This window comes from Chryseobacterium pennipullorum (assembly GCF_003384725.1).
In the GTDB taxonomy this organism is placed as follows: Bacteria; Bacteroidota; Bacteroidia; order Flavobacteriales; family Weeksellaceae; genus Chryseobacterium; species Chryseobacterium pennipullorum.
The window spans coordinates 57,672-115,342 of sequence record NZ_QNVV01000009.1 but is presented as its reverse complement, the minus strand read 5'-3'; the positions used below and the strand labels follow the sequence as shown (position 1 = coordinate 115,342).

Genomic DNA, 57,671 nt, shown 5'->3' with positions numbered 1-57,671 from the left:
ATAGAGCAACTGGCTGTTAACAACAATACAGCATTCTTATACGGATCAAACTTCAGTTTGGGAGTAAATTTGTTTTTTGCCCTTAACGAAAAGGTAGCCGAAATCATGAAAAATGTGAATGAATACTCCTGCCAGCTGGAGGAAATTCACCATATTCATAAAAAAGATGCTCCGAGCGGGACTGCGATCTCCATTGCAGAAGGTATTATCCAAAACAACCCGAAATTTGACGCATGGAAACTGGAAGAAACTCAGGGAAATCAGCTGGGAATTTTTGCCATCAGGGAAGATGAGGTTCCGGGAACACACAGCGTTTTCTACAGAAGTGAAGTAGACGAGATTGAAATGAAACATACTGCCTTCAATAGAAATGGCTTTGCCTTAGGAGCTGTTGTCGCAGCCGAATGGATCAAAGATAAAAAGGGAAACTTCGGAATGAAAGATGTTTTGGGCCTTTAAATTGTAACAAAATCTTTAAATTGCATACCAATAACAGAAAGTGATGAATAGTGAATTGTCAATAGCTAAGGCTGTTATCATTGATTACTCGTCATTTTTCATTTTATAATATCAGAATAGGCACAAAAATTTATGAACTATTTTTTAACTTATACCGTGTATGTCCTCATCTTATCTGTATTGATGGGGCTTTCAACCTGGAAGCTGTTCAAGAAAATGGGCTATAGCCCCTTATTCGCTTTTATACCTTTCTATAATTATTTCATTATCCTGAAAGAAACAAAGCACCCGAAATGGTGGGCGATCCTCTCATATCTTCCGATTGTGGGACCCATCATGATGTCTGTTTTTCATCTCTATCTGGTAAAGAAATTTGGAAAAACTCTTTTCAAGGACCAGATTCTTACGGTGATCCTGCCATTTATCTATATGGCCGTGATCAATTATTCTAAAGATGTGGAGATTGAAGATGAAAATGCAAGGGATATGTTCCTTACCGATGAGGAAAAGAATGCTCAAAAGAAAGACACTTTTATCGGATCCATTACTTTCGCGGTGGTATTTGCCACCATCATTCACGTTTTTGTTACTCAGCCGTTCGGGATCCCTACAGGATCTATGGAAAGAACATTACTCGTAGGAGACTTTCTTTTTGTTAACAAATGGAGCTACGGATACAGACTTCCGATGCGTCCGGTAGCCATACCTTTTCTTCAGGGAACAATTATGGATACGGGAGAAAAAGGAAATCCAAAAGATGATCCGAAATCTTACGTAGATGCCGTAAAACTGCCTTACACACGAATCTTACAGTTCAACAAGCCACAGAAGAATGATGTGGTTGTTTTCAACTACCCACGGGATTCCGTACATACAGCGATTGATAGAAAAGATCCTTATGTAAAAAGATGTGTGGCTACAGCAGGTGATACTTTCGAAATGAGAGCCGGAAGACTTTTTGTTAACGGAAAGCCGGAAACTGTTCTTGGAGATCAGGAAGTACAGCACAGGTATATTGTGACCACATCAAGTCAACTGGATATTCCTTCGTTATACAATACTTATGGATTTTTACCTGTTCAGGAAATTCAGACTGAAAAAGGATACTTGTATGCTTTCCAGGGTCTGACAGATAAAACCGCCAAAGAAATCAAAGAGCTTTCTCAGGTTATCGACATGAAGGAGGATGTTATGCCGAAAGAAGAATCTGCAGTAGCGTACAGAGATGAAGCGAAAACTAAAATTGATACGACACAGTCTATATTCCCAATCAACAAACCATGGAACCAGGATTGGTATGGTCCTGTTAGAATTCCTAAAAAAGGGGACGTTGTTGCAATCAACAACGAAACACTTCCTATGTTCCAATGGATTATTTCCGAGTATGAGCATAACAGCCTGGAGAAGAAAAACGGCAAGATCTTTATCAATGGAAAAGAAGCGAATCAGTACACTATACAACAGGATTATTATATGATGGTAGGGGATAATAGAGACGCTTCTTTAGATGCGAGATTTTTTGGTTTCGTTCCGGAAGAAAACATTGTTGGAAAACCGATGTTCACATGGATGAGTCTTCAGGGAGCGTTTGCAGACAGCGGCTCTACTTACCAGGCTCCATTCAAAATCCGTTGGGACAGAATGTTCAAAGCAACCAATACTGGAGAAGCCAATAAAACTTCTTACTGGTGGATTGCCGCAATGATCCTGATCCTCTTCTTCGGATGGGAGTACTTTGTAAAACTATTCAGAAAGAAAAAAACTGAAGACGAGTTATAAACAAAATTAAACTTAAAATAGAATGAAGTATTTGAAAAAATACTTCATTTTTGCATTATGAATATGAAGAATGTTTTATTGCCGGTATTTTATATGCCACCGGTTTCGTGGTTTTCAGTATTTCTGGACGCTGAAAACGAAATTGTATTGGAACAGTATGAGAACTTTCCGAAGCAGACCTATAGAAACAGAGCCAATATCTATGGGGCCAACGGAAAATTGTCACTGATCATTCCTATCAATCATAACGGAAAGAGAGAAATGAAGGATATCGAAATCTCTTACAGGGAGGATTGGAGAACCCTTCACTGGAAATCCGTGAAAACAGCTTATCAGGGATCTCCCTATTTCGAATATTATGAGGATAAATTCAGAAAAATATTTGATCTGAAAGAAAATCGTCTTCTTGATTTTAACCTAAAGGCCTTAGAGATCATCCAACAGATACTTAAAACAGAAAAGGCACACTCTTTGAATAAAGAATATATCAAAAATCCGGAAGGGATCAGTTTCAGAGAAAAATTTTCAGCGAAACATCCGGGAGAATTTGAAATGGAAGAATATTACCAGACGTTCTCTGATAAACTGGGATTTTTACAAGATTTATCGATTTTGGACCTGATCTGTAACAAAGGACCTGAATCGCTGACTTATATAAAAAATGTTAAACAATCATATTAATATACAGTTGCATTAGCCCCTTAAATATAAAGGGATGTAGCAGCTGAATATGATCTTAAAATCAATATCAACATATGAAAAAGGTATTATTAGCCGCTGTTTTTTTAGCAGGTTTTAGTTTCTCACAAGCACAGGAAGCTAAAGCTAAAAGCATTGATCCAAAAGAAGATAAAGACCTGATGACCTGGTATCATAAGGATTTTTCAGGTTCAAAGGTATATGGTGTGAATACTGAAAATGCATACAAGTATCTGGAATCTAAAGGTCTGAAGCCCAAAACTGTAGTAGTGGGGGTTTTGGATAGTGGAGTACAGGTAGACCACCCTGGCCTGGTGAAAAATCTGTGGTCAAATCCTAACGAAGTACCTGGAAATGGTAAAGATGATGACGGAAACGGCTATATCGATGATGTACACGGATGGAACTTTATCGGTGGCAAAAACGGAGATATTGATATCGATAATATGGAAGTGACGAGAGTTGTAGCCAAATATAAATCCGTTTTTGAAGGGGACGACTCTGCTAAGAACAAAGCCAATATGGCTAAAATGCCGGAAGAGTTTGCCATGTATACAAAGGCTAAGGAGATCTTCAACAAAAAAAGCATCGATGCAAGCCAGAATTTTAAAACCTATTCCATGATCAGCGAGCTGGTGCCGAATATGGTTAAGTTATTGGGAGGGAAGCCGGTAACCACGGAAACCATTTCTGCAATTAAAGCGCCTACCGATCAGAAAGATGCCATTGCTTATCAGGTGCTGGGTCAGGTATCCCAAAGCCCGGAATTCAAAGGGAAGTCATCTGCAGAATTTGAAAAATTAATCAAGGAACAGATGAAAGAAGCGATAGATTACTATGCTCCTCAGTCTAAACAGTATGATCTTAGCTATGATCCGAGAAAAGAAATTGTAGGAGATAACTATGATGATTACTCAGAAAAAATATACGGAAACAACCACTATGAAGGACCTGATGCAGAACACGGAACGCACGTAGCGGGAATCATTGCAGGCCTTCCACAAGGAAAGGAGGTACAATATGGAATTGCATCCAAAGTGGCAAAAATAATGACGGTAAGAACAGTTCCAAACGGGGATGAAAGAGATAAGGATGTTGCCAACGCCATCAGATATGCAGTGGATAATGGAGCAAAAGTTCTGAATATGAGCTTTGGAAAACCAGTTTCTCCAGGTAAAAATGTGGTTTGGGATGCCTTCAAATATGCTCAAGATAAAGGAGTATTGTTGGTAAAAGCAGCAGGAAACGAAAATGAAGATGTAGCAGAGCACCTGGCATATCCTACGAACTTTAAAAATGTAACAGACGAACAGCCTTTTGTAAACAATGTATTGGTAGTGGGAGCCAGCACCAACAAAAACGCTGCGTTGAGAGCAAGCTTTTCCAATTATAACAAGAAAATGGTGAATGTTTTCGCTCCGGGAGAAGAAATTTATTCTACCGTTCCGAAAAATGAATACAAATACCTTCAGGGAACCTCCATGGCATCACCAGTGGTGGCAGGAGCTGCAGCTGTTTTATTAGCTTATATGCCGGATCTTAAGCCTGCGCAGATTATTGAAGCGTTGGTAAAAACCAGTAATCCTAATACCGAAAACGGGTTTGGAGATTACTCTCAGGCCGGTGGAGTTATCGATGTGAAGAAAGCTGCAGAATATGCATATACAAACTTCTACAGTGGGAAGTCTTCAGCAAATACCAAGCCTTCGAAATCCGTAAAAAAGGCTGTTAAAAAATAGTTTATCTTCCTGTCTTTAAGAAGAAACCATAGAAAGTCCGAATTTTTTCGGACTTTTTTATTTTTTATTTTCAATTTTGGCACGGTTTTTTGTAACTTTAATGTAACAAAATAATAAACAACAAAATGAAAAAGTTACTACTTGCAGGGATGTTGGGAACATCACTTTTTGCAGTGTCTTGTTCCTCTGTGAATAACGCAGCCACATCTCAAAATCAGAGAGCTGAATTCCTTAAATTAAAAGGAGATTGGCAGATTGTGAGCGTAAATTACGATAAAGGGTATAAAATAAAGCCTTTCGATGAAGGGGCAGATGCTCAGTGCTTCGTAGGAAGTCACTGGAGACTGATTCCTAACAACTGGACGGGAGCTTATACTTTAAACGGAGGCGGAAATTGCCCGGCAATTACACAACCGATCAAGTTTGAAATAAAAAACGGCGATACATTCATGTTTAAAAAAATCGCTACAGGTACTAAAGCAAAACAAAATACAGCAGGATATACACTTACTGTAATCAATCAGACTACAGATCAATTCTCACTTCAGCAAGATGTTCAGTTTGAGGGAGAAAATGTAAAAGTTGTGTACAACTTCGAGAGAGCTGGAATGAAATAATTATAACATAAAGATTAAAAAAAATGAAATTTACTAAAACATATGTAGGAGCCCTTTTCTTGTCATCAGCATTATTATTGACAAGCTGTGAAGCGGTTCAGAATTCAAATCACCAGCAAAGAGGTACAGCGGTAGGTGTAGCTTCAGGTGCTGTATTGGGAGGAATCCTTGGAAACAACGTTGGAAAAGGAGGTAACGGAGCTATCGGAGCTGTATTGGGAGGTATTATCGGGGGTGTTGCAGGTAATGTGATCGGTAACAAAATGGATAAGCAGGCAAAAGATATTAAAGAAACTTTACCGGGAGCACAGGTAGAAAGAGTAGGAGATGGTATTAAAGTAACCATGAACGAAAGCATTGTAAACTTTGCATTCGACTCTTCAAACCTTACTTCTGTTGCACAGACTAACCTTGACAAATTAGCTAAAGTCCTGGCTGATAATCCTGACACCAATATCAATATCTACGGACACACAGACAGTGTAGGTAAAGATGCTTACAACATGGGACTTTCTCAAAGGAGAGCAGATGCTGTAAAAGCATATTTATCAGGAAAAGGAATTGCAGGAAACAGAATGTTCACAAAAGGGGAAGGTAAAAATATGCCGGTTGCCAGCAATGATACTGACGAAGGAAGAGCTAAAAACAGAAGAGTCGAATTTGCCATTACTGCAAACGAGAAAATGATTAACGATGCCAAGCAGGGACAGTAATTAATTTAACATATAAATATTTTCGTAAAAGACCGCTCCGGCGGTTTTTTTTGTATTTTTATGCTGGCAATTTTGAATTTATTATTTTTGTAACCGAAATAACATAAATGAAGAAATATTTAAAACTGCTCCGCGTGGAGCAATGGGTGAAAAACCTTTTTGTATTTGTCCCTCTATTTTTTTCAGGCAATATTACCAACACAGACCTGCTTGCTAAAAGTATTTTTGCCTTTATCATCTTTTCACTTGCTGCCAGTGTTGTTTATATTCTGAATGATTACAATGATATTGAAGCAGATAAAAAACATCCCGAAAAGAGGCGACGCCCTCTGGCAAGCGGAGCGATCTCAAAATCAAAAGCAATAGGAATTCTTATAGGCCTGGTCATTGCAGATATTGTCCTGGTATTTTTTGCACACTTGTATTTCCACCAGTTTTTATGGAAATTCGGAGCGATTATCAGCTTTTATGTGGTCATGAATCTTGCTTATACCTTCAGGTTAAAGCATGTTCCGATCGTTGATATATTCATCATTGCTATAGGATTCGTATTACGGGTACTGGCGGGTGGCTATATTACCGGAATCAATATTTCGCAATGGGCCATTTTGCTGACGTTTGTCCTGGCCCTTGTCCTTGCTATCGGAAAGAGGAGAGGAGAGCTGATTAATGCTCAGGTTTCGGGTAAGACCAGAAGAGCGCTGGATGGATACAATGTTCAGTTTGCTGATATTGCATTATCTATATCCATTACGCTGGCTATTGTCTGTTATCTGATGTTTACATTGTCACCGGAAGTTCAGGAAAGATTTCATGAAAGGGTTTTCTACACGGTGGTTTTTGTTGTTTTTGCTCTTTTAAGGTATCTGCAGCAGACTTTAGTGTACAACAGAACAGAATCTCCGACTAAAATAGTGTACAGAGACCGTTATATACAGGTTACTCTCTTATTGTGGGTGGCCTCATTTTTAATTCAAATTTACTTTAAAAAATGAAGCCGAATTTCATACAGAAAGTTACGAACTGGGGAAATTTCCCGATAGTGGAAAAAGAAATGAGATCTGAGGACAGCTTCAAAAATATAAAAGAATTTGTACTCAATCACAACGAGGTGATCGCCAGAGGAAACGGAAGGTGTTATGGTGATGCATCGTTGGGAGAAGCCATATTTTCTACTAAAAAGTTAAATAAATTCATCAGTTTTGACCGTTTAAATGGAGTGATCGAATGTGAATCCGGTGTACTGCTCTCGGAGGTGCTTGAAATTGCGGTGCCACAGGGATATTTCCTGTATGTCACACCAGGAACAAAGTTTATTTCCATTGGCGGAGCCATTGCTTCGGATGTTCATGGTAAAAATCATCACGCTGAAGGTTGTTTTTCGGAATATGTGATGGAGTTTAAGCTGATGACCGAAAACGGGGAAATTATTACCTGTTCCAGAGAGGAGAATTCAGATAAATTCTGGGCTACGATCGGCGGGATGGGGCTTACGGGAATTATTCTTACTGCTACATTTAAACTTAAGAATATTGAATCTGCCTATATCAGACAGGAAAGCATTAAAGCAGATAATTTGGATGAAATTTTCAGGCTGTTTGACGAAAGCGAAAGCTGGACCTACACCGTAGCCTGGATTGACTGTCTGCAGAAAGGAAAAAATATAGGAAGAAGTATTCTGATGCGTGGTGAACATGCCTTTCAGCACGAGCTTCCTCAAAGTATGGGAAAAACACCTTTGCGGCTTAAGAAAAAACTGCAGCCTACTGTTCCTTTTTATTTTCCTGGATTTGTTTTGAATGCCCTCACGGTTAAAATATTCAACTGGCTGTATTATAAAAAGCAATCCAAAAAAGAAGTAAAAAACTTTATCGATTATGAAACGTTCTTTTACCCACTGGATGCTATCACTGACTGGAATAAAATTTACGGAAAATCCGGATTTATTCAGTACCAGATGGTCATTCCCAAAGAAGCAGGAAAAGAAGGAATGAGAAAAATCCTGGAAACGATTGCCAAAAGTGGGAATGGATCATTTCTGGCTGTGCTGAAACTTTTCGGAAAAAACAATCCGCAGGCATACAATTCATTTCCGATGGAAGGATATACACTGGCGCTTGATTTTAAGGTGAATTCCAGGCTGAAGAAACTGGTAGACCAGCTGGATGCCATTGTACAGGAATTCGGTGGCAGAATTTATCTTACCAAGGACAGTATGAGTCGATCATCGCTGACGAATTACCTGAAAAATATTCAAAATCCTAAATTTGTGTCTTTACAGCACAAAAGAATCATAAACAACAACTCATAATGATAGTTCTGGGAAGTACATCTGAAGTGGCACAGGCATTTGTGGAAAAAGCACTTCAGGAAGGAGAAAAATTTGAAAAAATATATCTTTTTACCTCAAATAAAGAAACGACCGAAAGATTTGCAACGCATATCGACGTTAAGTTTTTGCAGCAGTCTGAAGTTATTGAGCTGGATCTTACAAAAGAGATTGATTATAACAGATTTGATTATGTCACCTCAAATGTATTATTTTGTGCCGTAGGATACTTAGGTGAAGGAACACAAGAAGGCTTGTATGATAACAGGAATACCGAAAGGATTATTGATATCAACTATTCAAAGCTGGTTCCTCTGATGAATTACTTTGCACACAAATTTGAAAGCAGAAGGTCGGGAACCATTATCGGGCTTTCATCAGTGGCGGGAGACAGGGGAAGACAGAGCAACTTTATTTATGGAAGTGCAAAAGCAGCTTTTACTGCTTATTTAAGTGGTCTTAGGAACTATCTATTTGATAAAAAAGTTCATGTTTTGACAGTAAAACCAGGTTTCATGGCCACTAAAATGACTGAGGGACTGCCTTTAAATCCTAAGTTGACAGCAAGCCCGAAACAGGCAGCTGCCTGTATTTATAAAGCCTTCAAAAAGCAAAGGAATGTGGCATATGTTTTGCCTGTTTGGAGTATTATCATGATGATTATCAGGAATATCCCTGAGTTTATATTCAAAAAATTAAAGCTTTAAAAAATGAAAAAATTGTATTGTTTTGATTTTGACGGAACTTTGACCTACAAGGATACGATGTTTATGTATCTTAAATTCTACGATTCTACAAAATACCGGATACAATTTTTAAGACATGTTCCTCTTTTTATTTTGCTGAAACTGAAGCTGGCTGAAACTGAAAAAGTAAAAAAGAGCTTTATAGGTTCTATCTTAAAGGGTCAGACACAGGAAAAAATTGAAATGAAGTCTAAACAGTTTTTTGAGCACCATTATCCGAGGATCGTACGAGAAAATGCTTTGGACTTTATCCAAAATATCGATAGGAATAATACACAAAGTTTATTGGTCACAGCTTCCCTTGATATCTGGGTGAAGCCTTTTGCCGAAAAACTGAAAATGCAGCTTGTTTCTACGCGGGCAGAGTTTAAAAACGGCGTCTTTACAGGAAATTTTATTGGTAAAAACTGTAATGGAAAAGAAAAACTGATCCGTATCAAAGAAGAAATTCACGATTCCAAATACGATAAAATTATTGCTTTTGGGGATACTTCGGGAGATAAGCCAATGTTGAAATGGGCAAATGAGGGACATTACCAATTTTTTCACTAATTTTGGGTGATAAAAGTGTAAAAAATGAAAAGCCTGTTAATTGCTGTCGCTGCAGTCCTTATGAGTTGCACAAGTACACCGTCTCAAAAACCAAATGATATGCAGAACAAGGCAGAACTTCTTGTTTCCGAATCTCAGGGAGGAACAGATCAGCCCGGCTTTCGAATCATCAAAGACGAAAATGAATTCCGTAATGTGATCAAAGGAAGCTTTGGATTTATGGAAGTAGGCAAAGAACCCGCCATAGAGTACCCGAAATTTCCTAAGGATAAAAAAGTGGTGTTGTATAATTTAGGAAGCTTCAGATCAGGAAGCCATACTGTCACAGAGATTAGAAGCATTGCTGTGAAAGATCATATCCTTTATGTGGAAGTACCGGCCGGCCCGCCATCCGGTGGCATGGAAATCCAGGTGATCTCCCATCCATGGTTCATGTTTTCTGTTCCTGTCAATTATCAGTTTACCTCCGTAGAATTAAAATATTCAAAATAAAAATGGACAAAATATATTTAGATAATGCCGCAACCACTCCGCTCGCTGATGAAGTAATAGATGCAATGGTTGGTACGATGAAGATGAACTTCGGAAACCCGTCTTCCACCCATAGTTTTGGACAGGAAGCTAAGATTCTTATTGAAAATGTAAGGAGACAGGTTGCAGACTATCTTCATGTAACTCCTGCTGAAATCATTTTCACTTCCTGCGGAACAGAATCGAACAATATGATCATCAAATCCTCGGTGGAACATCTTGGGGTAGAAAGAATCATCAGTTCTCCCCTGGAGCACAAATGTGTGTCAGAAAGTATTCTGGATATGAAAAGCAGAAAAGGGGTGGAAGTAAAATACATCCGTCCTAACGAAAAAGGCGATATTGATCTTAATGCACTGGAAGGACTGCTTAAAGAATCTGATAAAAAAACTCTGGTAAGCCTTATGCATGCCAATAATGAGATCGGGAACCTGATGGATATTAAGAAAGTGGCAGCGCTTTGTAAAGAGCATAATGCTCTTTTCCATTCAGATACTGTACAGACCATGGCTCATATGAACCTTGATCTTTCAGATATTCCGGTGGATTTTGCATCGTGTAGCGCTCATAAATTCCATGGCCCGAAAGGGGCAGGTTTTGCTTTTATAAGAAAGGCAACCGGACTAAAAGGTATTATTACGGGAGGTCCTCAGGAGAGAAGTCTGCGTGCCGGAACAGAAAATGTTTGTGGTATCGTAGGACTTGGAAAAGCGCTGGAACTATCCCTTAACCATATGGAGGAGTATACCCAACATATGCAGGATATTAAAGATTATGCTATCGAAAGGCTTACAGCCGATATCGAAGGTATTAAATTCAACGGAAGAAGTTCTGAAAAGGAAAACAGTCTGTATACGGTATTAAGCGCTCTATTGCCTTATAAAAACCCATTGATAGGCCTTCAGCTGGATATGAAGGGGATTGCAATTTCTCAGGGAAGTGCATGCTCTTCCGGAGCATCCAAGCCATCTATGGTGATGATGATGGTCCTGTCAGAAGATGAGATGGATCATTGTACGCCATTGCGTATTTCGTTCAGTCATATGACTTCAAAATCAGATATTGATGCATTGGTGGATGCACTGAAGGAAATTTCAAAAGACTTTGCTATAGAAAAAACTAATGTTGAGCATAGATAGTCTTATGCGGTAAAAATTGTAATTTTGAAGAATCAAAAAGATAACAACAAGAAAATAATATTAATAAAATAAAAGAAACAAAATGGCTTTAGAAATTACAGACAGCTCATTTCAGGATACGGTTTTAAAATCAGATAAACCGGTATTAGTAGACTTCTGGGCAGTATGGTGTGGACCATGTAGAACATTGGGACCGATCATCGAAGAAGTAGCATCGGATTTTGAAGGGAAAGCAGTAGTAGGAAAAGTGGATGTAGACAACAACCAGGAAATTTCTATGCAGTATGGCATCAGAAATATCCCTACAGTGCTTATCTTTAAGAACGGTGAAGTAGTAGATAAATTAGTAGGTGTAGCTCCGAAAGAGGTGATCGCTGAAAAGCTAAGCGCTCACTTATAAAAAAATAAGTTTGATAATGAATGCCTTCCGTTATTGGAGGGCATTTTTTTTGAAAATAATTTGCAGGTAATAAAAAAAGATGTAATTTTGCAACCACGAAAAAGAAACGAAGTTCTTTACAAAATTTGATCCGGTAGTTCAGTTGGTTAGAATGCCGCCCTGTCACGGCGGAGGTCGCGGGTTCGAGTCCCGTCCGGATCGCAGAAGTTTTCTCAATTTCTTTAAAAAATTGATCCGGTAGTTCAGCTGGTTAGAATGCCGCCCTGTCACGGCGGAGGTCGCGGGTTCGAGTCCCGTCCGGATCGCAAAAAATCTTCTAGAAATAGAAGATTTTTTTTGTTTATATACTTGGAAAATTATCGGCAGTATGTAATAGATGACCTAAAAGCATGCGGGGTCAGGTACAAAAGTTGTGGGGAGAACTGAGTATTTTTCTTTATACTTTTGCCTTGAAGCAAAAGTATACAAAAATTCAAGACTGGAATCATCCGCTGAAAATTGACCTTGCCTCCTAAAATTTCCAAACTCGCATGGATTCAACATTGGTTATTCGACTCAATAGAGTGGCCATGCTCAGACATTGGAAATTTTTTAACGGATTCAAGATCAATTTTTCCTCTGATTTTTTATTTTTTATTTGAATCGGCGAACCTTAAAAGGTTTGTTAACGCTCCTGATTCCTAGGTCGATTAAAGAATACTTACAACTATTTTTCACAGTTCTTATTGGGTTGAAGCCGATTAGAAAAAAAACTCCGAAAATATCATCAAACATCTGTGGAAATTTGCGCCATCTGTGGTTAATTTTTTACTTATACGCTAAAATCGAAGATTAATCTCTCTTCAGTTGATGAATGTTCTTTCTACGGAGTCAAACAGTGATTGGTATACAATCCTATATTTTTTCTATTCATATTAACTCAACTTTTTGCTTGCTCCCCACAACTTTTGTACTTGATCCAGTATCAGCAGGAAAAGAAAAAAAATACTTCTGATAATATTATTATCTTAGCTGCTCAACATATACCTGGTGACAAAAAAGAAATTTATTCTGTATTCAATACTTAAAACATGGCTGATTTCAACCGTTACTTCAGTTGTTTTTGTCATTCTGTACCTTAGTGTAACCCGGGAAGACAGGGAGGTTTCAAGAAACTGTGATATGAGCGGATTAGCGTATGGCTTTGTTATTTTTTGGGTTCTGATCCTTAGCCTGGTATCTTTCACCAGTTTGTTGGCTCTTTTAAAACCATTTCGGAGTACAGTAAAGACCGCAATATGCTGGTTTATTTTACCTCTGATAACCTGTATTTCTTCTTTTTTCCTGGTTGTGGACAGTCAGATCGGGAAAGAGGAGATCATCATGTTATTCATTATGAATCTTCCGTGGATGGTACTTTGGTCATATTATTATACTAGGCTTACTTCCCGTTTCAGAGGATCATAGGTAGAAATATTATCTTTGGAAATCCTAAAGTTTCAGGGAGAAAAAGGTTATGGAAAATGGGAGTTAAATGCTTTACTTGTGCAAAAAAACCAGTTAGGTGCTTTAGTGCTATTGACGTGTTTACCGTTTTTTTACGGTATTTTTATGAATGTCTTTCACGATTCGATTTTAGGTCTGATATTTGTACTGGGTAGCCAAACTAAATGACCGATTTATTTTATGAAGAACATATCTGTGAAAAAATCCTTTTTATATGCCTGCTTATGTGCTGTATTTCTTGTTTCATGTAAAAAAGAAATAGAAAAAATAAGCGATACTTTTAAAGACACTGCATCTGCATCCGGAACTCCGGAGGCTGAAAAAGACTCCATAAAAAAAGATTCTGTTCCTGTAGTAAAGAAAGAATCTGTTCCGCCGGTCATGCAGGAGAACGGTTTTTATAATGCCTTTATCATTCCGAAGGATAAAAAAATGAGGGATTCCGTATATGCGGAGTTCAGTAAAAAATATAGTGTGGAAGAAAGGGCGGCTATTTTAGCGTTAAACAGATTAGATTCTAAAAGTAAATGGAATGCCGACACCCTGGTAGTTCCTGCAAAGATAGACACCACCCTGATGGCTTATTCGCCGTTTCCAATGCAGCTGGATATATTAAGCGGGGTGAAGAAGTTTGTGATCTTTTCATATCCTATACAGGCTTATGCAGTATATTCCAATGGAAGCCTTGTAAAATGGGGGCCGACAAGTATGGGTAAAAAATCTGCACAAACTACAAGAGGACTTACTTTTGCCAACTGGAAAAAGAAACTCTCTATTTCTACAGTAAGCAGTGAATGGAAACTTCCATATAATTTCAATATTCACAATATCGGCGGTATCGGCTGGCATGAATATACCCTTCCCGGATATCCGGCTTCCCATTCCTGTCTGAGATTATTGAGAAAAGATGCACAATGGCTGTATTCTTATGCAGATACGTGGATTCTTAATCCCGGAGGAGCGACAACAAAAGCAAAAGGTACTGCGGTCATGGTATTTGGTGATTACAAGTGGGGAGGAAGAAGACCCTGGAAAAAACTTTTGGATGATCCTAATGCCAACAATATTTCAGTAGAAGAACTTACCAAGTTATTGGAACCGGATGTGCCAAAAATGTTGAAAGAGCAGACCAATAGGGAAAAGATAGCCGATTCCATCAAAGCTGCCAAAGCTATGGAGGTACCGGCCCAAAACGAAAAACCAGAAGAATCGCCGCTTAATTAATTTTCTTTTCAAATTGTAAAGTAGATTCTTCAGCAAATTTTCTCAGCTTAAGCATTTCCTCCTTTCCTTTATGCTGTCCGAATCTGGCAGCTGCATAAGTAAGGAGAATAAAAAATAACATTACAAAAGAAGCGCTCAGTGCCCAAGGGTATTCAGCGCTTTTTATCTGTTTTTCGACATAGTACATGGTAAAAAAAGTCATCCAAAGAATGGAAAAAGAAAAATAGAGAAACATAAAAAATGTCCATACGGCAGAGCTGGGACCGAATACGCCCCGTATTACCGTGTGCTCATCCTCATTCTCAACACGCAGGGCAAGGCAGGGTTTCCAGTAATTGTCATATTCCGTTTCTACAGAAATTGTAGCGACTTCCCTGTTGATATTTCCGGAAAATTCACCCTTATGTTCAGCAAGATACTTTTTCAGATTTTCTGCATATTCCTCTTTGGTAAGGTGCGTAAACATCTTGAATCTTGGCCGGGTTCTTATTCTGTCTAAGGTGGTTTCTTCGGTTTTCATATTCTATTCTTGATAAGGAATTGGATCCTCCAGAGTAAAGCGGAAAGTAAGGGTCTCCTCTTTTCTCTGGACAACCATAGTGATGCTTCGCCCTTCATACGACTTCATGAGTCCTATCATTTTCTCCAGCGTCATGTCTGAAGTATTATCTCCATTGATGCTGATGATTCTGTCATCTTTTCTCAGGCCGGCTTCATAGGCTGGGGAGTCTTTTCTTACCCCTGCAATGGAAAATATAGGCTTTAGGGTAAATTTATATTGGAAAGAATCTTTGTATACTTCTACACCTTCCGGCGCATGGGTTTCAATCTTTACCTTATCCTGATGCCACTCCAGACCATTCTGCTTGAAATCCAGCCCGCTCATATTAAAATGAAAAGGGTCATCGAAATTTCTGTTTTTTTTCAAATATAGCTTTTTATTGGCATAATCAAAAATTGATGTGAACCTACGCATAATCTCTCCTCCTATGGAGCCTTTTCTGCTCTGGACAAGATTGACATGCTGAATGGAAAATTCATCAGGCATAGCAGTCAGCGGTTTTTCAAATTTGAAATCTCCCAGATAAAAATTATGAATCCGGCTTCTTTTTCCATAAATATCACCATTGAATCCACGGCCCAGAAAATCATCAATATTAGGTCTGTTGTACACGAAATTCTTAATCAGCGTGGGGAACAGCCAGATCGCATCACTGTTTCCCAGGTCAATCAGCAGCTTTGAATCCTTCTTTTCGTTGGTCATTTCAACATCTGCAACTACATAAGGTTTTTCTTTTTCGATGGTAATGGGGAGCTCTTTAAATCTTTTGAGTTTTCTGCTGACAAGATCCGTACTTTCATAGACGGTTATTTTTTTGGCAGTATAGTCTATGGAAATGGGATGATTCTTAAAAAAATGATACCCGATCACTCCATTCACCGGAATTCCCACATGCGGAGAAATATTAAAATCTTCATCCAGAATAACATACAGTGACATAGACCTATTGACCATTATATCTCCTATACGCCCTATGTTACGGTCAGATTTCAGGCCGTCAATACTGAGGCTTCCTCCAAGACCTGAAAATCTTATTTTTTCAACATTTCCCAGCTTAAGTTCCTTATTTTCCAGGCTGAAAAGAATCGTTTCTGCTACGCCGGTATCTAAGAGAAAGGTAAGTTCTGCACCATTAACGGTAATAGGAATAAAGATCAGGTTATTAATGAGCTGAAAAGGAATCACTGCTTTTTTGGTGTTAATCAACTCAAAAGAGTTCTGGGCACTGATAAAAATGCTTAATAATAAACCCAGTAAAAGAAGCTTGAATTTCATTTACTGAATTTAGTGAAATTATCAATATCATAATAAAAAAACATTCCAAATGCAGGAATGTTTATATAAACTACAATAAGTATTGTGTATTGTTGGGAATCTGTAAAAATGGATACGGGCTTATTTTGAGAAAAAATCCATAAGATCCATATAGTTTTTCTGATTCACTCCGTGTCCACTCATATATTCACGGAAGGTGAAATAACAGCTAAGGTCATACAGAAGGTCAGCTGCTTTTCTTCCCCATTCAAGTGGGATTACTGCATCATCTGTACCATGGGAAACGAAAAAGCGCAGTTTTTCAAGTTTCTTTTTGTCTTTTACAATATCGTCAAGAAGCTTTTCTTCAGGATAGCTGCTCAGACAGGCTACATAATTGAAGAGCTCAGGATATTTGAGAGCAAGAGCATAACATAATATTCCTCCCTGGCTGAAGCCACAAAGATGAGCTCTGCTTTCGGTAAGTCCATAATGATTGATGATTTTCAGTATACTTTCAAGTACCGAATTCAAAGATTCTTTAGCCTGAGGAAGATCAATAAAATTTTCTGGATCATTGAAATTGATATCATACCACGAATATCCTTCAAACTGGGTGTCGTGCGGTGCCCTGAAGCTGATAATGATCCAGTCAGAAGGAAGCGTTTCCCTGAAGCTGAAAAGATCCTGCTCATTGCTGCCGTAGCCGTGAAGCATAAAAAGAATAGGGGTTTGGGGTGTAATATTTTCCGGTTCTCTTATCAGATAATCTAAATTCATACAGCAAATATAATTAATAAATTACATTGTAAATAGTAACTTTTGTTATTCATCCGAAGAACTTTATCTTCTGAATCCTGTTTTGATAAAGACTGCACATTCGTGCTGTAGTATTGCATTTTATTAATCTATTGTTGGTTTTGACGATTTCATATTGTTTGTAAATCTTTATTGGAAATTTTTCATAAAAGTTATTTTTATATTAATAAAAAACTTATATTTGGAACATTAAAAAATCTATTTGGAGAAATGAAGCAATTTTACAATTCAAAAAGTTTACTGAGACTTTCTTTTTTATTCGTTTTATTATTTTCTGTGATTACCGTTGTCAATTCCTGTAAAAAAGATGACGATGATGAATTTCAGGATCACATGGTTCAATTCGAAGTAAAAACTACTACTGGTGGTGAAATTATCGCTGTTGTAACTCAGGTTGGCACCGTTCAGAATACGATTTACAATACACCACTTACTCCTGTGACATCACCATGGAAAAGTGAAGAATTTTTTGTAAACTCCAGTCAGGCTCAGGTGAACCTCGATGCCAATGCGGATATGCCGGATCCGGAATCAGAACTGACCATTAATCTCTGGATAGACGGAGAAATTGCGAGAACTGTTACAAAGAAAGGTAAAGGAGTTTTGGAAGCTTCTATCGACTACAGTTTTTTAGAGCCATAAAAAATTGATATTGATTTAAAATATAAAACCGCTTTTACAGCGGTTTTTTTTATTCGTCGATCATATGATGCTGTATAGCCCGGTTAATGAGTTCTGTAGAGTTTTTTGCCTGAAATTTTTGTAATAGATTTTTACGGTGGGTATCTACGGTGAGCGGGCTTAAAAAAAGTTCTTCCGCAATACTATTACTGGTTTTTCCCTGTGCCACCATCTGAAGGATCTGTTTTTCCCTTTTGGTAAGCCTTGGAATCGGCAGATCGTTTTGAGAGGGACGACTGATGATCTGTTTGGTTTCATTGCAGAAAACAATATCTCCGGAAAGCGCCCCTTTGATGCATATAACCAGCTCGTGGATCGAGGTATTTTTAAGCAGATATCCGCTGGCTCCGTTTTTTAGTGCCTGCATAATCATACTTCTTTCAGACCGGTTACTGAACATAATCACTGAAATCTCCGGATCAGTCTTTTTTATCTCTCTGCATAGCTCTGTACCATTGGCATCTGGTAGACTGATATCAAGAAGAATAATATCAATCTTATGGCTTTTGATAAGGCTTATCAGTTCAGAACCTGACGTAAATGTTTCCACGATATTGAAGCCGGGCTGACTGTTCAGCATCATCTTTAATCCTTCGATAACAATGGGGTGGTCATCTACTATGACGATGTTTATTTTTTCACTATCCATTTATATTGAGTTCTATATTCACGGTTGTTCCCTGGCTGTCAGAATGTATTTCCATATTTCCCTTCAGGTAATCAACCCTGTTTTTTAAATTTCGGAGTCCCATGCTTTTGGTCTTTTGTTCAGCATTGCTTTCAAATCCTTTTCCATTATCTTCAATGGTAATGAGGAAGTTTTTCTCAGATTGCGAGCACTGCAGTAAAATACTGCTGGCTGCGGCATGCTTTATTGCATTAGCCAATAGTTCCTGTATAATCCTGTAAATATTAAGCTGAATATTTATGGGAAGCTTTTTATCAATACGGATCGCCTGAAAGTCTATTTCCATATCTTTTCTGTTGTAAAATTCACACAGATCATTTAAGGCTGTTTCCAATCCGAAATTAAGCAGTGATTCAGGCATCAGGTTTCTTGCAACATGCCGGAGCTCACTTACAGAACGGTCCAGTTGTCCCAGAATCTTATAAAACTCCTTATCTTTTTCAGGATCTAAATGATTGGCTGACCAGGTGGAAAAGTTGATCTTTACACCGGCAAGCATTCCGCCTAAGCCATCATGAAGATCTCTTGCAATACGCTCTCTCTCTCTTTCCTCACCATCAAGAATTGCTTTTGTAAGTGATAGTTCTTCCTTTTGTTTGATCTCATTGATTTTTTGGGCATTGATTTTTTTATTTTTTCTGAAGATGATAAAAAGGAAGATCAGAAGGCTTATCACTAATAATAAGACAAGACTTAATCCCCATAAATAGGAGTTTTTTTTATTGACCTCAAGGTCTTTCTGATTTTTTTCAGCATTTAAGGTTGCTATTTTTCTTTCTTTTTCTGCAGCATTAAACTTTGATTCAATTTTATTGATCTCGAGTTTCACATTTTCAGTATTCAGGCTGTCGTTGAGTTTGGAATACTTCTGCTCCCAGACCAGTGCTCCTTTGAGATTTCCCATCTCTTCATTTAATGCAGAAAGCTGTTTATAAATAGTTTTTCTGTTCGCAAGATCCAGAGCGAGGGATTTTTCTGTTAAAACATCTTCCAGGACCTCTTTAGCCTCCTCATATCTTTTTAATTTTCGTAAAATGTCATATTTGTTGAAATAAAACATCTGTGCCAGTAAGTTCTGGTTGAATTTTTTTGTATAGAAGATTCCCTTTTCAATGATGGGAAGCGCCTCTGCATTTTTTTGGCGTGTAATGCAATATAATGTTCTGGCATAATAATAAAAAGCATTAACAGAGGATTCGGGATAGGGGGTGATTAGCTTTTCAGCCTTATCCAAAAACTTTTTGGCTTCGTCTCCTTTGGCCTGATAGCAGAAGTTATTGGCAAAGTTTAGATAGGTGAAGAATAACTCAGCAGAATTTGGATAATGGTTTTGGAGAATTTTAAGGGCTTTATCATTGTAATCTTCGGACTTTTTAAACTCGGCATTATACGTGAGAATGACAGCCAGCTGAGTATATAAAAAACCAAGGTTTCTACTGTTTTCGTATTTTTTAGCCAGTGGAATGCTTTTCTCAAGGATCGTCTTTACCAAAAAAGGATAACCTTCTTTATCCTTCTGCGTTACTCCATAGCTGTACCAGGCTGATGCCTGAAGAAGATCGGATTCCTCATTTTTAATTTTGGACAGTGTTTTAATGGCGCGCTGATAATATATGGCGGCATTTTCCTTGTTCCGATCCAGGTGATATTGTGCCCTGTAATATTCATACTTTGCTAAAAGAAAAGTGTCACCATGAATGAGCGTCTTTCCATTTTCCAGGTATTGTTTGCTGACCAGGGAATCAATATTTCTATAATAATTTGACAGCAGAAAAGATGCATTGGCCTTTGAAGTTTTGGGGGCAGTACTTTTTATGATGTTTTGCAAACTGTCCAGATAAGGTTTCTCATTAAGCGGGATGATTTGCTGGGATTGCAGAGCAAAGGAAAGCAATATGCTTAACAGGATCAGTAATCTCTTCATTGGTCTCAATTCTGTTGGGTGTATTTTTAAAAGCGTTCAATTTAACTAAAAATTTCAGGATAAAAAATACCAGAATTTCGGTAGAAAAAATTACTCATTATTCAGTATTGATAGTGTTTGATGACACCACTAGCTTTGCAGGTACCTAATTACAAATCATAGAATATCAAATAAAGTAACTAAAATTTAAACAAAAAGATTATGAAAAAAACGAGTATGAATCAGCTGTTCAAAGGGGTGTTTGCTGCTGTAATAGCAGTAATGCTTATTGGCTTTACAACTTCGTGCAGTAATGATGATGACGACAATGTGAATGGAGCAGGAAAAAGTCATAAAATAGTTTTTAAAGCGATTGCTTCTTCGGGAAGTGATATTGATGTGGCAGTTTACGGAATAGATGGTAACCCTACCACAGCTTCCAGCCTTAGTGGAAGTACCTGGAGCAGTCCGGAAGTAACATCCGAGCCGGGAGCATATAATGCTAATGTTGCTGTAAATGCAGTAGGACCTGATGCATCTGCTACTTTGAAGGTGCAGATCTGGGTAGACGGAGAATTGAAAAAAGAAGGAACTTCAAGCGGGCAGTACTTATCAGCTTCTGCCAGCTATACATTTTAATATTAAATTTTTAGTCCATAAACGGGCGCTGAGATCAATCTCAGCGCCCGTTTTTATATTGTGTTTAAAACTAACCTAAGTAGCTTTTCTTACCTTTCTGACGCAGCAGGAATTTGCCGTCAATTAGGCCGTTGTCATTTGCTGTATACATATCGTTTACTTTTTGTTTATTTCTGGATGGATGATGTTCTTTTTCTAGATTGCGTAGATAATCTTCGGATCATACTTTAAATTTATCAATTAATAAAGTTTAACTATTCAGATCAACAACAAATTAAGTATATTGGTATTGTATTTAACTCAAAAGGATGTGGAAAAAATTTATTTTATTTATATTCCTGTTGATCGCTGTTCCCGTATTTTCACAAAGTGATAAGGAGATTCAGTCTTACAGGGAAAAATTTTTTATCTATCACAAAATCGGAGCAGACAGTGCATTAATGTATGTTGATAGGATTCTTTTATCAAAAAATGATGCAGATCTTGCTTTTGCCTATACGGCAAAGAGATATCTGCTTACCATCACCGGAAAAGAAAAAGAAGCCCGGGCATGTCTTTTAAAAATCAATCATTATCTTAAGAAAGTACAGGAAACTGAAGAAAACTACACAACCTTGTCCAATATATATAATATTCTGGGTAACACAGATATGGCCAATCAGCTTCCTGATGAAGCATTGAAGAATTTTATAAAAGCTGATTTTTTTGCCGAAAAGAATAATGATATCAAACAACATATTAAAATCAAGGGAAATATTGCTTTTGTAAAGCTTACCATCGGGCAGACAGACGATGCTATTGTAGAAAACCGTGAGGTTTTGAATCTGCTGAAAAAGAATAAAAGTTTATATCCACAGGAAAATTTTGAAATCATCTACAATACCGTGTTTTCTAATATGGGACACCTGTATTCCGATAAATACATTACGGACCCCCAAAAAAATAAAAAATATGGAGACAGCGCTCTTTATAATTTTAACGAACTTCTCCGCACCACAAAAGATAAGAAGCTCCTGGCAAAGACTTATCTGAAACTGGGTACATTGAGTAATAAAAAAAAGGAGTATTTCAAAGCATCGGAATATTATCTGAAAAGTCTGGATATGTATAGAACTCTGAAGCTTAAAGATGAAACCCTTAATCTCAAATACAACTTAGGCGTTAATTTCTATGAGCATAATGATTATATGGAATCAAAACGTAATTTCCTTGAAATGTCCCATCTGATGGAAAAGGATTCCATGGTGAATACTGATTATATATTTGCACAGGACTACCTGGCCAGAATTTATCTGAAGGAAGGGAAAACTGATTCTGTTGAATTTTATAACAAAAAATTCATAGAGCTGTACAAAGAAAATTCAGAATTGGAAAAAAAGAAAATGGGGGAGATCTACAGAGAGATCAATTCTAAAAATCTGAATGATGAGATCAGTAAAAGTTCATCCACACTCAGAAATCGCCTGTTTCTTATCATTGCATTAATTGCTCTGATCGGCTGTATCACGGGATACCTGCTTTTTCAGATCCGGAAAAAGAAAAATATTGAGCGAAGTCTGGATGAATTGATGCTTCAGGTAAAAGACTACAGCCTGGCTAGCAGACCCACTAAAAACAGCTTTACCATAAGTGACGAAAAGGAAGCGGAGATCATGGGAAAACTGATTGAACTGGAAGAGAAGAAGCTCTATCTTAAAAATGAGTATAACCAGGCTTTTGTCGCTAAAAAACTGAATACCAACACCTCTTATTTATCACAGACGATTAATAAGTACATGAAAAAATCTTTTAGTGAATACACCAATGAGTTGAGAATCAATTATATTCTGAAAGAACTTTCCGAAGATAAAAAGCTGAGAAATTATACCACCCAGGCATTGGCTGATATTGTAGGCTATAAAAATGGAATTTCGTTTGCAAGAACATTCAAAGAAAAAACGGGAGTGACCCCGTTTCAATATATCGAAAAACTGAATAAAGATTTGTAAATAATTTTGAAATATTTATTTTAGCATAACGGAACATCTTGCTGTGTACATCTATTGTAAGAGAGGCATTTTGTTACCTTTACCAGGCAGGGATTTATAACATTTCCTGAACCGCCACCATTATTGGTGCCTCCTGCACCGGTGCCGTCATCGTTCCCTCCATTATTAATAGAGATATCTCCGGCAATAATATTCAATTGCTCTTTTCTTGACAGTTTTTTAAACTTCGAAGTACATTTAGTTTCCATTGTAATCATTTTTTTGATGTGTTTTTATATCCAGAAGTAATTCTCAGTTCATAAAGTAGCAGGCAGATTGAAACCTGCAAGCTGATTGTTAGAATTTTATTCACTGGCAGAATCACAGCACAGTCCTATTATATTTCCTGATCCGTTTCCATTATTGGTTCCGGCACCGTTATTTTTGTCATCATCATCTTCCACACTTAAGACTTCTATATTACCTCCGGTTATAGTTGATAGCTTCTTTTTTGATAATTTTTTTAATGACGTTTTTAATTGTGTTTTCATAGTTTAATTTTTTTCAATGGCTGTTACTATTTTATTGCATTTGTCGTTCCGGTTATTCTTCATCTCATGGTCTTGATACTGAGTATTACAAATGTAGAAAATTAATAAGCTTTCAATCTGATGGTTGGGTCTTAATCTTTTAGTGAGCATGTTTGTGTTTTGTATCTTGCTGTATATTAGTATTTTATAGTATTGTTTGAGAGCTTACTTTTTATAAAAAGTTATACTATTTTTTATGAAATATATATAGCTGCAATTTTTTTGTGCTTCGGATTAAGCAAAATTTGTAGGGTAAAATAATCACAGAAATTTTTTAACCTTAAAAAAAGCGATATGAAAAAAATAGTAATCCTGAGTATCGTGCTATCATTAAGCAGCATCTCAACAGCAAAAGCACAAAGTTTTTTAGATAAAATAGACAGGGCGGTAGACAAAGTGGACCGTGCGTCAAATACAGCAGATAGAGCCTCCAATACAGGTCGGAAACTGAGTTCTTTGTTCGGTAAAAAAAATAAAAAGAACACTTCTAAAACTAATGAAATTGAAACCATGACTATAATCAGAATTTCAAATATTGATCTTACCAGCCTAAAAAAAATTGATGGCATCATTTCAGGAACCAGCGGAGTAACTGACACTGATATGAAGTACAATGCAAATGAATCCATTATTACCGTAATGCATACCGGCAGCTCAGAAATGCTTTTGGAAAACATACAACCTAAAGCAAAAAGTATTTTCACGGATAAAAATGTTGAAAGCTTTGATGAGGGAAGTATAGAAATTAAGATAAAATAAAATAAAATACAGGGTTACTAACCATAACTAAAACAATTCAATTATGAAAAAATTTTACCTCACCTTACTGGTTTTTACCATCGTAAAAATAGCAGCACAACCGGTTATCTCAGCCAATCATGCCATACAGCCGGGAGCAACTACATACCAGCATGCAGACCCTTTAACACTAAGTGGGCTGACACCCGGGCCCTCAGGAGCCAATGTATCCTGGGACTTTTCTCAATATTCTTCCGCTACAACGACATCACAGACGATGTACAACTGCCCGGGTAATTCTAACTGTTTAGATTTTGACGGAGCGAATAAAATGATAGGAAGTGATAATGGAAACTCCTACAGCTACTTGTTATATTCCAATAATGAGCTTTCTACAATTGGAAGTAAGTCCACTAGTACAAGCGGAACGACCTTGTATACTTTTGACAATCCTAAACTGGAACTTAAATTTCCAGTCACCTATCTGCAGTCGTTCACGGATTCCTGGACAGGCTATAGTACCCCTTCAGGAACATCAGAAACCGGAAACCATACCGTTACAGTAGATGCTTACGGAACGCTCAAAACTCCCTTGGGTATTTTCCCCAATACACTAAGAACCAAAAGAATAGTAAACGTAACCAATAATGTGACAGGAAGTCCCTTAACTACTTCTGTGATTGAGATTTATACATGGATTTCATCCGAATATTCAGGGGCGTTGTTAACAATAGGTTTTGCAGATACAACAATTTCAGGATATCCTACAATTCATACCCGAAGTTTAAGCTACGGAAAAAATATCTTAACATTAGGGACTAAAGATCTGCTGGTCGATAAACAGATTGATATGTATCCTAATCCGGCTTCAGATTATGTGACCATAAAAAATGGAGATAAAGCAACAAAAATAGAAATAAACAATACGGAAGGTAGAAAAATTTATGAATCCAATAATGCAGGTAAGGTTGATCTCTCAGGGTTTCCTTCGGGTGTGTATTACCTTACCCTAAGCTTTAAAGATGGAAAAACGCAGACCAGGAAAATTATTAAAAAATAGCTTTATTGATTTATGGAGCATACTACTCAGCTTGAAAAAAAAGTTTTTCGTTTGCAGATTCTTTGCACATTGATGATGAGCATAGCATGTTTTACCCTGTTGATGGGATTTGTTTCGGAAGATAAAAAGAGATTTGAAGAGATTGATGTAGAACGAATCAATATCATTGAAAAGGATGGTACATTGAGAATGACGATTTCAAATAGAGAACGCTCACCGTCTCCTTTATACAAGGGAAAATCTTTTGGTCTTAAAGGTGGAGACCGTACAGGACTTATCTTTTTCAATGAAGAAGAAACGGAGGTAGGAGGATTGATTTTTTCCGGAAAGACTGATATCAATGGAAAATATACCGCCATAGGTCACTTATCATTTGATCAGCATAACCAAAATCAAACGCTTTATTTATCCTACGGCGATCGGAACGGTAAACGGAAAATGGGTCTTAATATAGACGACTGGCAGGACTCGCCGATATTTTCCGAATGGAACCAGCAGTATCATCAGGCAGCAAAAATTACTGATGCCGAAGAAAGAAATAAGAAAATTAAAGAATTGATGGAACCTCGTCCCGGAGAACCTGCATTCGCAAAAAGGGTTTTTGTAGGAAGGGATGAGCAAAAGAAAGCTACCGTAATGCTGGCCGACCGGGCAGGAAAACCTCGGCTGAGACTGTCCGTAGAGGCAGGCGGTGATGCAAAAATAGATTTTCTTGATGAAAAAGGAAACGTTACCTACAGTCTTCCTGAGAAGGCTGCTCAACAAGGAAGATAATTGGTAAATGACAAATTATTAAGGCTAAAAAACACGAATTTAGTCTGTGATAGTTAAAGAACGGTCCTGCGGGACCGCTCTTTACATATATTTTGCATGATGATTAAATCACCTTTACAATGAAGTAACTTTTCTTACCTTTCTGAAGCAGCAGGAATTTGCTGTCAATAAGGTCGGTCTCATTTGCTGTATACGTATCGTTTACTTTTTGTTTGTTGACAGAAATTGAATTTCCTTTAATTTCTCGCTGAGCTTCACTTTTAGATTTCAGGAATCCTGATTTTTCAGAAAGCAGGTCAATAATATTTATGCCTAAAACATCAGCTTTTGCCACTTCTTTTTGCGGAACCCCGTCAAAAACTTCAAGGAATATTTCCTCATCTAGACTTATTAGGTCTTCCGCAGTAGAACGTCCGAAAAGAATTTCAGAAGCTTTCAGGGCTTTTTCATATTCTTCCTGTCCGTGTACCCAAACCGTAACCTCTTCAGCGAGTTTCTTTTGCAGTTTTCTTTCATGGGGAGCCGTTTTATGCTCTTCAATTAAAGATTCAATTTCCTCTTTTCCTAAGAACGTATAGAACCTGATGAATCTTTCAGCATCATCATCCGTAGCATTCAGCCAGAATTGATAGAATTTATATGGTGAAGTTTTCTTCTTATCCAGCCAGTAATTTTCTCCGCTTTCAGACTTTCCGAATTTAGAACCGTCCGCTTTTGTAATCAATGGAACAGTTAATGCAAATGCTTCACCCTGAGCTTTTCTACGGATCAATTCTGTACCGGTCGTGATATTTCCCCACTGGTCAGTTCCTCCCATCTGTAGCTTTACATTATTATTTTGGTAAAGGTGAAGGAAATCATACCCCTGAATCAGCTGATATGTAAATTCTGTAAAACTCATTCCGTCTGCACCGCTCTCTCCTGAGAATCTTTTCTTTACTGAATCTTTAGCCATCATGTAGTTCACAGTGATGTTTTTCCCTACATTTTTGGCAAAATCAAGGAATGAAATATTCTTCATCCAGTCGTAGTTGTTCACCAGTTCAGCCTTATTAGGCTCATTCCCTGCAAAATTAAGGAATCTTGAAAGCTGATTTTTTAAACAATCTACATAATGTAAAAGAGTTTCTTCATCTAAAAGGTTTCTCTCCGCTGATTTTCCGGATGGATCCCCGATCATTCCTGTAGCCCCACCTACCAAGGCAATCGGCTTGTGCCCATGCTGCTGGAAGTGAGCTAAAATTTTGATTTGGATAAGACTTCCGATATGTAAAGAATCGGCTGTAGGATCAAAACCAATATATGCTGTAGTTACCTCTTTATTCAGTTGTTCATCGGTTCCGGGCATCATATCGGCAAACAGACCACGCCATTTCAGTTCTTCTATAAAGGAATTCATTGATTTTTTACTTTAAAATTTTACGGTGCAAAGATAGTAAATTCAAAAGTATGAAGGGAAAAGCGAAAACGTAAAATTGTTGAAAGAGTGAAGGATGGAAAAAACGGAAATTATGGGAGATGAATAGGTGCAGTAGGGAAGCCGGAGGCTCGAAGAGAGAAGATATGAAGGTTTGAAAAATAAAAAGACTTCCGATGCTATTAATTATTGAAAATATTCTTGATCTGCTTATAAAAAAACAAGAAGTTAATGGTTTGACAGAAACGTCATGCTTTCATCTTCCAGCCTTTCTATTTTACCACTCTCGCCATTTGTCTTTTTGTCCCAAATAGGTTATATTTGTTATCAATGAACGACGAACAGCTATTCCTGCTCATCCAGAAGGCCAAGGATAAAGACCAGAAGGCCCAGACTAAACTCATTAATGTTTTTTGGGTGGACGTTTTCTCTTTTGTCATGAAAAAAGTAAAAGATGAAAATGACGCCGATGAAATTACTGTGAATGTTTTTTCCAAAGTGTTGTCGAAACTGGATATGTTCGATCCTCATTTTCAGTTCAAAACCTGGATACTTACCATTGCCCAAAATACTGTAATCGATTTTTGGAGAAAGAAGAACCGGGAGAATGAAGATGCTGTTGAAAACCTTGATGAGGTCAAAAATCAGTACGCCAAATCACCGGAAGAGCTTATGATCTCTGCTGAAGAACAGAAAAAGATCATCAAAACCATAGAATCTCTGGATGCCAACTATCAGGATATTATTAAACTGAGGTTTTTCGAGGAAAAAAGCATCAAAGAAATTGCGGAGGAGCTGGGGATTTCCGTTGCCAATACAAAAGTAAGGGTAATGCGTGCCAAAAAAGTACTTGCCGAACTATTGAAGAATAACGAGTTTGACGATAATTAAAGGGAATTTATTCAACAGGAAAATGGCTTTTCCGATTAAAATGATAAGGCAGAACATTGGCTTTACTCCAGAATTAAATCTGACAACCTTACCTTAAAAGTAAACTTCTTCCTTTGTTTTAGGAAGGATTATTTTTTGCTGCTTTTCCTGATTTCTGTTTTGCAGATTGATCTTAACTCCTTTTTTAATATAGGTTTCTTTTAAAGATTGACCATATTCAGCCTTATTTTCCACTTCTTTTGTATAATTGAGCTGTCCCGTTGAAAGGTTGAAATCTATATCTTTCCAGTAATCCCCGGGTCTTCCCGAAGTACTTGATGTTCCTATCAATTCAAAATGACCGTTCTGAAATCTATACCGGTCGGTAACATCCCATTTCCAGCTGCTTCCCCCGTTTTGAGAAATAATCAGAATCCCTTTCTCTATGCTGGTTTCTCTATAAGGGTCACCCATCATCCCGCCGGCACTGCTTTCCATCACAGCGTTCCTTGATTTTTCCAAAATAGCCCATTTTCCGTTTACTTTTTTCAGAATCTGGATCTCACGGATCTTTCCCAGTTCGCCCTCATCCTTTGTCGTATAAATAATTACCTTTTCAGGAATTTTATCGCCATCAAGGTCACCGTCTATGGTATCAATTACCGTAGAGCCAGCAGGCTGAAATTCTTTTTGAGCAAAGCATAAGCCGCTTACAGCCATATATAGAAGAAAAAGTGTCTTTTTCATGAATCAGATTTTACCTTGGAAATTTACGATGAAAATTTGAATTATCAGTTTCATCAATTTTTCCAGTTGATGGTTTCCATTAAAAAATCCTTAACTTTGAACTTCAATTTTAGAAATGGAAAATTTAGTTCAAGACACTACCGTTCAAAAACCAAAATGGATCCGCGTAAAACTTCCTACCGGAAAGAATTACAGAGAGCTGAGAACTTTGGTTGATAAATATAAATTAAATACCATTTGCCAAAGCGGAAGCTGCCCGAACATGGGAGAATGCTGGGGCGAAGGTACGGCTACTTTTATGATCTTAGGGAATATCTGTACAAGAAGCTGCGGATTCTGCGGGGTAAAAACAGGAAAGCCACTTGATGTAAATTGGGATGAGCCTGAAAAAGTAGCCCGTTCTATCAAATTAATGAAGATCAAACATGCCGTTCTTACTTCAGTAGATCGTGATGATTTGAAGGACATGGGATCTATTCTTTGGGGGGAAACTGTAAATGCAGTAAGGAGAATTTCTCCGGGAACCACTATGGAAACCCTTATTCCCGATTTTCAGGGTATTACAAAACATCTTGACAGATTGGTAGATGTAGCTCCTGAAGTGATTTCTCACAATATGGAAACCGTTAAACGTTTGACAAGAGAAGTAAGAATCCAGGCTAAGTACGAGCGAAGCCTTGAGGTTTTAAGATATCTGAAGGAAGCGGGACAGAGAAGAACAAAAACCGGTGTGATGCTTGGTTTGGGAGAAACCAGAGATGAGGTTTTCCAGACGATAGAAGACATCAGAAATGCCAACGTGGATGTGATTACCTTGGGACAATATCTTCAGCCAACCAAAAAGCATCTTCCGGTGAAAAAATTCATTACGCCTGAAGAGTTTGATGAGTTCGGAGATTTTGCAAGAAGCTTAGGCTTCAGACATGTGGAAAGCTCACCACTCGTAAGAAGCTCCTATCACGCAGAAAAACATATTCATTAAGATATAAGCCGTTCAGAAATGAGCGGTTTTCTTTTTTCCGGATAACAGGAACATCCATAATAAGATTGAATGTCGGTTTACGTATTGCATGCGGAATCTCTTTTGATCTCACCAATCTTCCCATTCACTTCAATAGCCCTGAAATGTTTTTTCTTAAATTCAGAAGGTGTTTCTCCTGTATGCTGCTTAAATAGCTTATTAAAATACGACAGACTTTCAAAACCCACCTGAAAGCAAACCTCGGTCACCGAATAATCTTTCAATAGAAATACCTTGGCCTGACTGATCCTGTAGTTATTGACAAAATCGGTGAAAGTCATATTGGTTTGCTTTTTAAAATAACGACAGAATGCAGGAGTGCTCAGGCTTACGATCTTTGCAATTTCGTTCACATTGGGTTTCCTGTCATAATTTTCATGGATGTAATCGTAGATCGTTCCCATTCTGATCTTATCGTTCAGAAACCATTTGATTCTCGTATCCTCCCGGTTGAGCTCTTTTACTTCGGCAGAATGAGCAAGGATCTGTAGAATTTCGAGCAGCCCCATCATAGACCCGAAGGCATCCCTATTTTTGATGGTCTGAAGCTTCTCTACAACCGTATTTTTGGTTTCGCCAAAAAATGACAGCCCAAGGTAGGATCTTTCCAGCAGCTTTTTGATAGGCTCAAATTCGGGAACGGGTAAGATGATCTCCTGAAGGAAATTTTCCTGCATCTGAACGACAAGCTGGCGGCATTCGGTTTGGATACCGTAGTCGAAATTTAAATGCGGAACATTAGCGCCAATCAAGAGAAGATCGCTGTCTGTGAAAGCAGAAATATCCTTTCCTACATGCCGGATCCCGTTTACAGCTTCTACATATACCAGCTCTATTTCAGGATGGTAATGCCAGAAAAAACAGTTCTTCAGCGATGGTGAAAAGAGCTTGAAAGATTTTCCCGTTTCAAACTCAATGGTTTCTTTCTGGATCTTCATTTTGTTCTCATTTGATTGTTTATGGATTTAAAAATAATAAAAAAGGTTAATATGGAGCAAATTTTTATCATTCAAAGAGAGGTGAAATCCAAACTTTCTTTCGATTTTTGCAGTGTCAAAATAAAAAAGGATAGCCTTTGGAATTTTGCATCAGAATAATTGAGAAAAAGATTCAGAGACAATGAAGATTGATAAAAGAATAATCCCGCTGGCGATTGGCGGATTAGGAATAGGAACCACGGAATTTACCGTGATGGGGCTGCTGCCCGATATTGCCAAAACATTGCAGATCACAATTCCCCAGGCAGGACATTTAATTTCAGCTTACGCGATGGGAGTAGTGATCGGAGCTCCTATTCTGATAGGATACTCTGTGAAGTTTCCGCCTAAAAAAGTACTGATGGCTTTTATGATCCTTTTCACTTTGTTTAACGGGCTTTCGGCGATCGCTCCTGACTATGGTACTATGCTGATCATCCGGTTCATGTCCGGTCTTCCGCATGGAGCTTTCTTTGGAGTAGGAACCGTAGTTGCATCCAGGATGGCCGGGAAAGGAAAAGAAGCATTCTATATATCGATGATGTTTACCGGCCTTACCGTTGCCAATCTGGCTATGGTGCCTCTGGTTACTTATATCGGGCATACCTTTCACTGGCGGTTGTATTTTGCTATCGTAGCGGTCATAGGGATCTTTGCCCTGTTGTTTTTAAAATTGTGGCTTCCCCCAATGGAATCCAATCAAAATACCCATTTTCTGGAAGAGCTTAAATTTCTTAAAAATAAGCAGTCCTGGCTGGTGTTGGCTATTACGGCCATTGGTTTTGGAGGACTTTTTACATGGCTCAGCTATATTACACCCTTAATGACTGTGGTAGCCGGAATCAAAAGCAGCCAAATGGCCTATGTGATGGTTCTTGCCGGAGCTGGAATGGTGGTAGGTAACCTGGTAGGAGGTATTGTTTCAGATAAACTCGGTCCTGAAAAAACGTGTGCTGTTCTTATCTTTTTGATGATGATTTCTTTAGGAGGCGTATTTTTACTTGCTGAGCATCAGAATATAGCGCTGATACTGACGTTCATGTGTGGAGCCTTATCCATGTCTATTGCGTCACCTATTAATATTATGATGATGAAGGCCGCTCCAAAAAGTGAAATGATGGCGGCTGCTTTTATGCAGGCAGGCTTTAATATTGCCAATGCGATGGGGGCTTTCCTGGGAGGAATTCCCCTGGAATATGGGTTGCCTTTCAATTATCCTTCATTGGTAGGGGTGGGGATGACCTTCATTGGCCTTGTTGTCAGCATCCGGTATATGTATCTCTATGGCTCCCGGACATCCGGTGAAGAAGAAACTGCTGCAGAATGTATCTCATGCGACAAATAAATACATTCTGAATACGAACCGGATATTGAATCCGTTGAGCTTCAGGATAAACATAAAAGAAAAAGACTGCACCTATACGATGCAGTCTTTTTCTTTTTATGGAATCTTTAAGCCTCTACTTCATCTCCGTTTTTACACCAGTAGAGCGCATTGTATAAATTTTCTTTAGGGAAAGATTTAAACTCTCCCGGCATGACAACGCTGAAAATATCCGTGAAGTTCTGTACCCCTTCTTTGTCTGTAACAATAGCGGTACGGTTCCACTTGGTAAGGTTTTTTAATCCCAAAAGCACATCTTCAAGCCATGCCCCCATGGTAAACTTATCCAGATCGGTATCCAAATACAGCAGGTAATTTAACTCACCAAATTGTTCTACCTTCTCTTTAACGCGCGGAATTACCAGGTTTTCAAAATCTTCTCTCGTTACTTCTCCTGTTGCATTGAATGCAGCAACATTTTCCGGAGCTTCTGGAATAATTGTTATCATAGTGAATATTTTATAGTGGTTTGATTTGAGTGAGATAACAATAATTGCACCATAAGTTCATGATAAGTTGTTAAAATTGATATAAATATTGTTATTTTTAGAGTAAAATATTAATATGGATCTTAAATCAAATGAACCTTTTTGGCTATTAAAAAACGGACTCATTGCCTCGTATCCCTCTTTAAAATCAGATGAAGAATGCGATGTGCTGATTATTGGCGGTGGAATTACAGGAAGCCTTATTGCCCATCAGATGATCGAAGATGGATATAAAACAATTCTTATAGACAAACGGGAGCTTTGTAACGGCAGTACATCAGCCACAACATCCATGCTTCAGTATGAAATTGATGTCCCGCTCTATGAGTTAACAGAAAAAATTGGTGAGAAAGGTGCTCTCTTAAGCTATAAAGCCTGCTCGGATGCTATTGATATCATTGAGAAGCTTTCGGACCGTATTAATTCCGGTGCCGGTTTTAGACGAAAAAAATCACTGTATTTTGCCTCAAAAAAGAAAGATGTCGGATGGCTGAAAAAAGAATATGACGCCAGGAAAAAAGCCGGGTTTAATGTAAAATGGCTGGAGGCGGAGCAGGTGTTCGAAAAATTTGAGTTTGAAAATACCTATGGGGGAATTCTCTCTGATCAGGGAGGAAGCATTGATGCCTTTCAATTTGCCCATGAGCTGTTCATCCATAATATAAAAAAGGGACTGGAAATATTTGACAAAACTGAAATGGTGAAAGTGGAATACCATAAAGGCTTTAATCTGGCCACAACAGACACCGGATACCAGATCAAAACAAAAAAAATAATATACTGTATCGGTTACGAAAGCAAAAATTTATTGAAGGAAAACTTCGTTGATCTGAAGAGTACCTATGCCATTGTTTCCGAAATTGATAAAAAGAAATTTAAAAATATTCAGAATACCCTGGTATGGAATACCGATGACCCTTATCTGTATATGCGGACCACTGATGATGGGAGACTTTTGATAGGGGGAGGAGATGAGGATTTTCACGATCCTCAGAAAAGGGATGCCTTACTGAATAAAAAGGAAAAAGAAATTGTAAGAACCTTAAAGAAAATAAAGCCAGATTATCACTTTTACACAGATTTTGTCTGGGCAGGGACCTTTGGCGAGACCAAAGACGGATTACCTTATATCGGAGAACATAAAAATTTTAAAAACTCCTATTTTGTATTAGGTTTTGGTGGCAACGGAATCACGTTTTCTGTGACAGGAATGGAGATGGCTTCCCTTTTTATGAAAAACAAAAAGCACCCCTTATCGAGATACTTTAAATTTGGAAGGTAACACATAAAGACAATAATTGTTTAAGTAAAAACCTTACTTTGGTAATCTGCCTGGCTGAAGGTTTCGGATATAACAGAACACATAAAGCGGGTTTCAGCCCGCTTTTAAGTTATCATTTATACCCATTTTTTCCAGCCAGTTCCAGAATTGAGCTTTCAATTGCTTTTCCTAGATCATCAGAATCATCAGTTCCCCTTTTCTTCATTTCATTGTCAATGTAGGTCTGGCGTTTCCGGGAAAGTTCCTCAATTTCTTTTTGTATTTTCTCACGAGCCGCCGATTTTACCGCAATCGTTTTTTGAATTTCTTCTCTGCTTTTCCCTTTCAGTTCTGCCGGGAGTTCACTTTCTTTAACACTGGCAATAAATCCGGCGTCTTTCTCTGCTTTATCTACCAGATCCCAATGGTCATTTTTATAAGCATTCTTCTTGGATTTAGCAACAGCTCTTTCCACAAGATTGGAGGCAGACTGCGATTCTGCATTTTTATCCTGAGAGATCTGCTTCGCCCTGAATTCCGAACCGCGATTCCCATAATAGAGATACGTATCATTGAGTTTTGCATTGCACTCGGAAATTCTGATATCATAAGGCGTTTCAATGTACATTACCTTTCTGTTGCTGTCAATATTGAAATACTTACCACCGCCTAAGGTTGCTCCGTTTTGCCAGAACGTTTGAATTCCTTCCTCCCGGCTACCGCAAAAAATAGTGTTGATGTAGATATTTTTATCCTTTGCTTTTGCAATGACCTCTTTATAGCTTATCCGCCCCTGATCGAATGCTTCATTTCCTGCAATATAAATCAGTTTCATGCTTTTATCATTGCCATCCCAGTTCAGGTTGGCTGAAGCATCCCGGATAACGGCACCACAATATTCACTTCCGCCATTGGTTTTTAAGGCGAATAGCTTTTCAGAGACCAGATCAAGGTCTTGGGTAAGAGGAGTGACCTGCCGGATGTAATTTTCATCCCTGATTCCGTCATTACCATATTCGTATAAGGCAATTTCAATCTGTGGAGCTTTTCCGTTATACTTCAAGGTAGTTAACGTATTGACGATATTCCATAATCTGGATTTTGCCTGATCAATCAATCCGTCCATACTGTTGGAGGTGTCCAGCAGTAGGGCGACCTGGATTTTATTATCTTTTATTGTATGTATCGGCATCATAGATGCATTTTGTACTTTTAAAGTACTGGCTTTGGTGTTCTTTTCTGAACAGCTAAGACCTGCACTATTCCAGGAGCTTAGAAAAGCTGTACCTGCAGCAAGTGCTAAGATTTGTAAAGTCGTCATATCATTATTTTTTATAGGTTATCTGTTGTATTAGCGGATGCAAAAGATTTTAGTCTTGTATTTTGTATACTTTTGTTTGACTCCTTCGAATAGCATTCATCGTTTGGAAAGAGATAGCCTTCGATTTCAAGACATTGAAAGAGCTGTTCAGTTGAAAAAACTGCCTCAAAGACCCGTGATTGGACCTCTGAGACCGCTTTTATTAAATCTGTTGTTTTTAAAGGATTTCGTATCTCGCTTTGATGCTGTATTTCAGCTTGATATTTTCTATATTGTCAAAAGAGTAATCTACCGGAGCATCTGCCATTTCCAGCTGTACATTGCTTGCTCTGCCTTTATAAGCTGCCGGCATGATCATATCACTGGTATAATCTTCGATCTCTACGATTTCCAGAGGACTCCCGGCTTTTTTACCCATACTTTCCAATAGGTAATCTGCCTTTTCTTTTGCTGCCTTTAAGGCGTTGATTTTAACCGTTTTTCTGAAATCTGCAATTTTGGTATTCTTTACTTCTGAAATATTCAGGCTGCTTACCCACTTTTGGTTCAGGTCTTCAAATATTTTACTCAGATTTGATTTTGAACCGGCTGTAAACTGATAGTTTTTGGTAAACTTAGCCGTCTTAGAATATATATTCTGGTACATCGACTTAAATTTGATATCCTCATTTTTTACCCCTGCATTTTTCAATGTTTCAAATAATTTCTTTTCGTTATCCGCGAGATCATTCTTATTATCAGCCTTTATTCCGATGCTGAAAATAATCTGATCCGGTTCAATTTCCATTTCTGCAACGCCTGTTACTTCAATAGCGTTTTTCTTTACTTCCTGAGCATTTACAAAGCTTCCAAGAGTTAAAATTCCGATCAATAAAAAGTGTTTCAATTTCATAATTTCCTGTTTTTAATTTTAAATTCTGAAGTAAAATTACACAGATCGTCAACCGGAAAACGGGAGACTTGGTAAAACGGAACTTTCACTTGGTGAATGGATGCAAAAAAGACAGTTCATTCCGAACTGCCTTTATAATATCTTTAAATATCTATTCCTGGTACCTGTTATTGTAAGAAGTAAACTTTTGAAATCTTATCATCTTTAAACTCATAAATGGCGGTAGCCTCTATCTTTTGACCAGGTCTTACTCCGGAGACACTTTCCTTATCGATGATGCTAGTACGGTTCAAGATTCTTTGCTTAATTTCACAATGAAGGTCAGGATATTTACTGAACATTGTTTCGTATGTTTTACGCATGGCTTCTTTTCCTTTGCTCAACAGGGTGTTGGGAAATGTATACAGTTCTACATCTTCGGCATAAGGTTCCAAAAATGCATCGATATTTCTTGCATTATAGGCGTTCAGCTGTTGCTGTACCAATATTTCAGGGGTTATTTTGATAATTTTAGCAGGATCAAAGGGCTGTCCGTTCTTAAAGACCGTGTTGATATCAGTCAGATTTTTAAGATTATCCACAGGGTTGGCATTTAACATCACAAGATCTGCAGCCTTTCCTTCATCAATACTGCCGTACCGGGTCTCTTTATTGAGAATTTTCGCCGGGTTGATCGTGGCGGATTCCAGGATTTGCCAGTTGGTCATTCCGGTTTCTTTCATCGCCAAAAGCTCATCCAAAAATGAAGCAGCGTGCTGGGTCCCGATATTTCCGGCATCCGTACCTGCAGCAATTGTTACGCCGCCTTCAGCAAGCATTTTAAGGTTAATCCTTCTTATAGAGTCGGTTTTTGATGCATAAGACTGTATCTGGGCAGAATTGAATCTGGTTTTATATTTTTTGATCAATGCCGAATCTGAAGTTTGTTCCAGGTGCTTCAGGTCATACATGGAGCCGATGCTCTCCGGATGTGAATTTTCGAGATCATAAGTTGTATACTGCTTTTTTTGGGCATACGTATCATAATAATTATCCATTACGGTGAGCGTAGGGCATACTATTACTTTTCTTGATTTTAAAAGGGCTACAAAGGCTTTGCCAAGAATTTCATTTTCTATATTGTGAACCAGGTAATCGGCTCCGTTCAGAACGGCAGTTTCAGCCGTGAAACGTTCCGTGGCATGTACCGCCACTTTCAAATTGTTTTTATGGGCTTCATCAATAGCTGCTTTTATAACAGGTTCCAGCTTCCGGGCCTGTTCTTCCTTTTGCTGTGCATCTCCCAGGACAATATACCAGATCTTGATAAAGTCCGGCCGATAAGGAAGCTGTTCCTGAACCATTTTTTTAGCCTGTTCTACAGTTAATGACAATCTGAAGGGTTCATTTTTGCCAAGATTTTTAAAAACCTCAGGTTCATAAGTGGTAATGAGGGGACCGGACATATAAACGGATGGCAGACTTTCCTTTTTCCTCAATGAGTCCCTCAGGCGAAGAAACTGATAAGTGGCACCAGGATCAATAACGGATGTAATCCCTGCTTTAAGATAGTACTGAAGAAGCTCTTCCATATGATCATGGCCCCAGGAAATTTCTTTTTCGTAGGGAACCTGCTTTCTGAGATCAAAAGCATCCGGTCTTGTATACAGTCCACCACTTTGGAAAAAATGGATGTGGGAATCCGTCATTCCGGGAATCAGAAATTTACCCTCTCCGTTCACGATCTGGGCGTTCTTTGGGATTCTTACCTGTTTGCTGGATTTTACCGTGGTGATGATCCCATTATTGATGACTACAGTCTGGGAAGGAATCATTTTTTGTCGCACAACATCTGCTACAGTGACGTTTTTGATATAAAGCTGTGCCCGGATGCAGCCGAAACACAAGACAGCCACAAAAAGGAGTTGAAATTTTTTCATGTTATTGTATACGTGAAATGATCTTACAAATATAATAAGCATTATCGATTGTGAAATCGTATTTTGTAAATTGATGGCAGATTTTTAAAGAGCGAACTTGGTGAAAGGAAAGTTTGACTTGGTAAAGAATAAGAGACAATATATAAAGTTTTAGTTACTTTGCACTAAACATCTGAAGTCTGTGAAATTATTTTTAAAAATAGGGTTTATGATAATGCTTGCTGTGGGACATTCTTTCGCTGCACAGGATACTACCAGAGTTTCTCAGGCATTGAAATCTGCTGCAAAACTGAAAAAAGCGGTAGACAAAAATGATCATAAAGGTGTGGCTGAGACCTATGTCACAATGGCCAATGACTACTACAATCAGGGGAATTATGCTAAAAGTGAAGAATTTCTCATGAAGGCTAAAAATATTTATCAGAATCTTAATGATAAGAAAAACCTGGAGGCAGTGACCCGGAAACTGGCCCAGTCCCAGGAAAAACAGAATAAAATAACACCTGCCATCAGCAATTACAATATGGCAGCGCAGATGAGCTACAGCGAAAAAAGCCGGGCGGTGAATGCCAATGATGTTGCCAGACTTTCATCTTCATCTCCACAGCAGAAAGTTGAAGCGATTCAAAACAATATCAGTATCAGCAGCAGGGAAAATGAACAGGCAGATCTGGCAGAAAGCTATAGCCAGCTGGCAGAAGTTAACCTCCAGCAGAAAGACCTCTATAAAGCTGAAGCCAACCTCAACAATGCTTATACGATCTCAAAAAAAGAGGCTCCACAGCAGGCATTGGCCATTAATCAGAAGCTCGCGGATCTGTATGTTGAAAACAGGAATTTTGATAAAGCAATTGAAGCAAAAAAGAAAGTGCTCAAAGAGGATTTTGTAAAAGAAAACTCTCAGGAAAAAGTCAATCAGATTCAGGAGCTTGCGGATATTTACCTCAAGAAGAATGATCCGAAAGAGGCCGTCGGCTTATTGAAAAATGCCTATACCATTGCTTTGGATAAAGGTCATACCTTAGAAGCTCAGAAAAGTGTAAAGAAGCTGGACAGTCTCTATGCCATCTCGGGAAATACAGATGCTTCAATGCAATTATACAGGGATTTTCTGGGAAACCTTCCCAATCTGGTCTCCAAAGACCGAAGTCTGATCGATAACAAAATCCTGGAAGATACCGAGCAGCGTATCTCGCAGCTGGAAAAAGAAAAAGAGCTTAAAGATGAGCTGATCCGGAAGAAAAATGTTTTTAATTACGGACTGATCGGTGCTTTAATGCTCCTTACAGGACTGATTATTATCATTTTCAGAACCCTGAAAAAAGTACAGGTTAAAAACAAAAAGATTGCCCTTCAGTCGCTTCGTCGGGAGATGAACCCTCATTTTATTTTTAACAGTCTCAATAGTGTCAATCATTTTATTGCTACGAATAATGAATTGGAAGCCAATCAGTATCTTACCAAATTTTCCAAACTGATGCGCGGTGTTATGGAAAACTCCACAGAAGATTTTATTCCCCTTCAGCAGGAACTGGATCTCCTCCAGAATTATCTGGCATTGGAAAAAACACGTTTTGCAGATAAATTCGACTATGAAATTGATGTGGATGAGGATCTGGGTATGCATAATCTGCAGGTCCCGGGAATGCTCGTACAGCCGTTTCTGGAAAATGCTATATGGCATGGATTGCGTTATAAAACTGAAAAAGGATTCCTGACGTTAAGCTTTGTGAAAGAAAAGCAATATTTGAAAATTACCATTGAGGACAACGGTATAGGAATTGAAGAAAGTAAAAAACAGAAAACCCTGCATCAAAAGACAAGAGAGGGAAGGGGAATGAAAAATACCATGGAAAGAATCCAATTACTGAATGACCTTTATAAAAAAGAAATTACCTGCTCCGTAAAGGATAAAGATAATAACAGCGGTGTACTGGTCATTCTGAAAATTAATCTGAGCTAAAGAACTATTGGAGTGTAAATAGGTAGTCCCGCCAGTTTTGATGTTTTTTATTTTCGAACTTAAATAATAAGGTAAATGAAAAAATAAAGAACCATCAGGGCTTCGTATAAAATTCTAAAATTCAGGAACACAAAATATCAATAGGCATAGACCAAATAATTATCCAATGAAGATAAAAGCCGTAATTGTAGATGACGAAATCATCGCAAGAGAAGTTTTAAGAAGCTACCTCACTAAATATTGTCCGCAGGTGGAAATACAGGGTGAAGCTGAAAATATCAAAGATGCAGTTCCTCTGATTGCTGAAAAACAGCCCCAACTGGTTTTTCTGGATGTGGAAATGCCGTTCGGAAACGCGTTTGATGTTCTGGAGGCTACCAAAGACTTTTCTTATGAGACCATCTTCATCACTGCGTTTTCACAGTATTCATTGCAGGCCCTGAACAAATCTGCCAGCTATTACATCCTGAAACCCATTGATATCCAGGAGCTGATCCTGGCAGTAAATAAAGTTGGTGAAAGTCTTGAAAAGAAAGAAGAACTGAACCGTAACAAGATCCTGCTTGAAAATCTAAAACTAAAGCCCGAAAAGCAACAGCTTATTCTGCCAACGTTACAGGGATTTGATGTGGTGAAAACCGAAGATATTCTCAGGCTCCAGGCAGACGGGAACTTTACACAGGTCTATCTTACCGATGGTTCCAAAAAGATGGTGTGCCGGTTTCTAAAACATTTCGATGATCTTCTGGAGAATCCTTTTGTGAGGGTTCACCGCTCTCATATTATCAATACCGCTTTTGTGAGATCCTACCATAAAAGCGGAACCGTAATGCTTTCTGATGATACGGAAATTGAGGTTTCAGGAAGCTTTAAAGATAATTTTCTAAAGGTATTTTCGTAGAATTTATCGTTCCTTAACAGGGTAAAGGCATTATTTTTGACGTTCTCATCTCACAACCACACAAAATATTTCTGTTATGAGAACTCTTCACAAAATACTGATTCCCGTATCCTTAGGAGCAATAGGGCTTCTGATTTTCAATTCCTGCTCGGTGGGAATTCCCAGAGGCGCAACAGCTGTCAAAAATTTTGATATTAAAAAATATCTCGGCAGATGGTATGAAGTGGCCCGTTTCGACTATAGGTTTGAGAAGAATATGGATAATGTGACCGCAGAATATTCAGCAAATCCTGATGGAACCATTCAGGTTAGAAATAAAGGATACAATTACGTCAAAAAAGTCTGGGAAGAATCCATTGGTGAAGCAAAATCAGTAAAGGATCCCTCAGAAGCGCGTCTTAAAGTATCTTTTTTCAAACCCATCTGGGCTGGCTATAACGTAATCGATATTGATGAAGAGTATCAGTACGCATTGGTCGTAGGAAGCAATTTAAAATATCTCTGGATTTTATCCCGGACAACTACAATTCCGGAAAGCATACGTCAGCGTTTTCTTGAAAAAGCAAAAAAAATTGGCTACAATACAGATGAACTGATCTGGGTAAAACATAATCAGGATCCCGTAAAATAGCATAAACTCAATCTTTAGAATGGTCTGCGATCAATATCAAAAGTTGGGACTAGTATGCCTGACCTCGTAGGGTTTTTCTATTCAAGCTCACAAAATTTTGCTTACCCCAACTTTTGAACCGGATCGATTCTTTTAGCTCTTATTGATTTATATTTTAGCTTCCAAGATACTCTTTCCACTCCTCAAAGCGATGGTCTATCACTTGCTTCATCAGATCATAGTTTTCGTAGGTGTCCTCAATATGGTAAAATGTTTCGTATTCATCATCATTTTCCTCAGCTTTCGCATCAAAAATATTCACGTAATCATCAGCAAATGAACTGTATCTGTTGCCAAAATCCGTGTCATCCGCATAATAATCCCTGGCAAAGCTGTTTCCGAGATCATTCAGGTCAGGATCAGAAAACTTGCCATCGCGAACATCCATGACAAATTCAGCACCTGTAATTTCTCGCTGTTTTAATTTTTCAATTTCTTCTGCTGCCTCTTTTTTTAATTCCTCTGAAATGAGATTATGGTGAATGCACCAGTTCAGAAACATTCCGGTATGGGTTGCTCCGTTTTTCTTAGGAAGACCTTCCGGAAAATCTCCGCCATAATGCCATGAGGCATCATCATATGTAGACATAATCTTTAATTATAGTTAAAAACAATTTTTGCCAAAAATAGAAAAAATCATTTTATGTTGCCGCAGCCATTGATTTTTCCGTCATTTGCAGAGAATTTTTTTCAACAAACTGATCTATGGAAAAAGCTGTTCTGATTACTATCGGCGACGAAATCCTTTCCGGGAATACGATAGACACCAATTCGAATTTTATTGCCTCTGAACTTAAAAATATAGGGATAAAAGTCTCTCAGATTTTTACTATTTCTGACGAAATTGAAACCATTAAAAAAACTTTAGGTGAAGCCTTTGAACTGGGAGACCTCGTCATTACCACAGGAGGGCTCGGGCCAACCCGGGATGATAAAACAAAAAAAGCCCTGGCAGAGTTTTTCAATGATGAAATTGCCCTGGATGAGGTAACGTTTAATCACCTTAAGGAATATATGGAACGAAGAGGGCGTACTGATATTCTGGAAAGAAACAGAGAACAGGCTTTTGTACCTACCAGATCCACGGTGTTTCAAAATCAGTATGGAACTGCGCCCTGCATGATGATGGAGATGGACGGGAAACTTTGTTACAGTCTGCCGGGTGTTCCCTATGAGGTGAAGCCGCTGATAAAAGATCAAATCATTCCTTATCTGCAGGAAAAATATAGCCTTCAGTATATACATACGAGAATTGTATCCGTAGTGGGAATTCCTGAAAGTGTTTTGGCAGATACCATTGAAGAGTGGGAACTTGCCCTTCCGGATAATATCGCGCTGTCCTATCTCCCGGTGGGAACAAGGGTAAAGCTCAGATTGACTGCCTCCGGAGATCATGAGGCATTTTTGCAACAGCAGGTGGAACGTGAGATTCAAACACTTCTTCCTCTATTAGGAGATCATGTGATTGCCGTATCAGAAGATAAGATCGAAAATATTCTGGCAGAAATACTGACCGAAAGAAAACTGACTATTTCTACAGCCGAGAGCTGTACGGGCGGAGAACTGGCAAAAATGCTAACCGCTGTTCCGGGAAGTTCAAAATACTATCTTGGTGGTTTGGTGCCCTATGCTACAGAGAAAAAAATAAAGATATTAAATGTTTCCAAAGAAACTGTGGAACAGTTTACAGTGGTGAGCGAGCAGGTCGCCAGTGAAATGGCAAAGGGATGCCAGAAACTGTTTGAAACTCATATTTCTCTCTCTACAACCGGTGTCGCAGGCCCGGGAAAAGGAGAAGACGGGAAAGAGATAGGAACCGTTTACTATACCATAAGAATCAATGATAAGGAGGTAACATCAAAACTCTATATGCCTCATCTGGAACGGCTGGATTTTATGTATTTTGTTTCCCAGAAGGTCATTCAGGACCTGGTAGGACTGTTGGTTGCACAGTGATTTTCCGGCTTCCCATCGCTTTTACGTGAATAGCAACATTTTTTTACAAATACAAGTAACAAAATGTAAATAAATAATACCTATTGTATAAATTGTTATCATAATGAAAAAACTTACGCTTTCTTTGTTTCTAATAGCAGGGATCTGCTCTCAAAATACATTGAGTGCACAAAATAAAGCTGCTAAAGTGGCAGTGAATAATACGGATAAAGGCCTAGACATAAGCCTTATGGATACTTCCGTGCGTCCACAGGATGATTTTTATAACTATGTAAGCGGAACATGGATGAAAACCGCTAAGATCCCTTCTGATAAACCAACGTGGGGAAGCTTTAACAAACTGGGAGAAGATACGGATAACAATTCCATGACCATTCTGAACTCTCTTCTGAAAGATAAATTTGCAGACGGTAGCGAAGGGAAAAAAATTCAGGACCTGTATGCTTCTTATATGAACATGCAGAAAAGAAATGCAGATGGAATAAAGCCTATTCAGGATCACCTGACTAAAATTGATGCGATCAAAAATATGGCTGATCTGCAGAACTACCTGGCGTCTGTAACAAAGGAGGGTGAGAACATCTTCTACGGATGGGGAGTCTATGCTGATCTTAAAAATTCCAATATGAATGCGGTTTACTTAGGGGAAGCATCTCTTGGTTTAGGGAGAGATTACTATCAGAAAGTAAATGAAAAAAATACGGAAGCTATTGCTGAATATCAGAAATATGTAGCTTCTATGCTTAAGGAACTGGGCTACAAGAATGCTGATGAAGCAGCAAAAGGTATCGTTGCTTATGAAAAAAGTATTGCACAGACCCTTTTAACCAATGAGCAGAGCCGTGACAATACTCTTCAGTATAACCCGCAGACGATGGCCGAGCTTTCAGCTTTGGTAAAAGGAGTTGATTTGCCTACTTACCTTAAAAAAGTAGGGGTAAATACAGACAAAATAATCATCGGTGAACTGGGATACTACAAAAACTTTGATAAATTGGTGAATACTCAGAATCTTCCTGTCATTAAGGATTATCTGAAATTCCATATGATCAACGGAAGCGCTTCTTACCTGAGCGAAAAGCTGGGGGATATGAAATTTGATTTCTTTGGTAAATATTTAAGAGGCCAGCAAGAGCAAAGAGCTTTGAACAAAAGAGGTTTTGAGTTGATCAACAGAAACCTTGGTGAAGCTTTTGGAAAATTATATGTAGAAAAATACTTTCCGGCCGAAGCTAAGGCTCAGATGGTAGAACTGATCGATTACTTAAAGAAAAGTTTTGCCGTACACATCAACAACCTGGCGTGGATGTCTTCTACAACTAAAGAAAAAGCAATGAAGAAGCTGAATAAGTTTACGGTAAAAGTGGCTTATCCGGATAAATGGAAAGACTATTCAAAATTGGTGATTACTCCTGAAGCACAAGGAGGTACTTTATATTCCAACCTGCAGAACATCGGCGAATGGCAGTATAACAAAGATCTTGCAAAAATTGGAAAGCCGGTTGACAAGACAGAGTGGGGAATGACACCGCAGACTGTAAATGCATATTACAATCCGGTATACAATGAAATTGTATTCCCTGCAGCTATCCTTCAGCCGCCATTCTTTAACCCACAAGCTGATGCTGCCGTGAATTTCGGTGGAATCGGTGCCGTTATCGGACATGAAATGAGCCACGGATTTGATGATTCAGGTGCTCAGTTTGATGCTGACGGTAACCTGGTAGACTGGTGGACGCCTGAAGATAAAGCAAACTTCGAGAAAGCTACCAAAGCACTTGCAGCTCAATACGACAAATACGAGCCTGTAAAAGGAACTTTTGTAAACGGTACTTTCACAAACGGTGAAAATATTGCCGATCTTGGAGGAGTAAACATTGCTTATGATGCCCTTCAGATGTATTTGAAAGATAAAGGGAACCCTGGGAAAATCAGCGGCTTTACTCAGGATCAAAGATTCTTCCTGAGCTGGGCAACGGTTTGGAGAACTTTATCAAGTGAAAAATATATGATCAATCAGGTGAAAACTGACCCGCATTCTCCGGGATATTTCAGAAGCTTCGGTCCGTTGATCAACGTTGATTCGTTCTACAAAGCATTTGATGTGAAAAAAGGAGATAAATTATACAAAACTCCGGAAGAGAGAATCAAAATCTGGTAAACCATATAAGCCGCTCAGCAATGAGCGGCTTTGTTTTTTGAGATCAAAGAAAATCTTCCATTGACGACATCACTTAAACGATCGCTAAGGCGTTTTACTCAGTATCAAAAAAATTGCTGAATGAAGTGCCACCGCGAACGGAAATCATACACAACACAAATAACCTTGCAAACATTGCGTTAAAAAATAGGTGCACGCTTTAAAGCTCTTGTTAAAAGAGTAAACTCATTTTTTTAATCAAATAACAAAGAGAGTTGCCGAAATAAACCGAAAACTATCTTATACATTACTAATACCTGTATCCTATTAATCTATAACGCTGTCATGAGTTTAAAGTATGTCACTTTAGCCATTGTCAAAAAATATATTTTATAAAAATGGCAACTTTTCCGTTGTTCTATGTTTCAATTATTATCAATTCCTATTCTGTATTTTGAACTTTAATTGCTGCTTACATTTCCTTCACCATATATCGTTAAAGTTTGTATATTTGATAAGTTTGTGTAAAAATCAAAAATTATTTTAATGAAAAAGCTAAATATCGGAATACTTGCCCTATCAGGTATTGTATTTCTCAATTCGTGTGGTGCAGCAAAGACTGCAGGGACAGAAAACAAAACAGAGACTACGGCAAAGGTTGCTGAACCGGTGAAAGAAGAAATGAAAGAAGAAGGGATTAATTTATCGTATATGGATACCAATGTCCGCCCGCAGGATGACTTTTTTAGCTATGTGAACGGAAATTGGGTGAAAAATACACAGATTCCTTCCGATAAAGCCAATTGGGGATCTTTCAATGCCCTGAGAGAAAATGTAGATGATGCTTCATTGGATATCCTGAATAAAATTCTTACCGAAAATTATACTGCAGGATCTGAAGGACAGAAAATTCAGAATCTCTACGCTTCTTTTATGGATACCAATAAAAGAAATGCAGACGGATTATCTCCTATCAAAGCTGATCTTGCTAAAGTAGATGCTATCAAAAGCGTAGGCGATCTTCAGAAATACCTTCTGGAAGCTACCAGATTGGGTGACAACTCTTTCTATGGATGGAGAGTGGGAGCCGATATGAAGAACTCTAAAATGAATGCCGTTTATCTTGGAGGTCCGGATCTTGGTCTCGGAAGAGACTATTATCAGAAGGTAAACGAAGCCAATACCAAGACTCTGGCGGAATACCAGACCTATATTGGGAAGCTTTTCGGCATTTTAGGCTATAAAAATTCAGCTGATGCAGCAAAGAATGTTGTAGATTTTGAAAAACAGCTGGGGAATTATTTACTGACGCTTGAGCAGAACAGAGATGCCAATTTGAGATACAACCCTAAAAATGTTTCCGAATTATCAGCACTGGTGAAAAATGTTGACCTTGCAAAATACCTCAAAGAAGCCGGAGTGAATACAGACCGTGTGATCATCGGAGAGATGAAGTATTACCAGAATATGGATCAGTTCATCAATCAGAAGAACCTTCCGTTGCTGAAAGATTATCTCAAATATCACATCATCAATGGAAATGCCAGTAATCTCGATGAGGGACTGGAGCAGATCAGATTTGATTTCTATTCAAAATATCTGCAGGGACAGAAAGAGCAGCGTCCCATGAACAAAAGAGGACTTACCCTGGTGAACGGTGTCCTGGGAGAAGCATTCGGTAAGTTGTATGTAGATAAATACTTTACTCCTGAAGCCAAACAGCAGATGGAAACTTATATCGATTACCTTTTAAAATCGTTTAAGAGCCATATTGCCAGTATAGACTGGATGTCTCCGGAAACCAAAGTGAAAGCTCAGGAAAAACTGTCCAAGTTTACGGTGAAAATCGCCTATCCTGACAAATGGAAAGACTATACGAAGCTGAAAGTGGAATCTCCAAAACAAGGAGCGACCTTATATTCTAACCTACAGAACGTAGCCGCATGGCAGTATCAGAGAAGTCTTGACAAAGTTGGGAAGCCTGTAGATAAAACAGAATGGGGAATGTCTCCGCAGACGGTAAATGCTTACTACAGCGGATCAAATAATGAGATTGTATTCCCTGCAGCCATTCTACAACCGCCTTTCTATAACCCTAAAGCTGATGCAGCTGTTAACTTTGGAGGTATCGGTGCGGTTATCGGACATGAGATCTCTCACGGATTTGACGACAGTGGCTCCCGTTTCGATGGTGATGGTAACCTTAATAACTGGTGGACAGAAGCAGACCGTAAAAACTTTGATGCTAAAGTAGGAGCGCTGGCCGCTCAGTATAGTGGCTATGAGCCTGTAAAAGGAAGCTTTGTTAACGGTAAATTTACCAGTGGCGAAAATATCGGTGATTTAGGTGGAGTAGCCGTGGCTTATGATGCCCTTCAGATGTACTTAAAAGATAAAGGAAATCCAGGGAAAATCAGCGGCTTCACTCAGGATCAGAGATTCTTTATGAGTTGGGCTACCGTTTGGAGAACCAAAGCAACAGACCAATATATGATTAATCAGGTGAAAACAGATCCGCACTCACCGGGAATGTACAGAGCATTCGGACCGTTGGTGAATCAGGACTCATTCATCAAAGCGTTTGATATCAAACCTGGGGACAAAATGTATAAAGCTCCTCAGGACAGAATAAAAATCTGGTAGTTTTACCAAAATTGTCAGAAAAGAAAGAATCCGTCTCCTGTTGAATTGAGACGGATTCTCTTTTTTAATAGGCCTTTTTATAATTCCGGAGAACAAATTTTATTCCGGTTTCTACAATGTCTCCCATGGTTTTACAATACTTGAAGTTAATATCATAAGTAAGTTTTTGTAAGGCAGTCCTGAGTTCTATAACATTTGCTTCCGGCGCGATCTCTTCTCTTTTCATAATAGAAATGAGCTCATCGAATCTGGTTTTGCTGCTGGTTACCCTTTTTACAATTTGTGAGCGTACCTCTTTGCGATACTGTTCTATGGAACTGGGTTTCAGCTTTTCCATGACCATATTGACCATTTGATTGTTTTCCTTGAAATACTGAGGGAGATAAACCTTCAGATTCCCTTCATATGTTTGCTGGTCAAAATCGATGGGGCGAATTCTGTATATAACCTGGTCAAAATCGTGTATTGGAATAACCACATAATTATACGAGCGCATGTCGCCCAAAAGTCCAATGAGGCAGCGTTCATTGAATTTTACAAATTCCTTGGAAATCTGCGCCTTTTCCAGCTCCGTACACATTGGGAGCTGTTTCTGAATAAAAACGTCTCCCGGAATCCCAAGGATATGTTCTTCTATCAAAGTATTTTTATAAATGAGAAAGTTAATCCGGTTGGGAGAAAGAAGGTCTTCAAGTTCCAGACCGTAGATGCGGGAAGCATCCGCCTGTTTGATATAAAAATTGGTATAATTATCATTCAGAATATTTCTCACCCTGATCCGGAAAGGTTTAGAGTTTCCAAAAGTACAGAAGTCGATCGTATCTACTTTCAGATAGGGTAAAGTAGCCTCGTCTCCGTCTGAATGAAGAAGGGTATAAATCTTATTTAAATTAGCTTCGATTTCTTTAAACTCATACTCCGAATAGAGCACCCCGAGCCACAAAGTATCTTTGCCGTCCTGATCCAGAATATTCACACTGTCACTAAACCTCAGGAGGTCCTCATACAGAAAATGAATCTTAGTCGTTCTGTTATATTTCTCCAGATATTGCTGCAGTGCGTCTGAAACGGGAAATATGGGTTTTCTAAACGCTATTTTTACATCTTTCATGTCTGTTTACTTTGCTTAAATATAAAGAATATTTTTTTCAGTACTTATTTTACAGGCTAAAAGGAATTAGATGTTTTGACGGCCCTGGGGATGCCTTTATATAAGATTAAAATGCACAAAGGTTTTATTTTAATTTTTTTGTGATATATTTTATTTATTTTTCATAGCTTAGTGACAATGTAATACAGTGATTGTATGTTAAATATATCTATAGAAATTTAAATAATCTAATAAAAATCTTGACAAAATTTTGTATGTTACAGTTTTTTTTTAAATTTAAAGGCTGGATTTGTAATTTATTTAATACATCTGTAAATTACTCAAGGACAGAATAAAACCAAAATAAGAAATCTCAAAATAATAATAATATGGCAATGTTTAATTATGGTGTTGGCGGAAACGAGGTAAAAGTAGACGCTAATGAAGCTATTCAGGAAATACAGGAAAATAAATCACTGATAGTAAGTCAACTTACAACAGAAGAATCTTATACCCCTGAAATTGTAACAGGATTAAAAACTGTGGAAGATGTTTTCAGACATTTCCAGCCTTCTGTAGCGGTACAGCACGAAACAGAAGATGGTGGAACAGTGGAAGAAGAATTCCGTTTTCAAAATCTTGGTGACTTTACTCCCAAAAGCCTTACTCAGAAATCAGACTATCTGCAGCAGCTGAGCATGGAGCAGGAGCAGTACAACAAAATTGTACGCCAGCTGAAAACTAATAAAATTCTACGCAATATGCTGGAGAACGATCAGACAAGAGCGGCGTTCATCGAAGTATTGAAAGATGTGGCACAAGAACTTGAAAAATAATTAAAGACTTACATTAAATCATGGATAGCAAATTACAGGCGCAGGAAAGCCAGCAGCAGGGTCAACAGCAGCATTCAGGACAACCGAAAGGTAATCCGCTTGCAGAACTTAATAAAATGGGAGGTTTTGGCTTTGTGGAATCCGTAGTAGACGGTATCGCCAATATGAACCCGACGAGAAAAGCCAGAAAGGAAATTTTCCTTAATGATGGCAATAAAGCAGATGAAAGAAAAGAACTTCTTCAGAAGATCAACCTTTGGGTGAGTCTTCTGGAAGGAAGCGAATCTGCTGATAAAATGGCTGAAACGTGTAAGAATAAAGCACAACTCGCCGATCAGAATCTGAAAACAAACTTAAAAAATACCCTTGATGCCGTTCGTATGTTGGAAACCAACTACAGAACAGTAGCGCAGTTCTACAAAAATACAGAACTTGATAAAGTGGATAATGTAAGTATTGTTAATGCAAGCATTGACCAGGTATCCGATCTGGATAATCCACTCTTCATTGATGCAATTTCTGAAGAATTCAAAAACTATTACGACCGTCTGGACCTTAGAGATAATTATTCTATCCTGGCGATACCAGGATACCTGGGATCTAACAAGGTGATTGAGAAATGGGCAAAAATCTGTAACGAAAACAAAGTAATGATGGTTACAGACTTCGCCAACCTTGATAAACCGGATGATGTGGTAGATTTATTCCACTCTGCAAACCTTACAGGAGGCGAGCTTCACAGAAGTAATGTAATTATGACCTGTAACTGGCTGGTAGGACGTGGAAAAGCTGAGGAAGTAGGAGAAGAAGAGAACGTAGAACTTCCACCTTCCACTTCATTGGCTGGAAAAATTCACAAAACACTGATGTCTCAGGTAGCAGCAGGTAAAAAGCATGGTAACATCAACGAAGTAGACGCTGTAAAATTTGAACTGAAGAAAAGTGAAATCTCTCAGCTGGAAAAAATGGGTCTTGTTCCTATGGTGAATGAATATGGAAAAATCATGGCATTTTCTGCAAAAACATTATTTACAGGAGATAATATCGGTCTTCAGACGTACTCTGTAGTTCGTGTATTCGACTATGTAACGAAAGTGTTACTTGACTTCTTGAACAGAAGAGCTTTCGAAAACTGGAATGCCAAGAACGAAGATGATCTGAGAAGACAGATTGTAACTTTCCTGGACAATATCAAAGGACCGGACAAGTTGATCGAGAAATTCAAGATTGTTCGTTTTGAGCAGGACAGAGTCAACAAAGACAGAGTTTGGCTGGACATCCGTATGACGCCTTATTTCCCTACAAAAAGTTTCGTTATTAAACTTGACGGACACAAAGGAGATGATGGTAACGAATGGGATGCTGAATATACTCAGGAATAAAAAAAATATTTTACATAATAAAAACCGATGCAATTTTACATCGGTTTTTTTCTACCAATACACCTATGAATATTAAGATGAATAAAAAGCTTATGGCCGGATTTCCGGCTTTATTGATGATAATTTTAAGCTGTGAAAAAAAATACCAGAGCCCGGGACATTATGAAGAAGATCTTTTTGCCCATGAGCGTAAAGAAGGCAAAGCTTATATCATGAATGAAGATGAATGCTTTGACGGCAGCGAACTCGTTATTGCCAGTTCAGACGTAAAACTGGCAGATAGCTCAAAAGGAAGAGGAAGATCATTCTTTATTTACAAAATAAGATCAGGAAGGACACTAAAAACAGTACGGGATTCAATTGTAGAATATCCCATGCAGTTTCTCTCCGTTCAAAGGTTAAAACTGAATAAGACCGATGATTCCATCTATGTTTACCTCAAACATCTTGAGGGATACCGTTTTATTGCGAAAGATAAGAAACTGAGATATCAATGGCTAAGGGCTGCACCTGTATATGCTGTCAAGAAAAAATAAATAAGCTTATCTTTGTATCTTCAGGTAAAAGAAAATACTCTTTTACAAGATTAAACAGATTAGGTTTTTGGAACAAAATAGAACAAGCCCTGATTTTCGGCATATCGGAAACAGGCTTTTGGAATGGTATAGGAATAATGCACGGGATCTGCCTTTCAGACAGACGAAAGATCCTTATAAAATCTGGATCTGTGAAATTGTTTTTCAACAGACCAGAATCAGCCAGGGATTAAATCATTACAATAATTTCATTAAAAGATTTCCGGACGTGAAAACTCTGGCAGAAGCTGAAGAGAATGAAGTTCTGCTGTACTGGAAAGGCTTGGGATATTATTCCAGGGCCATTAATATCCATACCGCTGCCCAACAGATTATGGACGATTATCAGGGAATATTTCCTTCGCAATATGAGGATATTCTGAAGCTGAAAGGAGTCGGGAAATATACAGCCGCCGCAGTTTCAAGTATATGTTTTGGAGGAAAGATGCCGGCAGTTGATGGTAATTTTTACCGGGTATTGAGCCGTCTTTTTGCGGATGACTTTGATGTCTCAAACTCCAGGGCTTTCACTTATTTTTCTGAACTGGCAGCGTTAATCATGCCGGAGAATGTAGGAGATTTCAACCAGGCGATGATGGATGTAGGCTCTGAAATATGTAAACCTAAAAATCCTCTTTGTGGAGAATGTCCTGTTAATGACGATTGTCTTGCTTTTTCTCTGCAGAAAACTTCAGATTACCCGGTAAAAAGTAAGAAAGTAAAAGCGGAGGATCTTGCTCTGACCTATTACTTTGTCCACAGAAACGGGCAGTTTCTGATCCGTCAGAGAAAAGATGACTTTATCTGGAAGAAATTATTTGAATTTCCCATCTCCATTCCTTTTGAAATGGAACCATTCGTTACAGCTTCAAAAACGATTAGCCACAAGCTGACTCACAAGAATTTAAGCATTGAAATGTTTAATGTTGAAGTGACTTCTGAAGAGGTATGGAATGATTTCATCACTGAAAATCAATATCTCATTACAGATGTTGAAGGCTCCCACGAGAAATCGTTTCCGAAGCCTTTGGAAAATTACATTCAAAACACATTGAAAGACTGAAATTTGTCTTCCGAAATCTAAAATCTAATTTGTACTTTTGCAAAATGATTAAAAAAGTCATTTTTATTTTTGTATCACTGCTTTTAATTTCATGTGGAAAAGACCCTGTTCCGAAACCTTACGGCGAACTGCGTCTTGAATATCCGGCACCGAAGTACCAGAAGTTTGAAAACGACTGTGCCTATACTTTTGAGTTTTCGGATTTTGCCTCGATAACACCAGCCAAAAAACCATGCTGGTTTTACCTGAACTATCCGAAAATGAAAGCCAAGGTATTCGTTACCTATTACCCCATACAGAATGACTTTGCAGACCATATCAGGGAAGCCGAGAAAATGGTATATGAACATACCATTAAAGCAAGTTCCATCGATACCAAATCTTTTCAGTATCCTGAAAAAAAGGTATATGGAAACTTTTATGAGCTGAAAGGGCAGACGGCTTCCAATCTTCAGTTTTACATTACAGACAGCACGAAGCACTTCGTGACTGCTTATCTATACTTTAATACGAGACCGAAACCGGATTCTCTGGCTCCTGCAGTAAACTATATCAAAAACGATATGAAGCACCTGCTGGATTCTTTTGAATGGAAAAAATAATTACTTTTAATATACATTGAAAAATATATGAAACTTTTAGTTGTAGGAAGTGTTGCATTTGATGCAATTGAAACACCATTTGGTAAAACGGATAAGATTTTAGGCGGTGCAGCCACTTATATTGGGATCACTTCATCTATTTTAGGCGTTAAATCCGGAATTGTTTCTGTAGTAGGAGGGGACTTTCCACAGGAACATCTCGATATGTTCACAGGAAGAGAAGTAAACATTGAGGGAATTGAGATCATCAAAGAAGGAAAAACATTCTTCTGGTCAGGAAGATATCATAACGACTTGAATACCAGAGATACTTTGGCCACAGAAGTTAATGTACTGGAGAATTTTGATCCAAAAATCCCGGATTCAATGCAGGATGCCGAAATTTTATTACTTGGAAACCTACACCCGGGAGTTCAGTTGTCTGTACTTGAAAAAATGAATAACCGTCCGAAGCTGGTTATCCTTGATACCATGAATTTCTGGATGGATTGTGCGTGGGATATTCTGATGGAGATGATTGCAAAAACAGATGTCATTACCATCAACGATGAGGAAGCAAGACAACTTTCCGGAGAGTACTCTTTAGTAAAAGCAGCTAAAAAGATCCACGCGATGGGTCCTGAATATGTCATCATTAAAAAAGGAGAGCATGGTGCTTTACTTTTCCATGACCAGAAAGTATTTGCCATTCCTGCGCTTCCACTGGAAGAGGTTTTTGACCCGACAGGAGCCGGAGATACTTTTGCTGGAGGATTTGCCGCATACCTTGCCAAAAAAGGAAAATTCGATTTCGATACCATGAAGTCTGCACTGATCGTTGGATCTGCCATGGCTTCGTTCACTGTAGAGAAATTTGGAACAGAAAGAATAGAAGAAGTAAACGAATCCGATATGTTCACTAGATTGAGACAATTCAAAGAATTGACGACATTTGATGTTGAACTGCAGTAAATAAGTCTTTTTAAGAAATATTTATAATAAAAAATTGAGTAAAATTCGTTAAGAATTCTAAATTTGCAACTTGTTAAAATAGTAAAATGACAAATAAACTAAAAATCACTTTTCTTCTTGGGATTTTTATCATGATTTTTTCTTCAGATATGATGAATGCCCAGCTAAAACAAGGAGATTTGGTGGATGGTATTGCAGCTGTTATCGGAGATGAAATTGTTTTGGAATCCGATGTAGCAGAGCAGATGAATTATGGAAAACAGCAGGGTGCTACCAATACCGATAAATGTGAGTTCCTGGAAAACCTTATCAGCAATAAGCTTCTTGTATACGAAGCAAAAAAAGATACATTGATCGAAAACCGTTCTGCAGCAATTAAAGAACAGGCTAATGCAAAATACCGTCAGTTGCTTTCTCAATTTCCGGATGAAAAAGCATTACTGACTGCTTATAAGTTCAGAAATGCTTATGAAATGAAGAATGCTATCGAAAAGATAGATACTGACCAATATTATGGACAGGCAAAATACCAGAGAGTCACTGAAAAAGCTGACGTTACCCCAAATGAAGTGACAGACTTTTACAATATGTATAAGCTTCAGCTTCCTCAGATCAAAGATGAGGTGACATTGGCTCAGATCATGATTTATCCTACTCTGACAGAAGCTCACAAGCAGGATCTTATCAACAGGCTGAAAAAGATCAAGCAGGATATTGCCGGGGGAGAAACTTTTGAAAGCCAGGCAAGAATTTATTCTGAAGATGAAGGGTCAGCTTCCAATGGGGGATTATATAAAGGGATCAATAAAGGGCAAATGGTAAAGCCATTTGAGGCCGCAGCACTGAACCTTCAGGAAAATGAAATTTCAGATCCTATTGAATCCGAATTCGGATACCACATTATTCAGCTGGTCAAAAAATCGGGTAAAGTATATGATGCAAGACACATCCTGCTGAAGGCCACGCCTACAGATGAGGAAATGAAAACGGCAAAGGCAAAGTTAGACAGCATCAGAGGACTTATAATGGATGGCAAGATGACCTTTAAGGACGCTGCCTTCAGATTTTCAGATGATAAAAGAACCAAATTCAATGCAGGGATAATCCCGGGAGGAGATGGTTCTGATAAAATAGAAAGAGAAAGTATCCCCGGAACTATCAGTTATGAATTGGCTGGTTTGAACAAAGGAGATATCACCACCGCTTTTGAAGATGACGAAAACAGAAGAAAAGTGGTGAAGATCATTAAAATGGATGATGTGATTCCTGCCCACCAGATTACGCTGGAAACAGACTTCAGCAGAATCAAGCAGATGGCGCTTAATAAGAAAAAGAACGAAATGGTAGAAAAGTTTGTTAATTCTAAATTGCCGACAACTTTTATTTCTATTGACGGACGTTACGACAGCTGTAGCTTCAAATCCAACTGGAAAAAAGAAGCCATCAAAAAATAAAATCAAAACCTTCAGAACTTCTGGAGGTTTTTTTATGTCCTCATTCTAAAAGGCGCTTACAGCCTTTGGAAATTCAATTAATAAATCCTGTTTTTCCACCTTAATATTAAGATATTTTTGCTTGAAAATCCTGCAATATATTCCCTTCAAAACGGTTGTTTTTAGTATTTTTACGCATGAGCAATTTTATAGATTTCAATTCAGCAAAAAAACTTCATGAGATGCAGGATAACCAAAATAGAATTACGCAGCTTTTCAATATAAAATATCCTGTTATCCAGGCAGGTATGATCTGGCATTCCGGATGGAGACTGGCTTCAGCAGTTTCAAACTGTGGAGGGTTAGGAATAATAGGTGCAGGAAGTATGTATCCTGATATCTTAAGAGAGAATATTCAGAAATGTAAACAGGCAACAGATCAGCCTTTTGGGGTGAATGTTCCGATGCTGTATCCCAATCTTGAAGAGATCATTCAGATCATTCTGGAAGAAGGGGTAAAGATCGTGTTTACTTCAGCAGGAAATCCTAAAACCTATACAGAAACCCTTCAGAAAGAAGGCATAAAAGTAGCCCATGTTGTTTCCTCTACCAAGTTTGCAATGAAATGTGAGGAGGCCGGAGTAGATGCTGTCGTTGCAGAAGGGTTTGAAGCAGGCGGCCACAATGGAAGGGATGAAACCACTACTTTCTGTCTGATCCCCAATGTCAGAAAACACATCTCTAAACCTCTGATTGCTGCCGGAGGAATTGCTCTCGGCTCACAAATGAAAGCCGCAATGATTCTCGGAGCAGACGGAGTGCAGATCGGTTCACGCTTCGCGGCCACTACCGAAGCCAGTGCCCACGAGAACTGGAAAAGAAAAATTACAGAACTTCAGGAGGGTGACACCCATCTTACCTTAAAAGAGCTGGCTCCTGTAAGAATGGTTAAAAATAAGTTTTTCAACGAACTCGAAGATATCTATCAAACCGGAAGAAACAAAGAATCCTTAATTGCTTCCTTAGGCCGTGCAAGAGCTAAAAAAGGAATGTTTGAAGGAGATATGGAAGAAGGCGAATTA

At 38.3% G+C, this 57,671-nt stretch carries 55 protein-coding genes and 2 tRNA genes (2 of these 57 cut by a window edge); 41 read left to right on the top strand and 16 right to left on the bottom strand.

Translation table 11 applies throughout. The features are described 5' to 3' along the window. The 17 genes from dapB to DRF67_RS11585 all read left to right on the top strand — a co-directional run. Positions 1 to 459, top strand: the 3' portion of a protein-coding gene (gene dapB / locus DRF67_RS11670) for a 4-hydroxy-tetrahydrodipicolinate reductase (protein WP_115928548.1). It extends 243 nt beyond the left edge of the window; only the last 459 of its 702 coding nucleotides appear in the window; the start codon falls outside the window, past its left edge; it ends in the stop codon at positions 457 to 459. 132 nt (positions 460 to 591) lie between these two features. Further along, complete coding sequence (lepB, locus tag DRF67_RS11665; RefSeq protein ID WP_115928478.1) at positions 592 to 2,238, top strand: signal peptidase I; 1,647 nt, start codon at positions 592 to 594, stop codon at positions 2,236 to 2,238. A 57-nt stretch (positions 2,239 to 2,295) separates the two neighbouring features. Next, a complete protein-coding gene (locus DRF67_RS11660; RefSeq protein WP_394337870.1) occupies positions 2,296 to 2,919 on the top strand; it encodes a WbqC family protein in 624 nt (207 codons plus the stop codon). Positions 2,920 to 2,993: 74 nt separating this feature from the next. Further along, positions 2,994 to 4,676: a S8 family serine peptidase gene (locus DRF67_RS11655; protein WP_115928477.1), complete on the top strand. Its 1,683-nt coding sequence runs from the start codon at positions 2,994 to 2,996 to the stop codon at positions 4,674 to 4,676. Positions 4,677 to 4,801: 125 nt separating this feature from the next. Then, positions 4,802 to 5,293, top strand: coding sequence for a lipocalin family protein (locus DRF67_RS11650; protein ID WP_115928476.1), 492 nt, complete (start codon positions 4,802 to 4,804; stop codon positions 5,291 to 5,293). Positions 5,294 to 5,316: 23 nt separating this feature from the next. Beyond that, entirely contained in the window at positions 5,317 to 6,006 is a 690-nt protein-coding gene (locus tag DRF67_RS11645; protein WP_115928475.1) for an OmpA family protein, read from the top strand. A 107-nt stretch (positions 6,007 to 6,113) separates the two neighbouring features. Beyond that, positions 6,114 to 7,001, top strand: a complete 888-nt coding sequence (locus tag DRF67_RS11640; protein ID WP_115928474.1) for a decaprenyl-phosphate phosphoribosyltransferase — start codon at positions 6,114 to 6,116, stop codon at positions 6,999 to 7,001. Beyond that, entirely contained in the window at positions 6,998 to 8,317 is a 1,320-nt protein-coding gene (locus DRF67_RS11635; protein ID WP_115928473.1) for an FAD-binding oxidoreductase, read from the top strand. Before DRF67_RS11640 ends, DRF67_RS11635 begins: the two co-directional genes overlap by 4 nt. Beyond that, the gene (locus DRF67_RS11630; RefSeq protein WP_115928472.1) at positions 8,317 to 9,042 is read left to right on the top strand and encodes an SDR family NAD(P)-dependent oxidoreductase; all 726 of its coding nucleotides are present in this window, start codon (positions 8,317 to 8,319) and stop codon (positions 9,040 to 9,042) included. Before DRF67_RS11635 ends, DRF67_RS11630 begins: the two co-directional genes overlap by 1 nt. Before the next feature lie 3 nt (positions 9,043 to 9,045). After that, positions 9,046 to 9,633: an HAD family hydrolase gene (locus tag DRF67_RS11625; RefSeq protein WP_115928471.1), complete on the top strand. Its 588-nt coding sequence runs from the start codon at positions 9,046 to 9,048 to the stop codon at positions 9,631 to 9,633. 24 nt (positions 9,634 to 9,657) lie between these two features. Beyond that, positions 9,658 to 10,125: a hypothetical protein gene (locus DRF67_RS11620; protein WP_115928470.1), complete on the top strand. Its 468-nt coding sequence runs from the start codon at positions 9,658 to 9,660 to the stop codon at positions 10,123 to 10,125. 2 nt (positions 10,126 to 10,127) lie between these two features. Next, entirely contained in the window at positions 10,128 to 11,303 is a 1,176-nt protein-coding gene (locus DRF67_RS11615; RefSeq protein ID WP_115928469.1) for a cysteine desulfurase family protein, read from the top strand. A gap of 82 nt (positions 11,304 to 11,385) precedes the next feature. Beyond that, on the top strand, positions 11,386 to 11,703 hold the full coding sequence (gene trxA / locus DRF67_RS11610) for a thioredoxin (RefSeq protein ID WP_027374941.1): 318 nt from the start codon (positions 11,386 to 11,388) through the stop codon (positions 11,701 to 11,703). Positions 11,704 to 11,830: 127 nt separating this feature from the next. Then, positions 11,831 to 11,904 (top strand) — tRNA-Asp (locus tag DRF67_RS11605). A gap of 30 nt (positions 11,905 to 11,934) precedes the next feature. Further along, positions 11,935 to 12,008, top strand: a tRNA-Asp gene (locus DRF67_RS11600). Positions 12,009 to 12,732: 724 nt separating this feature from the next. Next, positions 12,733 to 13,149 (top strand): hypothetical protein, encoded by a 417-nt coding sequence (locus DRF67_RS11595; protein WP_115928468.1) that lies wholly within the window; start codon positions 12,733 to 12,735, stop codon positions 13,147 to 13,149. Between the two features lie 219 nt (positions 13,150 to 13,368). Then, positions 13,369 to 14,412: a L,D-transpeptidase gene (locus DRF67_RS11585; protein ID WP_185142102.1), complete on the top strand. Its 1,044-nt coding sequence runs from the start codon at positions 13,369 to 13,371 to the stop codon at positions 14,410 to 14,412. On the opposite strand, the gene DRF67_RS11580 is transcribed toward DRF67_RS11585, so the two are convergent. The 3 genes from DRF67_RS11580 to DRF67_RS11570 all read right to left on the bottom strand — a co-directional run bounded on the left by DRF67_RS11580 (position 14,405) and on the right by DRF67_RS11570 (position 17,008). Beyond that, positions 14,405 to 14,932, bottom strand: coding sequence for a hypothetical protein (locus tag DRF67_RS11580; RefSeq protein WP_115928466.1), 528 nt, complete (start codon positions 14,930 to 14,932; stop codon positions 14,405 to 14,407). The genes DRF67_RS11585 and DRF67_RS11580 overlap by 8 nt on opposite strands. Positions 14,933 to 14,935: 3 nt before the next feature. Further along, complete coding sequence (locus DRF67_RS11575; protein WP_115928465.1) at positions 14,936 to 16,249, bottom strand: retropepsin-like aspartic protease; 1,314 nt, start codon at positions 16,247 to 16,249, stop codon at positions 14,936 to 14,938. A gap of 120 nt (positions 16,250 to 16,369) precedes the next feature. Further along, positions 16,370 to 17,008 (bottom strand): alpha/beta hydrolase, encoded by a 639-nt coding sequence (locus DRF67_RS11570; RefSeq protein ID WP_115928464.1) that lies wholly within the window; start codon positions 17,006 to 17,008, stop codon positions 16,370 to 16,372. 249 nt (positions 17,009 to 17,257) lie between these two features. Here DRF67_RS11570 and DRF67_RS11565 point away from each other — a divergent pair, with 249 nt between their 5' ends. Continuing rightward, positions 17,258 to 17,689, top strand: coding sequence for a hypothetical protein (locus DRF67_RS11565; protein ID WP_228435791.1), 432 nt, complete (start codon positions 17,258 to 17,260; stop codon positions 17,687 to 17,689). Between the two features lie 49 nt (positions 17,690 to 17,738). Here DRF67_RS11565 and DRF67_RS11560 read toward each other — a convergent pair whose 3' ends face one another. Beyond that, on the bottom strand, positions 17,739 to 18,377 hold the full coding sequence (locus DRF67_RS11560) for a response regulator (protein WP_115928462.1): 639 nt from the start codon (positions 18,375 to 18,377) through the stop codon (positions 17,739 to 17,741). Further along, positions 18,370 to 20,340, bottom strand: coding sequence for a histidine kinase (locus tag DRF67_RS11555; RefSeq protein ID WP_115928461.1), 1,971 nt, complete (start codon positions 20,338 to 20,340; stop codon positions 18,370 to 18,372). The genes DRF67_RS11560 and DRF67_RS11555 overlap by 8 nt, the downstream gene beginning before the upstream one ends. A gap of 201 nt (positions 20,341 to 20,541) precedes the next feature. On the opposite strand from DRF67_RS11555, the gene DRF67_RS11550 reads away from it, so the two are divergent. After that, the gene (locus tag DRF67_RS11550) at positions 20,542 to 20,958 is read left to right on the top strand and encodes a hypothetical protein (protein WP_115928460.1); all 417 of its coding nucleotides are present in this window, start codon (positions 20,542 to 20,544) and stop codon (positions 20,956 to 20,958) included. A 308-nt stretch (positions 20,959 to 21,266) separates the two neighbouring features. Further along, positions 21,267 to 22,946 carry a helix-turn-helix domain-containing protein gene (locus tag DRF67_RS11545; protein ID WP_115928459.1) on the top strand — a complete coding sequence of 560 codons (1,680 nt, stop codon included), beginning with the start codon at positions 21,267 to 21,269 and terminating at the stop codon, positions 22,944 to 22,946. A 20-nt stretch (positions 22,947 to 22,966) separates the two neighbouring features. On the opposite strand, the gene DRF67_RS11540 is transcribed toward DRF67_RS11545, so the two are convergent. Both DRF67_RS11540 and DRF67_RS11535 read right to left on the bottom strand, forming a co-directional pair. After that, the gene (locus DRF67_RS11540; protein ID WP_123912737.1) at positions 22,967 to 23,194 is read right to left on the bottom strand and encodes a hypothetical protein; all 228 of its coding nucleotides are present in this window, start codon (positions 23,192 to 23,194) and stop codon (positions 22,967 to 22,969) included. Positions 23,195 to 23,290: 96 nt separating this feature from the next. After that, positions 23,291 to 23,476: a bacteriocin gene (locus DRF67_RS11535; protein ID WP_115928457.1), complete on the bottom strand. Its 186-nt coding sequence runs from the start codon at positions 23,474 to 23,476 to the stop codon at positions 23,291 to 23,293. Positions 23,477 to 23,809: 333 nt separating this feature from the next. Between DRF67_RS11535 and DRF67_RS11530 the strand changes: the two genes are divergently transcribed. From DRF67_RS11530 to DRF67_RS11520, 3 genes are read left to right on the top strand one after another with little or no spacing between them, the layout of a single operon-like run. After that, complete coding sequence (locus DRF67_RS11530; protein WP_115928456.1) at positions 23,810 to 24,274, top strand: hypothetical protein; 465 nt, start codon at positions 23,810 to 23,812, stop codon at positions 24,272 to 24,274. A gap of 43 nt (positions 24,275 to 24,317) precedes the next feature. After that, a complete protein-coding gene (locus DRF67_RS11525) occupies positions 24,318 to 25,313 on the top strand; it encodes a T9SS type A sorting domain-containing protein (RefSeq protein ID WP_115928455.1) in 996 nt (331 codons plus the stop codon). Between the two features lie 12 nt (positions 25,314 to 25,325). After that, a complete protein-coding gene (locus DRF67_RS11520; RefSeq protein ID WP_123912736.1) occupies positions 25,326 to 26,087 on the top strand; it encodes a hypothetical protein in 762 nt (253 codons plus the stop codon). A gap of 103 nt (positions 26,088 to 26,190) precedes the next feature. Here DRF67_RS11520 and tyrS read toward each other — a convergent pair whose 3' ends face one another. Further along, positions 26,191 to 27,486 carry a tyrosine--tRNA ligase gene (gene tyrS / locus DRF67_RS11515; RefSeq protein ID WP_115928453.1) on the bottom strand — a complete coding sequence of 432 codons (1,296 nt, stop codon included), beginning with the start codon at positions 27,484 to 27,486 and terminating at the stop codon, positions 26,191 to 26,193. A gap of 348 nt (positions 27,487 to 27,834) precedes the next feature. On the opposite strand from tyrS, the gene DRF67_RS11510 reads away from it, so the two are divergent. Continuing rightward, a complete protein-coding gene (locus DRF67_RS11510) occupies positions 27,835 to 28,395 on the top strand; it encodes an RNA polymerase sigma factor (RefSeq protein WP_115928452.1) in 561 nt (186 codons plus the stop codon). A gap of 93 nt (positions 28,396 to 28,488) precedes the next feature. On the opposite strand, the gene DRF67_RS11505 is transcribed toward DRF67_RS11510, so the two are convergent. Continuing rightward, complete coding sequence (locus tag DRF67_RS11505; protein ID WP_115928451.1) at positions 28,489 to 29,121, bottom strand: hypothetical protein; 633 nt, start codon at positions 29,119 to 29,121, stop codon at positions 28,489 to 28,491. 115 nt (positions 29,122 to 29,236) lie between these two features. On the opposite strand from DRF67_RS11505, the gene lipA reads away from it, so the two are divergent. After that, on the top strand, positions 29,237 to 30,103 hold the full coding sequence (lipA, locus tag DRF67_RS11500; RefSeq protein ID WP_027379017.1) for a lipoyl synthase: 867 nt from the start codon (positions 29,237 to 29,239) through the stop codon (positions 30,101 to 30,103). Between the two features lie 77 nt (positions 30,104 to 30,180). Here lipA and DRF67_RS11495 read toward each other — a convergent pair whose 3' ends face one another. Beyond that, positions 30,181 to 31,080 (bottom strand): AraC family transcriptional regulator, encoded by a 900-nt coding sequence (locus tag DRF67_RS11495; RefSeq protein WP_115928450.1) that lies wholly within the window; start codon positions 31,078 to 31,080, stop codon positions 30,181 to 30,183. Between the two features lie 181 nt (positions 31,081 to 31,261). Between DRF67_RS11495 and DRF67_RS11490 the strand changes: the two genes are divergently transcribed. Next, entirely contained in the window at positions 31,262 to 32,464 is a 1,203-nt protein-coding gene (locus DRF67_RS11490; RefSeq protein ID WP_115928449.1) for an MFS transporter, read from the top strand. Between the two features lie 107 nt (positions 32,465 to 32,571). Here DRF67_RS11490 and DRF67_RS11485 read toward each other — a convergent pair whose 3' ends face one another. Further along, on the bottom strand, positions 32,572 to 32,952 hold the full coding sequence (locus DRF67_RS11485) for a SpoIIAA family protein (protein ID WP_115928448.1): 381 nt from the start codon (positions 32,950 to 32,952) through the stop codon (positions 32,572 to 32,574). A 115-nt stretch (positions 32,953 to 33,067) separates the two neighbouring features. On the opposite strand from DRF67_RS11485, the gene DRF67_RS11480 reads away from it, so the two are divergent. Further along, on the top strand, positions 33,068 to 34,273 hold the full coding sequence (locus DRF67_RS11480) for an NAD(P)/FAD-dependent oxidoreductase (protein WP_115928447.1): 1,206 nt from the start codon (positions 33,068 to 33,070) through the stop codon (positions 34,271 to 34,273). 112 nt (positions 34,274 to 34,385) lie between these two features. Here DRF67_RS11480 and DRF67_RS11475 read toward each other — a convergent pair whose 3' ends face one another. The 3 genes from DRF67_RS11475 to DRF67_RS11465 form a co-directional block, all read right to left on the bottom strand. Then, positions 34,386 to 35,573, bottom strand: coding sequence for a vWA domain-containing protein (locus DRF67_RS11475; RefSeq protein ID WP_115928446.1), 1,188 nt, complete (start codon positions 35,571 to 35,573; stop codon positions 34,386 to 34,388). Positions 35,574 to 35,790: 217 nt separating this feature from the next. Next, a complete protein-coding gene (locus tag DRF67_RS11470) occupies positions 35,791 to 36,465 on the bottom strand; it encodes an SIMPL domain-containing protein (protein WP_115928445.1) in 675 nt (224 codons plus the stop codon). A gap of 167 nt (positions 36,466 to 36,632) precedes the next feature. Next, on the bottom strand, positions 36,633 to 38,384 hold the full coding sequence (locus tag DRF67_RS11465) for an amidohydrolase family protein (protein WP_115928444.1): 1,752 nt from the start codon (positions 38,382 to 38,384) through the stop codon (positions 36,633 to 36,635). Between the two features lie 208 nt (positions 38,385 to 38,592). On the opposite strand from DRF67_RS11465, the gene DRF67_RS11460 reads away from it, so the two are divergent. The 3 genes from DRF67_RS11460 to DRF67_RS11450 all read left to right on the top strand — a co-directional run bounded on the left by DRF67_RS11460 (position 38,593) and on the right by DRF67_RS11450 (position 41,879). Next, positions 38,593 to 40,347 carry a tetratricopeptide repeat-containing sensor histidine kinase gene (locus DRF67_RS11460; protein WP_228435790.1) on the top strand — a complete coding sequence of 585 codons (1,755 nt, stop codon included), beginning with the start codon at positions 38,593 to 38,595 and terminating at the stop codon, positions 40,345 to 40,347. 166 nt (positions 40,348 to 40,513) lie between these two features. Further along, a complete protein-coding gene (locus DRF67_RS11455) occupies positions 40,514 to 41,248 on the top strand; it encodes a LytR/AlgR family response regulator transcription factor (RefSeq protein ID WP_115928442.1) in 735 nt (244 codons plus the stop codon). Between the two features lie 76 nt (positions 41,249 to 41,324). Then, complete coding sequence (locus tag DRF67_RS11450; RefSeq protein WP_115928441.1) at positions 41,325 to 41,879, top strand: lipocalin family protein; 555 nt, start codon at positions 41,325 to 41,327, stop codon at positions 41,877 to 41,879. 154 nt (positions 41,880 to 42,033) lie between these two features. On the opposite strand, the gene DRF67_RS11445 is transcribed toward DRF67_RS11450, so the two are convergent. Continuing rightward, positions 42,034 to 42,507, bottom strand: a complete 474-nt coding sequence (locus DRF67_RS11445; RefSeq protein ID WP_115928440.1) for a DUF7832 domain-containing protein — start codon at positions 42,505 to 42,507, stop codon at positions 42,034 to 42,036. Between the two features lie 116 nt (positions 42,508 to 42,623). Here DRF67_RS11445 and DRF67_RS11440 point away from each other — a divergent pair, with 116 nt between their 5' ends. The 3 genes from DRF67_RS11440 to DRF67_RS11430 all read left to right on the top strand — a co-directional run bounded on the left by DRF67_RS11440 (position 42,624) and on the right by DRF67_RS11430 (position 48,657). Further along, entirely contained in the window at positions 42,624 to 43,874 is a 1,251-nt protein-coding gene (locus DRF67_RS11440) for a CinA family nicotinamide mononucleotide deamidase-related protein (RefSeq protein ID WP_115928439.1), read from the top strand. A gap of 103 nt (positions 43,875 to 43,977) precedes the next feature. Beyond that, a complete protein-coding gene (locus DRF67_RS11435; protein ID WP_115928438.1) occupies positions 43,978 to 46,035 on the top strand; it encodes a M13 family metallopeptidase in 2,058 nt (685 codons plus the stop codon). Positions 46,036 to 46,560: 525 nt separating this feature from the next. Further along, positions 46,561 to 48,657: a M13 family metallopeptidase gene (locus DRF67_RS11430; RefSeq protein WP_115928437.1), complete on the top strand. Its 2,097-nt coding sequence runs from the start codon at positions 46,561 to 46,563 to the stop codon at positions 48,655 to 48,657. Positions 48,658 to 48,721: 64 nt separating this feature from the next. Here the strand turns inward: DRF67_RS11430 and DRF67_RS11425 are convergent, their stop codons facing one another. Next, positions 48,722 to 49,768, bottom strand: coding sequence for a hypothetical protein (locus DRF67_RS11425; protein WP_115928436.1), 1,047 nt, complete (start codon positions 49,766 to 49,768; stop codon positions 48,722 to 48,724). Positions 49,769 to 50,136: 368 nt separating this feature from the next. On the opposite strand from DRF67_RS11425, the gene DRF67_RS11420 reads away from it, so the two are divergent. From DRF67_RS11420 to DRF67_RS11385, 8 genes are all read left to right on the top strand, one after another. Beyond that, positions 50,137 to 50,583 carry a type VI secretion system contractile sheath small subunit gene (locus tag DRF67_RS11420; RefSeq protein ID WP_165851790.1) on the top strand — a complete coding sequence of 149 codons (447 nt, stop codon included), beginning with the start codon at positions 50,137 to 50,139 and terminating at the stop codon, positions 50,581 to 50,583. A gap of 20 nt (positions 50,584 to 50,603) precedes the next feature. Beyond that, positions 50,604 to 51,965: a DUF5458 family protein gene (locus DRF67_RS11415; RefSeq protein ID WP_115928435.1), complete on the top strand. Its 1,362-nt coding sequence runs from the start codon at positions 50,604 to 50,606 to the stop codon at positions 51,963 to 51,965. A 65-nt stretch (positions 51,966 to 52,030) separates the two neighbouring features. Then, entirely contained in the window at positions 52,031 to 52,501 is a 471-nt protein-coding gene (locus DRF67_RS11410; protein WP_115928434.1) for a hypothetical protein, read from the top strand. A 67-nt stretch (positions 52,502 to 52,568) separates the two neighbouring features. Beyond that, positions 52,569 to 53,603: an A/G-specific adenine glycosylase gene (gene mutY / locus DRF67_RS11405; protein WP_115928433.1), complete on the top strand. Its 1,035-nt coding sequence runs from the start codon at positions 52,569 to 52,571 to the stop codon at positions 53,601 to 53,603. Positions 53,604 to 53,647: 44 nt separating this feature from the next. Further along, on the top strand, positions 53,648 to 54,205 hold the full coding sequence (gene gldD, locus DRF67_RS11400) for a gliding motility lipoprotein GldD (RefSeq protein WP_115928432.1): 558 nt from the start codon (positions 53,648 to 53,650) through the stop codon (positions 54,203 to 54,205). Positions 54,206 to 54,232: 27 nt separating this feature from the next. Next, positions 54,233 to 55,156, top strand: a complete 924-nt coding sequence (locus DRF67_RS11395) for a PfkB family carbohydrate kinase (protein ID WP_115928431.1) — start codon at positions 54,233 to 54,235, stop codon at positions 55,154 to 55,156. A gap of 86 nt (positions 55,157 to 55,242) precedes the next feature. Next, on the top strand, positions 55,243 to 56,610 hold the full coding sequence (locus DRF67_RS11390; RefSeq protein ID WP_115928430.1) for a peptidylprolyl isomerase: 1,368 nt from the start codon (positions 55,243 to 55,245) through the stop codon (positions 56,608 to 56,610). 176 nt (positions 56,611 to 56,786) lie between these two features. Then, positions 56,787 to 57,671 carry the 5' portion of an NAD(P)H-dependent flavin oxidoreductase gene (locus DRF67_RS11385; protein WP_228435789.1) on the top strand. The gene runs 105 nt beyond the window's last position, so 885 of the gene's 990 nt are visible here — the first part of the coding sequence; the start codon lies at positions 56,787 to 56,789; its stop codon lies beyond the right edge, outside the window.

What these genes read in the sequence shown, in the direction of transcription:
- DRF67_RS11395 (WP_115928431.1), top strand. Translation starts at nt 54,233, where the DNA reads ATGAAACTTTTAGTTGTAGGAAGTGTTGCATTTGATGCAATTGAAACA.
- DRF67_RS11645 (WP_115928475.1), top strand. Translation starts at nt 5,317, where the DNA reads ATGAAATTTACTAAAACATATGTAGGAGCCCTTTTCTTGTCATCAGCA.
- DRF67_RS11650 (WP_115928476.1), top strand. Translation starts at nt 4,802, where the DNA reads ATGAAAAAGTTACTACTTGCAGGGATGTTGGGAACATCACTTTTTGCA.
- tyrS (WP_115928453.1), bottom strand. Translation starts at nt 27,486, where the DNA reads ATGAATTCCTTTATAGAAGAACTGAAATGGCGTGGTCTGTTTGCCGAT.
- DRF67_RS11620 (WP_115928470.1), top strand. Translation starts at nt 9,658, where the DNA reads ATGAAAAGCCTGTTAATTGCTGTCGCTGCAGTCCTTATGAGTTGCACA.
- DRF67_RS11505 (WP_115928451.1), bottom strand. Translation starts at nt 29,121, where the DNA reads ATGAAAAAGACACTTTTTCTTCTATATATGGCTGTAAGCGGCTTATGC.
- DRF67_RS11535 (WP_115928457.1), bottom strand. Translation starts at nt 23,476, where the DNA reads ATGAAAACACAATTAAAAACGTCATTAAAAAAATTATCAAAAAAGAAG.
- DRF67_RS11510 (WP_115928452.1), top strand. Translation starts at nt 27,835, where the DNA reads ATGAACGACGAACAGCTATTCCTGCTCATCCAGAAGGCCAAGGATAAA.
- DRF67_RS11495 (WP_115928450.1), bottom strand. Translation starts at nt 31,080, where the DNA reads ATGAAGATCCAGAAAGAAACCATTGAGTTTGAAACGGGAAAATCTTTC.
- DRF67_RS11575 (WP_115928465.1), bottom strand. Translation starts at nt 16,249, where the DNA reads ATGAAATTCAAGCTTCTTTTACTGGGTTTATTATTAAGCATTTTTATC.
- DRF67_RS11545 (WP_115928459.1), top strand. Translation starts at nt 21,267, where the DNA reads ATGTGGAAAAAATTTATTTTATTTATATTCCTGTTGATCGCTGTTCCC.
- gldD (WP_115928432.1), top strand. Translation starts at nt 53,648, where the DNA reads ATGATTAAAAAAGTCATTTTTATTTTTGTATCACTGCTTTTAATTTCA.
- lepB (WP_115928478.1), top strand. Translation starts at nt 592, where the DNA reads ATGAACTATTTTTTAACTTATACCGTGTATGTCCTCATCTTATCTGTA.
- DRF67_RS11490 (WP_115928449.1), top strand. Translation starts at nt 31,262, where the DNA reads ATGAAGATTGATAAAAGAATAATCCCGCTGGCGATTGGCGGATTAGGA.
- DRF67_RS11640 (WP_115928474.1), top strand. Translation starts at nt 6,114, where the DNA reads ATGAAGAAATATTTAAAACTGCTCCGCGTGGAGCAATGGGTGAAAAAC.
- lipA (WP_027379017.1), top strand. Translation starts at nt 29,237, where the DNA reads ATGGAAAATTTAGTTCAAGACACTACCGTTCAAAAACCAAAATGGATC.
- DRF67_RS11635 (WP_115928473.1), top strand. Translation starts at nt 6,998, where the DNA reads ATGAAGCCGAATTTCATACAGAAAGTTACGAACTGGGGAAATTTCCCG.
- DRF67_RS11525 (WP_115928455.1), top strand. Translation starts at nt 24,318, where the DNA reads ATGAAAAAATTTTACCTCACCTTACTGGTTTTTACCATCGTAAAAATA.
- DRF67_RS11450 (WP_115928441.1), top strand. Translation starts at nt 41,325, where the DNA reads ATGAGAACTCTTCACAAAATACTGATTCCCGTATCCTTAGGAGCAATA.
- DRF67_RS11625 (WP_115928471.1), top strand. Translation starts at nt 9,046, where the DNA reads ATGAAAAAATTGTATTGTTTTGATTTTGACGGAACTTTGACCTACAAG.
- DRF67_RS11455 (WP_115928442.1), top strand. Translation starts at nt 40,514, where the DNA reads ATGAAGATAAAAGCCGTAATTGTAGATGACGAAATCATCGCAAGAGAA.
- DRF67_RS11420 (WP_165851790.1), top strand. Translation starts at nt 50,137, where the DNA reads ATGGCAATGTTTAATTATGGTGTTGGCGGAAACGAGGTAAAAGTAGAC.
- DRF67_RS11560 (WP_115928462.1), bottom strand. Translation starts at nt 18,377, where the DNA reads ATGGATAGTGAAAAAATAAACATCGTCATAGTAGATGACCACCCCATT.
- DRF67_RS11615 (WP_115928469.1), top strand. Translation starts at nt 10,128, where the DNA reads ATGGACAAAATATATTTAGATAATGCCGCAACCACTCCGCTCGCTGAT.
- DRF67_RS11440 (WP_115928439.1), top strand. Translation starts at nt 42,624, where the DNA reads ATGGAAAAAGCTGTTCTGATTACTATCGGCGACGAAATCCTTTCCGGG.
- DRF67_RS11485 (WP_115928448.1), bottom strand. Translation starts at nt 32,952, where the DNA reads ATGATAACAATTATTCCAGAAGCTCCGGAAAATGTTGCTGCATTCAAT.
- trxA (WP_027374941.1), top strand. Translation starts at nt 11,386, where the DNA reads ATGGCTTTAGAAATTACAGACAGCTCATTTCAGGATACGGTTTTAAAA.
- DRF67_RS11570 (WP_115928464.1), bottom strand. Translation starts at nt 17,008, where the DNA reads ATGAATTTAGATTATCTGATAAGAGAACCGGAAAATATTACACCCCAA.
- DRF67_RS11475 (WP_115928446.1), bottom strand. Translation starts at nt 35,573, where the DNA reads ATGACGACTTTACAAATCTTAGCACTTGCTGCAGGTACAGCTTTTCTA.
- DRF67_RS11390 (WP_115928430.1), top strand. Translation starts at nt 55,243, where the DNA reads ATGACAAATAAACTAAAAATCACTTTTCTTCTTGGGATTTTTATCATG.
- DRF67_RS11660 (WP_394337870.1), top strand. Translation starts at nt 2,296, where the DNA reads ATGAATATGAAGAATGTTTTATTGCCGGTATTTTATATGCCACCGGTT.
- DRF67_RS11430 (WP_115928437.1), top strand. Translation starts at nt 46,561, where the DNA reads ATGAAAAAGCTAAATATCGGAATACTTGCCCTATCAGGTATTGTATTT.
- DRF67_RS11435 (WP_115928438.1), top strand. Translation starts at nt 43,978, where the DNA reads ATGAAAAAACTTACGCTTTCTTTGTTTCTAATAGCAGGGATCTGCTCT.
- DRF67_RS11580 (WP_115928466.1), bottom strand. Translation starts at nt 14,932, where the DNA reads ATGAAAACCGAAGAAACCACCTTAGACAGAATAAGAACCCGGCCAAGA.
- DRF67_RS11465 (WP_115928444.1), bottom strand. Translation starts at nt 38,384, where the DNA reads ATGAAAAAATTTCAACTCCTTTTTGTGGCTGTCTTGTGTTTCGGCTGC.
- DRF67_RS11470 (WP_115928445.1), bottom strand. Translation starts at nt 36,465, where the DNA reads ATGAAATTGAAACACTTTTTATTGATCGGAATTTTAACTCTTGGAAGC.
- DRF67_RS11630 (WP_115928472.1), top strand. Translation starts at nt 8,317, where the DNA reads ATGATAGTTCTGGGAAGTACATCTGAAGTGGCACAGGCATTTGTGGAA.
- DRF67_RS11425 (WP_115928436.1), bottom strand. Translation starts at nt 49,768, where the DNA reads ATGAAAGATGTAAAAATAGCGTTTAGAAAACCCATATTTCCCGTTTCA.
- DRF67_RS11445 (WP_115928440.1), bottom strand. Translation starts at nt 42,507, where the DNA reads ATGTCTACATATGATGATGCCTCATGGCATTATGGCGGAGATTTTCCG.
- DRF67_RS11480 (WP_115928447.1), top strand. Translation starts at nt 33,068, where the DNA reads ATGGATCTTAAATCAAATGAACCTTTTTGGCTATTAAAAAACGGACTC.
- DRF67_RS11555 (WP_115928461.1), bottom strand. Translation starts at nt 20,340, where the DNA reads ATGAAGAGATTACTGATCCTGTTAAGCATATTGCTTTCCTTTGCTCTG.
- DRF67_RS11530 (WP_115928456.1), top strand. Translation starts at nt 23,810, where the DNA reads ATGAAAAAAATAGTAATCCTGAGTATCGTGCTATCATTAAGCAGCATC.
- DRF67_RS11410 (WP_115928434.1), top strand. Translation starts at nt 52,031, where the DNA reads ATGAATATTAAGATGAATAAAAAGCTTATGGCCGGATTTCCGGCTTTA.
- DRF67_RS11415 (WP_115928435.1), top strand. Translation starts at nt 50,604, where the DNA reads ATGGATAGCAAATTACAGGCGCAGGAAAGCCAGCAGCAGGGTCAACAG.
- DRF67_RS11585 (WP_185142102.1), top strand. Translation starts at nt 13,369, where the DNA reads ATGAAGAACATATCTGTGAAAAAATCCTTTTTATATGCCTGCTTATGT.
- DRF67_RS11655 (WP_115928477.1), top strand. Translation starts at nt 2,994, where the DNA reads ATGAAAAAGGTATTATTAGCCGCTGTTTTTTTAGCAGGTTTTAGTTTC.
- DRF67_RS11460 (WP_228435790.1), top strand. Translation starts at nt 38,593, where the DNA reads ATGATAATGCTTGCTGTGGGACATTCTTTCGCTGCACAGGATACTACC.
- DRF67_RS11520 (WP_123912736.1), top strand. Translation starts at nt 25,326, where the DNA reads ATGGAGCATACTACTCAGCTTGAAAAAAAAGTTTTTCGTTTGCAGATT.
- DRF67_RS11550 (WP_115928460.1), top strand. Translation starts at nt 20,542, where the DNA reads ATGAAAAAAACGAGTATGAATCAGCTGTTCAAAGGGGTGTTTGCTGCT.
- DRF67_RS11540 (WP_123912737.1), bottom strand. Translation starts at nt 23,194, where the DNA reads ATGGAAACTAAATGTACTTCGAAGTTTAAAAAACTGTCAAGAAAAGAG.
- DRF67_RS11565 (WP_228435791.1), top strand. Translation starts at nt 17,258, where the DNA reads ATGAAGCAATTTTACAATTCAAAAAGTTTACTGAGACTTTCTTTTTTA.